At 68.8% G+C, this 41,332-nt stretch carries 36 protein-coding genes and 1 pseudogene; 21 read left to right on the forward strand and 16 right to left on the reverse strand.

Features of this window, described 5'->3' with window-relative positions; genetic code table 11:
- Together ACXJLU_RS21210 and ACXJLU_RS21215 are read right to left on the reverse strand one after the other, a co-directional pair.
- On the reverse strand, positions 1-212 hold a 212-nt coding region (locus ACXJLU_RS21210), incomplete at its 3' end, for a hypothetical protein (RefSeq protein WP_457334358.1).
- A 15-nt stretch (positions 213-227) separates the two neighbouring features.
- Positions 228-2,906: a glycoside hydrolase family 48 protein gene (locus tag ACXJLU_RS21215; protein WP_457334360.1), complete on the reverse strand. Its 2,679-nt coding sequence runs from the start codon at positions 2,904-2,906 to the stop codon at positions 228-230.
- Between the two features lie 467 nt (positions 2,907-3,373).
- Between ACXJLU_RS21215 and ACXJLU_RS21220 the strand changes: the two genes are divergently transcribed.
- From ACXJLU_RS21220 to ACXJLU_RS21250, 7 genes are read left to right on the forward strand one after another with little or no spacing between them, the layout of a single operon-like run.
- Positions 3,374-4,468, forward strand: coding sequence for an ABC transporter substrate-binding protein (locus tag ACXJLU_RS21220; RefSeq protein ID WP_457334362.1), 1,095 nt, complete (start codon positions 3,374-3,376; stop codon positions 4,466-4,468).
- On the forward strand, positions 4,465-5,310 hold the full coding sequence (locus tag ACXJLU_RS21225; protein ID WP_457334364.1) for an ABC transporter permease: 846 nt from the start codon (positions 4,465-4,467) through the stop codon (positions 5,308-5,310). The genes ACXJLU_RS21220 and ACXJLU_RS21225 overlap by 4 nt, the downstream gene beginning before the upstream one ends.
- Positions 5,310-6,101 (forward strand): ABC transporter permease, encoded by a 792-nt coding sequence (locus tag ACXJLU_RS21230; RefSeq protein WP_457334366.1) that lies wholly within the window; start codon positions 5,310-5,312, stop codon positions 6,099-6,101. Before ACXJLU_RS21225 ends, ACXJLU_RS21230 begins: the two co-directional genes overlap by 1 nt.
- Positions 6,102-6,135: 34 nt before the next feature.
- Positions 6,136-6,993: an ABC transporter ATP-binding protein gene (locus ACXJLU_RS21235; protein ID WP_457334368.1), complete on the forward strand. Its 858-nt coding sequence runs from the start codon at positions 6,136-6,138 to the stop codon at positions 6,991-6,993.
- A 14-nt stretch (positions 6,994-7,007) separates the two neighbouring features.
- Entirely contained in the window at positions 7,008-8,363 is a 1,356-nt protein-coding gene (locus ACXJLU_RS21240) for an LLM class flavin-dependent oxidoreductase (protein WP_457334370.1), read from the forward strand.
- 39 nt (positions 8,364-8,402) lie between these two features.
- Positions 8,403-9,323, forward strand: a complete 921-nt coding sequence (locus ACXJLU_RS21245) for a TauD/TfdA dioxygenase family protein (RefSeq protein WP_457334372.1) — start codon at positions 8,403-8,405, stop codon at positions 9,321-9,323.
- The gene (locus ACXJLU_RS21250; RefSeq protein ID WP_457334373.1) at positions 9,320-9,589 is read left to right on the forward strand and encodes a class I SAM-dependent methyltransferase; all 270 of its coding nucleotides are present in this window, start codon (positions 9,320-9,322) and stop codon (positions 9,587-9,589) included. Before ACXJLU_RS21245 ends, ACXJLU_RS21250 begins: the two co-directional genes overlap by 4 nt.
- 182 nt (positions 9,590-9,771) lie before the next feature.
- On the opposite strand, the gene ACXJLU_RS21255 is transcribed toward ACXJLU_RS21250, so the two are convergent.
- A complete protein-coding gene (locus ACXJLU_RS21255) occupies positions 9,772-10,740 on the reverse strand; it encodes a LysR family transcriptional regulator (protein ID WP_457334375.1) in 969 nt (322 codons plus the stop codon).
- 77 nt (positions 10,741-10,817) lie between these two features.
- On the opposite strand from ACXJLU_RS21255, the gene ACXJLU_RS21260 reads away from it, so the two are divergent.
- The 8 genes from ACXJLU_RS21260 (at position 10,818) to ACXJLU_RS21295 (ending at position 17,640) form a co-directional block, all read left to right on the forward strand.
- Positions 10,818-11,456 carry a DsbA family protein gene (locus ACXJLU_RS21260; RefSeq protein WP_457334377.1) on the forward strand — a complete coding sequence of 213 codons (639 nt, stop codon included), beginning with the start codon at positions 10,818-10,820 and terminating at the stop codon, positions 11,454-11,456.
- A gap of 74 nt (positions 11,457-11,530) precedes the next feature.
- Positions 11,531-12,430, forward strand: coding sequence for an MBL fold metallo-hydrolase (locus ACXJLU_RS21265; RefSeq protein WP_457334379.1), 900 nt, complete (start codon positions 11,531-11,533; stop codon positions 12,428-12,430).
- Between the two features lie 4 nt (positions 12,431-12,434).
- A complete protein-coding gene (locus ACXJLU_RS21270; protein ID WP_457334381.1) occupies positions 12,435-12,824 on the forward strand; it encodes a nuclear transport factor 2 family protein in 390 nt (129 codons plus the stop codon).
- Between the two features lie 90 nt (positions 12,825-12,914).
- Complete coding sequence (locus tag ACXJLU_RS21275) at positions 12,915-14,030, forward strand: ABC transporter substrate-binding protein (RefSeq protein WP_457334383.1); 1,116 nt, start codon at positions 12,915-12,917, stop codon at positions 14,028-14,030.
- 19 nt (positions 14,031-14,049) lie between these two features.
- Positions 14,050-14,202, forward strand: a complete 153-nt coding sequence (locus ACXJLU_RS21280) for an alpha/beta fold hydrolase (protein ID WP_457334385.1) — start codon at positions 14,050-14,052, stop codon at positions 14,200-14,202.
- 168 nt (positions 14,203-14,370) lie between these two features.
- Positions 14,371-14,586 carry a hypothetical protein gene (locus tag ACXJLU_RS21285; RefSeq protein ID WP_457334387.1) on the forward strand — a complete coding sequence of 72 codons (216 nt, stop codon included), beginning with the start codon at positions 14,371-14,373 and terminating at the stop codon, positions 14,584-14,586.
- Between the two features lie 43 nt (positions 14,587-14,629).
- Positions 14,630-16,816: a phosphocholine-specific phospholipase C gene (locus ACXJLU_RS21290; protein WP_457334389.1), complete on the forward strand. Its 2,187-nt coding sequence runs from the start codon at positions 14,630-14,632 to the stop codon at positions 16,814-16,816.
- Between the two features lie 44 nt (positions 16,817-16,860).
- The gene (locus ACXJLU_RS21295) at positions 16,861-17,640 is read left to right on the forward strand and encodes a DeoR/GlpR family DNA-binding transcription regulator (protein ID WP_073466193.1); all 780 of its coding nucleotides are present in this window, start codon (positions 16,861-16,863) and stop codon (positions 17,638-17,640) included.
- Between the two features lie 22 nt (positions 17,641-17,662).
- Here ACXJLU_RS21295 and ACXJLU_RS21300 read toward each other — a convergent pair whose 3' ends face one another.
- Positions 17,663-18,589, reverse strand: coding sequence for an amino acid ABC transporter substrate-binding protein (locus ACXJLU_RS21300; protein WP_457334391.1), 927 nt, complete (start codon positions 18,587-18,589; stop codon positions 17,663-17,665).
- Positions 18,590-18,631: 42 nt separating this feature from the next.
- Complete coding sequence (locus ACXJLU_RS21305; protein WP_457334393.1) at positions 18,632-19,867, reverse strand: AAA family ATPase; 1,236 nt, start codon at positions 19,865-19,867, stop codon at positions 18,632-18,634.
- Positions 19,868-19,940: 73 nt separating this feature from the next.
- Between ACXJLU_RS21305 and ACXJLU_RS21310 the strand changes: the two genes are divergently transcribed.
- Positions 19,941-21,857, forward strand: a complete 1,917-nt coding sequence (locus tag ACXJLU_RS21310) for a B12-binding domain-containing radical SAM protein (protein WP_457334395.1) — start codon at positions 19,941-19,943, stop codon at positions 21,855-21,857.
- A 36-nt stretch (positions 21,858-21,893) separates the two neighbouring features.
- Here ACXJLU_RS21310 and ACXJLU_RS21315 read toward each other — a convergent pair whose 3' ends face one another.
- Positions 21,894-22,676 (reverse strand): hypothetical protein, encoded by a 783-nt coding sequence (locus ACXJLU_RS21315; RefSeq protein WP_457334396.1) that lies wholly within the window; start codon positions 22,674-22,676, stop codon positions 21,894-21,896.
- A 173-nt stretch (positions 22,677-22,849) separates the two neighbouring features.
- Between ACXJLU_RS21315 and ACXJLU_RS21320 the strand changes: the two genes are divergently transcribed.
- A complete protein-coding gene (locus ACXJLU_RS21320; RefSeq protein ID WP_457334398.1) occupies positions 22,850-24,439 on the forward strand; it encodes a beta propeller repeat protein in 1,590 nt (529 codons plus the stop codon).
- Positions 24,440-24,617: 178 nt separating this feature from the next.
- On the forward strand, positions 24,618-26,900 hold the full coding sequence (locus ACXJLU_RS21325; protein WP_457334400.1) for a carbohydrate-binding protein: 2,283 nt from the start codon (positions 24,618-24,620) through the stop codon (positions 26,898-26,900).
- On the opposite strand, the gene ACXJLU_RS21330 is transcribed toward ACXJLU_RS21325, so the two are convergent.
- Genes ACXJLU_RS21330 through ACXJLU_RS21360 form a run of 7 tightly spaced genes read right to left on the reverse strand, consistent with a single transcriptional unit; the run spans position 26,854 to position 33,854 of the window.
- Complete coding sequence (locus ACXJLU_RS21330) at positions 26,854-28,035, reverse strand: MFS transporter (RefSeq protein WP_457334402.1); 1,182 nt, start codon at positions 28,033-28,035, stop codon at positions 26,854-26,856. The genes ACXJLU_RS21325 and ACXJLU_RS21330 overlap by 47 nt on opposite strands.
- A gap of 39 nt (positions 28,036-28,074) precedes the next feature.
- Positions 28,075-28,713, reverse strand: a complete 639-nt coding sequence (locus ACXJLU_RS21335) for a hypothetical protein (protein ID WP_457334404.1) — start codon at positions 28,711-28,713, stop codon at positions 28,075-28,077.
- A 10-nt stretch (positions 28,714-28,723) separates the two neighbouring features.
- The gene (locus ACXJLU_RS21340) at positions 28,724-30,217 is read right to left on the reverse strand and encodes an aspartate aminotransferase family protein (RefSeq protein ID WP_457334406.1); all 1,494 of its coding nucleotides are present in this window, start codon (positions 30,215-30,217) and stop codon (positions 28,724-28,726) included.
- The gene (locus ACXJLU_RS21345; protein ID WP_457334408.1) at positions 30,214-30,906 is read right to left on the reverse strand and encodes a class II aldolase/adducin family protein; all 693 of its coding nucleotides are present in this window, start codon (positions 30,904-30,906) and stop codon (positions 30,214-30,216) included. The genes ACXJLU_RS21340 and ACXJLU_RS21345 overlap by 4 nt, the downstream gene beginning before the upstream one ends.
- Positions 30,903-32,492 carry a xylulokinase gene (locus ACXJLU_RS21350; protein WP_457334410.1) on the reverse strand — a complete coding sequence of 530 codons (1,590 nt, stop codon included), beginning with the start codon at positions 32,490-32,492 and terminating at the stop codon, positions 30,903-30,905. Before ACXJLU_RS21350 ends, ACXJLU_RS21345 begins: the two co-directional genes overlap by 4 nt.
- A gap of 2 nt (positions 32,493-32,494) precedes the next feature.
- Positions 32,495-33,385 (reverse strand): TorF family putative porin, encoded by an 891-nt coding sequence (locus tag ACXJLU_RS21355; protein WP_457334412.1) that lies wholly within the window; start codon positions 33,383-33,385, stop codon positions 32,495-32,497.
- A gap of 37 nt (positions 33,386-33,422) precedes the next feature.
- Positions 33,423-33,854, reverse strand: a complete 432-nt coding sequence (locus ACXJLU_RS21360) for a DUF2147 domain-containing protein (RefSeq protein WP_457334414.1) — start codon at positions 33,852-33,854, stop codon at positions 33,423-33,425.
- Positions 33,855-33,967: 113 nt separating this feature from the next.
- Here ACXJLU_RS21360 and ACXJLU_RS21365 point away from each other — a divergent pair, with 113 nt between their 5' ends.
- The 3 genes and pseudogenes from ACXJLU_RS21365 to ACXJLU_RS21375 all read left to right on the forward strand — a co-directional run bounded on the left by ACXJLU_RS21365 (position 33,968) and on the right by ACXJLU_RS21375 (position 35,678).
- Complete coding sequence (locus ACXJLU_RS21365) at positions 33,968-34,651, forward strand: TetR/AcrR family transcriptional regulator (protein ID WP_457334416.1); 684 nt, start codon at positions 33,968-33,970, stop codon at positions 34,649-34,651.
- Between the two features lie 48 nt (positions 34,652-34,699).
- Positions 34,700-35,026, forward strand: a pseudogene (locus tag ACXJLU_RS21370) (alcohol dehydrogenase); the annotation flags it as partial.
- Positions 35,027-35,192: 166 nt separating this feature from the next.
- Positions 35,193-35,678 carry a hypothetical protein gene (locus ACXJLU_RS21375; RefSeq protein WP_457334418.1) on the forward strand — a complete coding sequence of 162 codons (486 nt, stop codon included), beginning with the start codon at positions 35,193-35,195 and terminating at the stop codon, positions 35,676-35,678.
- Between the two features lie 15 nt (positions 35,679-35,693).
- On the opposite strand, the gene ACXJLU_RS21380 is transcribed toward ACXJLU_RS21375, so the two are convergent.
- The 3 genes from ACXJLU_RS21380 to ACXJLU_RS21390 all read right to left on the reverse strand — a co-directional run.
- Positions 35,694-37,496 carry a hybrid sensor histidine kinase/response regulator gene (locus ACXJLU_RS21380; protein WP_457334420.1) on the reverse strand — a complete coding sequence of 601 codons (1,803 nt, stop codon included), beginning with the start codon at positions 37,494-37,496 and terminating at the stop codon, positions 35,694-35,696.
- Positions 37,497-37,589: 93 nt separating this feature from the next.
- The gene (gene mgtA / locus ACXJLU_RS21385) at positions 37,590-40,373 is read right to left on the reverse strand and encodes a magnesium-translocating P-type ATPase (RefSeq protein ID WP_457334422.1); all 2,784 of its coding nucleotides are present in this window, start codon (positions 40,371-40,373) and stop codon (positions 37,590-37,592) included.
- A gap of 80 nt (positions 40,374-40,453) precedes the next feature.
- A partial coding sequence (locus tag ACXJLU_RS21390; protein WP_457334424.1) for a rhodanese-like domain-containing protein occupies positions 40,454-41,332 on the reverse strand: 879 nt, incomplete at its 5' end.

Raw genomic sequence — 41,332 nt, forward strand, 5'->3', positions numbered from 1 at the left:
ACACCGGGCACCGTGCCGGCCGCCTGCAAGGCCGGCACGGCGAGCCGGTTGCGCTCGGCATAGACCTGCGCGACCTGGCGCCACTCGGCCGTGCTGGCCGTGCGCGCCTCGCCGAGCCGGATCACCATGCGCGAGCCCCAGGCCGCGGCGCCGGCCGCCAGCATCAGCCCGAGGGCCAGTGGAGCGAGCCGCGTGTGATGAGGGTGGTTCATCGCATCCCCCTGTCGTCACTTGATGGTGACCGTGCAGCTGTGCCCTGCCAGCGCCAGCCCGTTGGGCACGGGCTTGGCGCCGCTGTAGCCGATCTGCATGCCGAACTCGACGCTGCCGCCGGGCGACAGCGTGCCGTTCCAGCCGGCCGGGGTGGCCACCACGGCGCGGCCGTTCTTCGTCACCGTGGCGCTCCACGAATTGGACAGCGTGAAGTCGTTCGATTCGGTCCAGCTCAGCGACCAGCCGGTGATCGGCGTCGTGCCCGTGTTGCCGAGCTTGATCGCGGGCACCTGGCCGGCACCCCAGTCGTTGCTCGTGTCGAAGCTGATCGTGCAGTCGGCCACCACCACGTCGTTGTCGACCTCGGTGGCGGCGAGGCTGGCGCCGGTGTGGCCGGCGGCCGCCAGGTTGAAGCTCGCGCTGCCGTTGGCCTGGTCGGCATCCTCGGCGGCGGCGATCACCAGATTCTGCGGCACGTTGTAGTTGGCCGGCGTGAAGCTCAGCGTGGTGGTGGCCGTGCCCAGGTCGGCGTCGCCGCCGGCGGCCTTGCTCACCGTCACCGTGACCGTCCCCGCCGGCGCCTGCGACAGGCTGACGCCGACGCTCGCGCTGGCGCCCTCGGCCACGCTCAGCGTGCCCGCACTCAGCACGATGGCCGGCGTGCCGCCGCTGCCGTCGCCGTCGATGTTCGCGTAGTCGTTGAAGGCCATCGCGATGTCGGCCTGCGCCCAGAAGCGGTGGTAGACCCAGTCGGGCGAGGCGCCGCCGGCCAGGTAGGCCTGCAGCTTCGGCCACTGCGGGTCCTGCTGGTACTTCGGCCGCAGGCTCAGGAAGGTCGCGTTCGAATCGATGGTCGCGCCCTGCGCGTTGGTGCCCGTCCAGCCGGAGGGCACGTAGACGCCCGAGCCGGTCGCCGGGTCGTAGGCGTCGTCGAAGCGCAGGTAGTCGGTGCGCTTCTCGGCGATGGCGATGCCCTTGCTGTCCTGGTAGCGGGTCCAGGCGCGGTCCAGCAGTTCCTTCGCGAGGGTCCTGGCGGCCGTGTTGCCGGATTTCGCGGCGTAGTGGATCAGCGTGCGCGCGAAGGCGGCGGTGGTGCCGATGTCGGTCGTGCGATCGGCCACCGTGACGCGCAGGTTCGCGTTCGCGCCCGGCGCGGCGGGGTTCCAGGTGTCGGGCTGGCCGCTCCACTTCAGCGTGCTCGGGATGGCGTAGCTGCCGTCGGCATTCAACACCGTCTGTGCCGAGGCCCAGGCCACCCACTTGTCGAGCAGCGCCTTCGCCTTCGCGTCGCCGCTCGCGCGGTAGTACTCGGCCACCCGCTGCATCGACCACACCTGCATGCCGAACCACTCGTTCGAACCCGGGTCGTGGTAGACCGGGTTCTCGTCGTAGGCCATGCCGTAGAAGGTGGCCGTGCCGGCAGGCGGTGCGCCGTAGTTGCCCTCCCAGCTGTTGGTGGCGCCGCCGGCGATCGCGCCGTCGGCCGACTGCAGCCAGCGGTAGAACTCGAGCTGGCGCGCGAGGCTCCTGGCCCAGTCGCCTGCCGCCGTCGGCGAGCCCGGCTTGAAGTCGGCCTGCGTCGACAGTGCCCAGGCCGCGAGCGGGTTCTGGTAGCCGAAGTGGTTGTGGCTGGAGCCGATGCGCCAGGCCCAGCCGGCGCTCGTGTCGGTCGCGCCGCCCCAGGCGTAGTACCAGCTCATCAGGTAGGTCTGGTTGTCGCGGAAGCCGTTCGCGTCCGGCAGGCCGGTGCCGGGCGCGCAGGCCTGTGCGCCGACGCAGTTGCCGATCTTCTTGAAGTACTTGTCGAACATCGCGTAGCGCAGGTAGTCGCCCATGCGGGCCGCCTTCTTGACGAGGTCGGCCACGTCCGCGCCCTTGCCCTGCGCCTTCGCCCACACCGAGGCCCAGTAGACGGCCTGGATCGCACGCGCATCGGCATCCGGCGCATTGGTGTAGCGCCACTGCTTCGCGTAGCTCTGGTCGCCGATGAACAGGCTCAGGAAGCCCTGCGTGCCGCCGCTGCGGCCCCAGCGGAAGGTCTCGCACGAGGGATGGGGAATCGTCTCCCACACCGATTCCTGCGGCCCGCGCTGGAAGGTGTTGATGTAGGCCGGCTTGGTGGTGGCGTCGCCGCAGCGGCCGTAGCCGTACCAGTTGTCGACGTCGGTCAGCCAGTGCATGCCGTAGATGTCGCGCGTGCCGTAGGCCGCCGCGAGTTCGGTGGCGATCGGGTCCTGCCCCGCCGTCACCGAGTTGTCCAGCGGCGCGGGGTAGTTCTTCGGCAGCGCGAACTCGCCGGCGTAGGTGGCCGGTTTGGCGGGGTTGTAGAAGCTGTTGGTGGGCTGGTCGGCGGTGGGCGGGATGATGGTCTTCTCCATCGTCGCCCAGGCGGCCTTCAACGGTGCCCAGTCGCCGGTGACGCGGCCGTACTGCGCCTCCATCCAGAGCCAGAAGCTGTAGGCCTCGGAGGTCGTCTCATGGCCGTAGTCCGGCGCTTCGACCATCAGCGTCTCGATCGAGTGGTACGGCACGCCGTCGCTGCTGAAGTAGCCGTTCGCCGGATCCTTGATCTTGTTGTACTGCGTCAGGAAGCGCTGCGTGTACTCGGCATCGGCGGCGCGCGCCGGTGCGGCGAGCGACAGGGCGAGCACGGCGGCGGCAACGGCCGAAAGCATGTGGAATCGGGTCTTCATCGAAATGTCTCCTGTTGTGAAAACGTTTTCACTGCAATGAAACTGCGATCAAGCGCACAGCGCCACCGCGGCGCCGGGGCGCAGCGGTGGGTACAACGATTCGCGGAGTGTTCGAGCGCGGGTCAGGACGGGCTGGGGATGCCCGGGCGCTCAGGGGTGGCCAATGGCCTGCGGGAGGACTGCAACTGCATCATTCCGTGTCTCCTTTCCCTCGGCGCGGCGGTCTTGCGACGGCGCGCCGTCATGTTCTGGACGGTTTGTCTACAACTGCGGTTGAAATCGATTTCAACGCAACCAGTGTGCCGCCGGTCGCGCGCTCGCGGCATCCGGGTTAGCCCCATCAGATGCAACGCGTCGTGTCGCCGCGCCGCGGCAGGGGCAGATATGCAAGCGCGAAATGCGCAGTTCACAGCGCCGGCCCGCACTCCTAAGGTCTCGCACCGATCGCTGCTTCTCTGGTGGACACCATGAACCTGACACTCCGGCATCGCCTCGCCGCCCTGCTCGTGACGCTCACCGCGGCCACGCTCTCGTTCGCGCAGACGCCCACAACGCCCACGACGATCCGCATCGGTGTCGCGACCGGCGGTGTCGGCACGCCGCCGCGCACCGGCAGCTCGACCGTCGGCCTCGTCAATGCCCAGGGCCAGCTCGAGCAGGAGTTCGCGAAGGACGGCATCCAGGTCGAGTGGATCTTCTTCAAGGGCGCCGGCCCGGCCGTCAACGAGGCCCTCGTCAACAGGCAGCTCGACTTCGCATGGCAGGGCGACCTGCCGTCGATCGTTCACCGCGCCGGCGGCGTCAAGACACACATCATCGTCGGCAGCGGCGTGCGCAACGGGCTCTACCTCGGCGTGCCGCCGGACTCCACCATCACGAAGCTCGAAGACCTGAAGGGCAAGCGCGTCGCCGTCTTCAAGGGCACCAACCTGCACCTGGCCGCGGTGCGCGCGCTGGCGGCCAAGGGCCTCAAGGAGAGCGACCTCAAGCTGATCAACCTCGACACCGCCGCCGCCCAGGCCGCCCTCACCACCAAGGACATCGACGCGGCCTTCGGCTACGTCGAGCTGTTCGTGCTGCGCGACAAGGGAACGGCCAAGGTCGTCTGGTCGGCCGCACAGGACTCGTTCCGCTACACGCGCCAGACGGTGCTGCTGGTCAGCGACGAGTTCGCGGCGAAGCACCCGCAGATCGTGCAGCGCGTGGTCGACACGGTGGTGAAGACCGCCCGCACCTATTCCGATGAAGCGCAGCGCGGCGAGCTGTTCGCGCAATGGGGCAAGACCGAGTATCCGGAGAAGTTCTGGCGCGAGGACTTCACCGGCCAGCCGCTGCGGGTGCGCCTGTCGCCGCTGCTCGACCCCTTCCTCGTCGCCCGCTACAAGGATGCGACCGACGAGGCCTTCAGGCTGAAGCTGATCCGCAGCAAGCCCGAGATCGACACCTGGTTCGACCGGCGCTTCCTGAACGCCGCACTGAAGTCGCAGAAGCTCGAAGGCTGGTGGCCCGAGTACGCGGCCGATGGCCAGCTGGTCGGCAGCAGCGTCGCGGCGGCGCGATGAGCAGCGACCTGACGGTCCCCATTGCAACGGTGTCCGGGGAGTCTGCCGTGCCGCGGCCGGCACGCGCTTTCCCACGGCAGAAGGGACCGCTGCGCGACTGGCTGCTCGCCTGGCCGCTGCCGCTCGTGTTGCTGGCCGCGTGGGCGCTGGCGGCGCACTTCGAATGGGTCGCGCCGCAGGTGCTGCCCGCCCCCGAGGCGGTGGCGCTGACCTTCAAGGAATCGCTGCTCAGCGGCGAGCTGTGGGCCAACCTGCAGATCAGCCTGCTGCGCGTGCTGGCCGGCTTCGCGGTCGGCCTGGCCGGCGGGTTGGCGCTCGGCGTCGCGATGGGCCTGTCGCCGACGGTCAAGGACTACGTCTACCCGAGCTTCAAGGTCTTCGCGCAGGTGCCGGTGCTGGGCTGGCTGCCGCTGCTGATGCTGCTGGTCGGCATCGACGAGGCGCTGAAGGTCATCCTGATCAGCAAGGCGGCACTGGTGCCGATCGCCCTCAACACCTACAAGGGCATCCAGGGCGTGCCGACGCGCCACATCGAGGTCGCGCGGGTGCTGAAGTTCACGCGCTGGCAGATGCTGTCGAAGGTGGTGTTCCCGGCCGCGCTCGCGCCGATCTGGAACGGCGTGCGCTACGGGCTGACGCATGCGTGGCTCGCCCTCGTCGTCGTGGAACTGCTCGCGTCGAGCGAGGGCCTGGGCTTCATGATCGTCTACGGCCGCCAGCTGTTCCAGCTCGACGTGGTGCTGGCCGCGGTGGCGGTGGTCGGCGCGGTCGGTTATGCGCTCGACAAGCTGCTCGCGCTGATCGAGCGCCGGCTGCTCGCTTGGCGCCGGGAGGCCTTCTGATGTCGGCAGCAAGAATTCCCCAGCTCGTTCCCAAACCCCTGCGCGGCTTCATGCTGCCTGCCCTGCTGCTGCTCGCGTGGTGGGCCGCGGTGCGCTTCGGCTGGTCGACCTCGCCGCTGCTGGTGTCACCCGGCAAGGTCTGGCAGACCGCCGTCGAGCAGGTCACGTCCGGCCAGGTCTTCTCGGCGCTCGCCGCCAGCCTGCGGCGCGACCTGATCGGCTTCGCGATCGGCGCGTTCGGCGGCCTCGCGTTCGGTGCGGCGCTCGGTGCCTCGCGACTGTTCGAGAAACTGGTCGGCCCGAGCTTCCACACGCTGAAGCAGATCTCGCTGTTCGCGTGGATCCCGTTGCTGTCGGTGTGGTTCGGTCTGGGCGATGCCGCCAAGGTGGCCTTCCTGTCGCTGGCGGCGTTCTTCCCGGTGGTGCTGAACACCTTCGAGGGCATCCGCAGCGTGCCGGCCGACCTGCTGGAAGTGGCTCGCACGCTGAGGTTCACCCGGCTGCAGACCTGGGCCCGGGTGATCCTGCCGGCGGCCTCGCCGTCGATCTTCGCGGGCATCCACCTGGGGCTGATCTACGCGTGGCTGGCCACGCTCGGCGCCGAGTACCTRCTGGTCTCGGGCGAAGGCATCGGCAACACGATGATCGACGGCCGCGAGCATTTCCTGATGGACTTGGTGCTGCTCGGCGTGATCGTGGTCGGGCTGGTCGGCTTCTCGCTGAATTGGATCGCCGGCCGCATCGAAGCCCGCGCGCTCGCCTGGCGCGGCCGCTCGGTCGCGCAGTTCTGACAACCCCTGCTGAAACCCCACGAGAACACCCACCATGGCACACGCCGGCACCCTGCAGATCCAGCACCTGAGCAAGCAGTACGAGGTCCAGGGTGACCCGCTGCCCGTGCTGCAGGACATCACGCTGACCGTCAACCCGGGCGAGTTCGTCAGCATCGTCGGCAGCAGCGGCTGCGGCAAGTCCACGCTGCTGCGGCTGATCGTCGGGCTGGAGGAGGATTACCAGGGCGAGGTGCTGCTCGACGGCGAGCGCATCGTCGGCACCAGCCTCGACCGCGGCATCGTGTTCCAGGAGCACCGGCTGTTCCCGTGGCTGACGGTGGAGCAGAACATCGGGCTCGGGCTGCTGAACGGCCAGCTCAGCGAGAAACAGAAGGCCGACACGGTGCGCGAGCACATCGCGCTGGTCGGGCTGGAGGGCTTCGAGACGGCTTGGCCGCACCAGCTGTCGGGGGGGATGTCGCAGCGCGTGGCGATCGCGCGTGCGCTCGTCAACCGGCCCGAGGTGCTGCTGCTCGACGAGCCCTTCGGCGCGCTCGACGCACTGACCCGCGCCCACCTGCAGCAGGAGCTGCACCGCATCTGGCAGGCCGAGGGCATCACGATGATCCTGGTCACGCACGACGTGGAAGAGGCGGTGTACCTCGGCGACAAGGTGGTGGTGATGGAGCCACGGCCGGGCCGCATCCGCCGCATCGTGCCGGTGGAACTCGACCACCCGCGCGACCGCGTCGGCCTCGCGTTCTCGCGCGTCAAGGAGGACGTGCTCGCCGAGTTCGCCGGCGAGGCCGAGCAGGCGATGCGGGCCCGCCATGCCGGCCGCCAGGATGCCGACGACGAGCGCACGGGCACCCGTTCCGCGCTGCCGGCCGGGCTGCGCTTCGCGCTTTGACAAGGAGGAGTCCCATGTCCGACCGGAAAATGCGCCTCGGCGCCTTCATCATGGCCACCGGCCACCACGTCGCCGCGTGGCGCCACCCGGGCTCGCAGATCGACTCGGGCGTCAACATCGACCACTACATCCAGGTCGCACAGACCGCCGAGCGCGGGCTGTTCGACCAGGTCTTCGTGGCCGACAGCCCCGGCCTGCAGCACCGCGGCGACGAGGAGTCGCTGAGCCGCCAGGGCCGCGTCTCGTACTTCGAGCCGGTCACGCTGTGGGCCGCGCTGTCGGCAGTGACGAAGCACATCGGCTTCGTCGCGACCGCGTCGACCACCTACGAAGACCCGTTCCTGCTGGCGCGCAAGTTCGCGTCGCTCGACCACCTCAGCAAGGGCCGCGCGGCGTGGAACGTCGTGACGACCGCCGCCGAGAACGTGTTCGGCAACTTCGGGCTCGACGCCCACCCCGACCCTGCCGTGCGCTACGAGCGCGCGCACGAGTTCGTCGACGTGGTGAAGGGCCTGTGGGACAGCTACGACGACGACGCCTTCGTGCGCGATGCGACATCGGGCGTGTACTTCGACCCGAAGAAGCTGCACGCGCTGAACCACGTCGGCAAGTACTTCAAGGTGAAAGGCCCGCTGAACATCGAGCGCTCGCCGCAGGGCCACCCGGTGATCGTGCAGGCCGGCTCGTCGGAAGACGGCAAGGAGCTCGCGGCCGCGACCGCCGAGGCCATCTTCACCGCGTGGACCAGCGAGGCCGAGGCACTCGCCTTCTACCAGGACGTGAAGGGCCGCATGGCAAAGCACGGCCGCCACCCCGGGCAGTTGCTGGTGCTGCCGGGCATCTCGCCGGTGATCGGCCGCACCGAGGCCGAGGCGAAGGCCAAGTGGGCCGAGCTGCAGAAGTTGATCCACCCCTCGGTCGGGCTGAACACGCTGGTGCAGTTCTGGCCGAACGACGACCTGCGCCGCTGGGACCTCGACGCGCCGCCGCCCTGGTACCCCGAGCCGCCGAAGGGCATCAACAGCCGCGCCCACGTGGTGATCGAACTCGCGCGGCGCGAGAAGTTCACGGTGCGCCAGCTGTACGAATACCTGGCCGGCGCGCGCGGCCACTGGGTGGTGGTCGGCACGCCGCAGACCATCGCCGACCAGATGCAATCGTGGTTCGAGAACGGCGCCGCCGACGGCTTCAACGTGATGCCGCCGGTGCTGCCGCAATCGCTCGACGAGTTCGTCGACCTGGTCGTGCCGGAGCTGCAGCGCCGCGGGCTGTTCCGCACCGCGTACGAAGGCCGCACGCTGCGCGAGAACCTCGGGCTGGAGCGACCGGCCAGCCGCTATGTGCAGGCCGCTGCGGCGCAAGCTGCCTGATCAACGCCATTGTTCCAACGACCCACCAGGAGGATTCCCATGAGTGCTGTCCTGACCCCGTCGACCACTGCCACCACCACCGAACTCGACATCGCCCCGCAGGCCGGCCGCATCGGCGCCGAAGTGCGCGGGCTGCGCCTGTCGGGCGCGCTGCCGGCCGCGACCTTCAGCGCGATCAAGCAGGCGCTGTACCGCCACAAGGTGCTGTTCTTCCGCGGCCAGCAGCAGTTGGACGATGCCGGGCAGCAGGCCTTCGGGCGGCTGTTCGGCGAGCTGGTCGACCATCCGACGGTGCCCTCGAAGGACGGCACGCAGATCCTCGAACTCGACTCGAACCACGGCGGGCGCGCGAACTCGTGGCACACCGACGTGACCTTCGAGGTCGCGTACCCGCAGGTGTCGATCCTGCGCGCGGTGACGCTGCCGCCGTACGGCGGCGACACCGTGTGGGCCAACACCGCGGCCGCCTATGAAGAGCTGACGCCGGCGCTGAAGGCGCTGGCCGAGAACCTGTGGGCGCTGCACGGCAACGACTACGACTACGCGGCCACCCGCGTGACACCCGATGCGCACGGCGCGAAGCGCTACCAGGAGGTCTTCACCCGGCGCCTGATCCAGGCCGAGCACCCGCTGGTGCGCGTGCACCCGGAGACCGGCGAACGCACGCTGGTCTCGGGCCATTTCATCAAGAACTTCATCGGCTACAACACGCAGGACAGCGACCACCTGTTCGCGATCTTCCAGAACCACATCACGCGGCTCGAGAACACGGTGCGCTGGCGCTGGGCCGAAGGCGATGTCGCGATCTGGGACAACCGCGCGACGCAGCACTACGCGATCAACGACTACGGCGATGCCCACCGCGTGATGCGGCGCATCACGGTGAGCGGCGATGCGCCGGTGGCGGTCGACGGGCAGCGCAGCCGGGTGCGGCCGAACCCGGCGCGGAGCACCGCATGACGGCGGGTCCGGCTGCGGTGGCGGGGCCCGAGGTGCGGCTGGACCACGACACCTCCGAGCTGGCCGACACCTGCGACCGCGTCGGGTTCCGGCAGTTCGAGCACGGCAAGCAGCTGATCGCGCTGCTCGGCCTGCAGCACGGCCAGCGGGTGCTCGACGTCGGCTGCGGCACCGGTCTGCTCGGGGCCTGGGTGGCCGAGCGAAGCGTGACGATTCCGCTGCAGCGCCACCTCGTTTTCGCGAGCGCACGCCGACCCGCGACCTGATCATTTTTCCGGCGCCGAGGCACCCTCTGCGCAGCGGAAAGGTAGCCAGAAGAATGCCTGGCCGACCTGGAACGGCAAGCGAGCAGCACCGAGCGCGTGCGCAGCGCCTTGCTCGAGGCCTTGCCGGCAGGCGAGCTCTCGATGGAGGCGGTGTGCCGGGCGGCGTTGCCGGAGCGCAGACGCTATGTGGCTGGCTGCAGCAAGCCTTGCCGTTGCGCCTCGCTGTCCGCCAGCAGATCGACGAAGGCGCGGACCTTGGCGGGCCGAAAGCGGGCCGCCGGAAAGACCGTGTGGATGCCGCCGGAGGGCAGCTGCCAGTGAGGCAGCACGTGGATGAGGCGCCCGGCCGCGAGATCGCCTGCGACCGCATAGTCCGGGAGCACCGAGAGCCCCGCGCCGTAGCACACGGCTTCGCGCACGGCGAGCGTGGCATCAAGAAATATCGAGGCTTGCACGTTCACGGTCTCGCGTTCGATCTCGCGCTCGTCCTGGTTGAGCGAGAAATTCCACCTCAGGTGGTCACGCAGGGCGGTGTTGGCGACAAACGGCAAGTTCGCAATGTCTTGCGGCCGACTGAGCCGCGCCACCTGCGGCGCCATGGACGCAGATGCCACCAGCAATTGCCGGAAGGATCCGATCTTTCGCGCCTGCAGCCCAGTCTCGGCCAGCCAACCCACACGAATCGCCAGCTCGATGTTGCCGCCCATGATGTTCAGCGTCTGGTCGCTCAGGATGGCGTCGACCTTGCAGGCGGGATAGCGCTGCATGAAAGTGGCGATGACGGGTACGACGACCCCGACACCGTAGTCCAAAGGAGCAGTCAGCCGCAGCATGCCGGACGGCTCGGTCGACGACTCGCCCAATTCGTCGAAGGCATCCTCTGCCTCGCGCAGGATCAGGGCGCAGCGCAGGTAGAACGCCTGGCCGGCTTCGGTGGCCTGCACCTTGCGCGTGGTGCGAACCAGGAGCGAGGTGCGGAACTCGCGCTCCAACCGGGCAACCTGCTGGCTGACCACGGCCTTGGTGATGCCCAGGCGCTCCGCTGCCGCAGTGAACGAACCGGTCTCCACGACGGACACGAAATAGGCAAGCCGGCGCAGATTCCCAAGACCGCCCAAACCATTCTCGCCTTGACTGTATATTTTTAGCATACGTTGTGTTTATCAGGTATGTATTTAAGAGTCAATCGAGAGTGCCTACGATCCATCGCAAGCCAACCAAGAACCCCATGGACAAGACCCTGCACTACCTGTTCGACCCGCTGTGTGGCTGGTGCTATGGCGCCACGCCGGCTGTTGCCGGGTTGCTGGAGATCCCGCGCGTCAGCATCGAACTGCTGCCGACGGGCCTGTTTTCCGGCGAGGGCGCGCGGCCCATGGACGATGCGTTCGCGGCCTTCGCCTGGTCCAACGACCAGCGCATCGAACGCCTGACGGGGCAGCGCTTCACCGAGCTTTATCGTCGTCGGGTTCTCGGTGATCGCCAGCGGCTCTTCGACAGCGGCCCCGCCACGGTGGCGCTGACTGCCGTGTCGTTGACGGCGCCCGCCAGAGAGTTGGAAGCCCTCAAGGCCATCCAGCGTGCGCGCTACGTGGATGGCAGCGACGTGACGTCGTTGGTGACGCTGGCCGCTGTTCTGGAGGTGCTCGATCTCGAGGAGGCTGCCGCGAGGGTTGCGAACCCCGATGCGAATCTGCTCGACGCCACCCTTGCCCGCGTGGGCCGCGCCCAGGCGTTGATGCAGGAGTTCGGCGCTCGCGGCGTGCCGACCTTGATTGCCGAATCCGGTACGAAGCGCCGGGTGCTGGATCACGCGGCTGCCTATTCCGACCCACAGGCACTGATCGGTCAGCTGGAGGCGGTTTGAGCGGTGCCTGAGCCCATCGTCGGGCCCGCCCCGGCAACCCGCCACCCATTCAACTTGGTAAAAGGAACGACCCCATGACAACGCGAAGAGACGCCATCAAAACTGTAGCCGCCGCGGGTGTCGCGACGGCCATCTTAGGAGTGAACAACGCCATGGCTGCGACGACCCAACTGACCTGGAAACACTTCCCCGCCGGCGAGAACGGATTCTTCCGCGCCCCGGTGCTGATCTCCGGCGCGAACGAAGCCGTCCTGATCGACGGCGGCTTCACGCTTCCCGACGGCAAGGCGCTCGCCGAGGCCATCAAGGCCAGCGGCAAGAAGCTCACGACCCTCTACATCAGCCAGAGCGATCCTGACTACTACTTCAGCCTCACCCCCATCAAGGCGGCGTTTCCCGAAGCCAAGGTGATCGCTGCGTCGGCCACGATCGCGGCCATCAAGGGCAACGTGGAGAAGAAGCTGGCGACCTGGGGACCGCAGCTCAAGGAAAACGGTCCGCAGGCTCTGGCAGACATCGTGATGCCCGAAGCCTTTGACGGCCGGACGCTTGCCCTGGAAGGGCAGACTCTCGAGATCACCGATGCAGCTGGCCTGGCCAACCGCCGCTACATCTGGGCGCCTTCGCTCAAAGCCATCTTCGGCGGCGTGCTGCTGTTCTCGGGCGTTCACGTGTGGACAGCGGACACACAGGGCGCCGAAGCCCGCGCGGCTTGGGTGAAGTCGCTCGACGCCATGGCAGCCCGCAAGCCGGCTGTGGTGGTGCCGGGCCACATGGCGCCCAGTGCCGCAACCGACGCAACGGCGATCCGCTACACCCGCGACTACCTCGTGGCGTTCGAGGAAGAGCTGGCCAAGGCCGCTGACAGCACCGCCCTGATCGCGGCCATGACCAAGCGTTATCCGAATGCCGGCATGGGCGTGGCGCTGCAGATCGGTGCCAAGGTCGCCAAGGGCGAGATGAAGTGGGGTTGAGGCGATGACGACCAACATCGACATCGTCCGTGCCCACTACGCAGCGTCGGCGCGGGGAAACATCGCCGAGATGATGCTCGATGTGTCGCCGCAGGTGCGCTGGACCGAGATGGCGGGCTTTCCCTGTGCCGGCACGTGGGTCGGTCCGCAGGCGGTGGCCGACAACGTCTTTGCCGTTCTGGGCAGGGATTGGATCGACTACCGATTCGAACTGCACAACCTCATCGACGGTGGGGACCAGGTCATCGGGGTGGGGGCCTACCACGGCACGAACCGGGCCACGGGGAAGGCAATGCAGGCTCGCGTGGCCCACGTCTGGAAGTTGCAGGGCGGGCAGATCGTGGCCTTTGAGCAGTTCACGGACACGCTGCTCGTGCATCAAGCCATGAGCTGACGGTCGCACGTCAACGAACGAGATCCCGCCGCCAGCTCAATCAGTTGCCGCGAGCACCGGCCACCGATTCATCGACAACAAAGGCATCCCATGCATCTGACCACCTTTTCCGTTCGAGCCGCGCTCGCCAGCCTGATGCTTGCAGCCGCGACATTCGCTCTGCCGGCTCATGCGCAGCCCGCCTCTTCTGCATCGGCAGCTGCCGTTGAGCGCGATGGCGAAGGCCGTACGCTGCAGGATCTCTACCAGGCGGCGCTGAAGGAAGGCGGCACGTTGACCGTGTATGCCGGCGGGGACGAGGTCACGCAGGGTTTCGGCATCAAGGCAGGATTCGAGCGCCAGTTTCCCGGCATGAAGGTCGAGATCGTCGTCGATCTGAGCAAGTACCACGACGGGCGCATCGAAGAGGAACTGCTGCGCAAGGACCTGAAGGTCGACGTCGCGCATCTGCAGACGCTGCACGACTTCGACCACTGGGCCTCAGCCGGCGTTCTGCTGCCGTACAGGCCGATCGGCTGGGACCAAGTGCCCGACGGATACAAGGATCCGCAGGGCCGCTTCACGGCGCTGTTCATGCTGACTTTCGCGAACAGCTACAACAAAAACATGGTGACGGCGGAGAACGCGCCGCGCGACTACACCGACTTTCTGAAGCCCGAGTTCAAGAACCGCATCGTCATCGCGTACCCCCATGACGACGATGCGGTGCTGTACGTGTTCGACAAGATCATTCAGAAGTACGGCATCGGCTTTGTGGAGAAGCTGCAGGCCAATGGCGTGCAGTGGGTGCGCGGCACGCAGACGCCGCGCGATGCGGTCGAGGCCGGCAAATACGCGGTCGCTACCGGTACGTCAGGCAGCTTCGCGCCGGCGGAATCGGCCAACACCCGTTTCGTGCTGCCCAAGAGCGACCCGTTCCTCACCTGGGCGCAGACCGGTGCGATCTTCAAGGACGCGAAGCATCCGGCAGCCGCGCGGCTCTACATGAGCTGGCAACTGTCTTTGCCGGTGCAGTCGTCGCCACGCCAGTTCCCGCTGCGCAAGGACGTTGCGCTGCCGGCCGGCTTGAAGCCGCTGGACCAGTACAACACCAGCCCAGCGGACTTTCTCGCGTTCATGCGCGACCGGGCACGCGTCGAGCGGCTCAAGACGCTGTTCGAGCGCCTGATCGGGCCGGTACAGGGCATCTCGCCGCTGAAGGATTGACAGCGGCCGCAGCCCGCAGGTGCCGGTCGAGAACTGGTATGCCCTGGGCGGCCAGTTGCCGACGCTGAACCTGCTCACCTTCCCGCGCGCCGGCCATGCCCCGCATCACCGGCAGCCCGAGTTGGCCGCCGCGCACATCGCGGCGTTCGTCAAGAGCACCCGCAAGGCCTGAGCGCACACGCGGCCCGTCCTTTCTATGTGACGACGCGTCCGTGAACGGATGCGGGTCGCGGCGTGGATCTGCGCCGGCCCGCCAAACACAAAAGCACAGAGTCACACAAACACAATAATTGCCACATAGCATGGGTGGATCGATCCCACACCCGCCGGAGCTCCTCCCATGCACGTCATTCACACCAGCCGGCCGGCCGACCCGGCCCGCGGCACACCGTTGCCCGACACATCGTCCGCGCCGACTGCGACCGCATCGGCCCGGCGCTTCGCGTGGGGCGTGGCCCTCGCGATGACCGTCGCGCTGACCGCCTGCGGCGGCAGCAACGACAACAAGGATTGCGGCTCGGCGGGCAACACCCGCGACCTGCACTGCGCGCCCTGAGCGCCGCTGCGCAGCCTCGCCACGCCACCGAACCCCCGACGCCATGACACTCAATCGCCGTAACTTCCTCCGCACCGCCACAGGTTCCACCCTCGCGCTGGGCCTGTTCCCACCCGCCATCCAGAAGGCCCTGGCGATCCAGGCCAACAACACGACCGGCACGCTGAAGGATGTCGAGCACATCGTGCTGCTGATGCAGGAGAACCGCTCCTTCGACCACTACTTCGGCGCGCTCAACGGCGTGCGCGGCTTCGCCGACCCGTTCGCGATCCCGGTCGCCGACGCCGGCGCCATCCAGCGCCGCACGATCTGGTCCCAGCCCAATGCCGTGGCCGGTGCCGTGCCGGCCGTGGTCGCGCCCTTCCACCTGAACACCGTGCAGAACTTCGACGTGATGCGGGTGGAGGGCACGCCGCACTCGTGGGGCGACGCGCAGTACGCGTGGGACCAGGGGCGCATGAGCACCTGGACCACCTACAAGAAGAACCATGCGATGGGCTACTACACACAGGACGACTTGCCCTTCCAGTACGCACTGGCCAATGCGTTCACGCTGTGCGATGCCTACCACTGCAGCTCGCAGACCGGCACCAACACCAACCGCCTGTTCGCGTGGACCGGCACCAACGACGGCCTGGCGCTCGGCAACGGACCGGCCACGTACAACGACTACGACTGGTTCGATGCCAACCCCGGCAATGACGGTGGCTACACCTGGACGACTTATCCCGAACGTCTCGAGCGCGCCGGCATCACCTGGCAGGTCTACGAGAACATGGACGACAACTTCACCGACAACTGCCTGGCGGGGTTCCACGCCTTCCGCGACGCGTACTACCAGCGCCCCGGCTACTCGGAGGCACTGCGGCAGCGCGGGGTCGGCACGCGCGACCTGGACAAGCTGAAGGAAGACGTGCTCGCCGGTACGCTCCCGCAGGTCACCTTCATCGTGGCAACAGCCGAAGGCTCGGAACACCCCGGGCCGTCGAGCCCGGCCCAGGGCGCCGACTACACCGCCAAGGTGCTGGATGCGCTGACCGCCAACCCCGGGGTCTGGAGCAAGACCGTGCTGTTCCTCAACTTCGACGAGAACGACGGATTCTTCGACCACGTGCCGCCGCCCGCGCCGCCCTCGTTCACCAGCTGGGATGCGGATCCGGCCAAGGCGGTGCTGGCCGGCGCGAGCACGGTGGACACCGCGGCCGAGTACCACGAGCACCTGAAGGCCTACCACACGGCGGCCTACGAACCCTCGCTGCTGCACAGGCCGTACGGCCTCGGGCCGCGCGTGCCGATGTACGTGATCTCGCCGTGGAGCAAGGGCGGCTGGGTCAACTCGCAGGTGTTCGACCACACGTCGCCGCTGCAATTCATCGAGCAGCGCTTCGGCGTGAAGGAGCCCAACATCTCGCCATGGCGCCGCGCGGTGTGCGGCGACATGACCTCGGCCTTCAACTTCGCCGACCCGAACAACGCCGAGTTCTTCAAGAACCTGCCCGCAACCACCACGCTGGCGGACCGAGCCCGCGCCCTGCCCAAGCGGACCGTGCCCGCGTTGCCCAGCCAGGCCGCGATGCCTGTGCAGGCCAAGGGCACGCGCCCGTCGCGCGCGCTGCCGTACGAACTGCATGTCAGTGCGGTCTGCGCCCCGGCTTCGCAGCAGATCACGCTGATCTTCTCCAATACGGGCCGTGCAGCTGCGGTCTTCCATGTCTACGACCGCCTGCACCTGGACGCCGTCCCTCGCCGCTACACCGTCGAGGCCGGCAAGCAGTTGCGGGGCAGTTGGGCGCTGGCGGCGGACCAGGGCGTCTACGACCTCTGGGTGCTCGGGCCCGCCGGCCTGCACCGCCATTTCACCGGCAACGCCAGCACGCTCGCCCCCGCGGGCCAGCCGAACCCGGAGATCCAGGTCTGCTACGACGTCGCCAACAGCGACCTGGTGCTGAAGCTGCACAACACCGGCGCGGCAAGCTGCACTTTCAGCGTGCGGGCCAATGCGTATTTCGACGCCACCCTGCAGTCGGTGACGGTGGCCCCGGGCGGCGAACAGTCGCTGGCGTGGGCGCTCAAGGAAAGCGGCAACTGGTACGACTTCAGCGTCGGCGTGCCGACACTGCCGGGCTACAGCCGCCGCTTCGCCGGGCGCCTGGAAACCGGCGCGCACCTGGTCAGCGATCCGGCGATGTTCGGCCCCGCCGTCGGCGACCAGCCGGCCATCACCCGCTGAACGCCGCAAGCCGCCCCGCGGGCGGCTTGCGGCATCATCGCGGCATGCTTCAGCAAGATCGTCATCAGCGCATCCAGGCCCTGCTTGCAGGCGACGGGCTGGCCACCACGGAGCGCATCGCCAATGAACTGGGCGTGTCGCGCGAGACGGTGCGGCGCGACGTGCTGGCGCTGGAGGCGGCCGGACAGCTGCGCCGCGTGTTCGGTGGCGTCATGGCCTGCGAGACCGCGGCCGAGCCGCCGCTCGCGCAGCGCACCAGGACCAACGCGCTGGACAAGCGCGCGATCGTGCGAGCTGCAGCACGCCTGCCGCAGCCGGGCCAGTCGTTGTTCATCGATGCCGGCAGTACCGTGTCGATGCTGGCGCAGGAGCTGGCCTCGCTGCGCGACTTCACGGTGATCACCAACTCGTTCGACGTGGCGCTGAAGCTGGCCGGCCCGACGCTGGACGGCGGCTCACCCCGGCACCAGGTGCATGTGCTTGGCGGACGACCCCGGCCGGAGCTTGCCGCGAACTACGGCGACGCCACCGTGGCCGAGGTGATGCGCTGGCGGGTGGACTGGGCCCTGCTCTCGCCCGTCGGCGTGGAGGCCCACATGGGCGCCAGCAGCTTCGATCCGTCCGAGGCGGAGCTGGCGCGCGCGATGGTACGGCAGGCCCGCCGCACCGTGCTGCTGGCCGACCACAGCAAGATCGGTGTGTGTGCCCGGGTCGCGTTCTGCGGCATCGAGCAGGTTCATCAACTGATCACCAACAAGAAGGCCAGGGATTCGGCCGCGCTCGACGCGCTCGCGAACGCAGGCTGCGCGCTGACCCTGGTCTGACCGACTCGCCGAGCGGCGCGAATCAGATCGAGAAGCCCAGCAGCATCGCGACACCGGCTTCCTTGTTCGGACGCACGAAGCTGTCGCGCGTCAGGCGGCTCATCTTGATCGTCAGCGCGTCGGTCAGGAACCACTTGGTGTAGAGCGCGTTGATCTCGCCGCTGGTGTAGAGCTGCGACAGGCTGCGGTCGACCGATGCGAGCAAGGCCGTGTCGCCCTTGCGCAGCATCACCGCATAGGGCTCGACCGACAGCGCCAGGTTGCTCACCTGGAAGGTGTCGAGCGCCTTGTCGTTGGAGGCCAGGCCGAGCAGCAGCGAATCGTCCTGCGGGAAGGCGCGCACGCGGCCTTCTTTCAGCGCCTTGTAGGCCTCGCCGTTGCTCGCGAAGGTCTGCAGCTGTGCATGCAACTCGCCGTTGGCGAGTTGGTTGAAGAGCTTCTCGGAGGTCGTGCCCTTGCTGAGTGCCACCGCGAGGCCGTTCAGGTCTTTGACCGACTCGACCTGCACGTTCTTCGGCGTGAGCAGGCGCATCGCGGCCACGAAGAAGGTGTAGCTGAAGTCGACCTGCGCCTGGCGCGCGCGGGTGTTGGTGGTGGAGCCGCACTCCAGGTCGATCTCGCCGCTCAGCAGCTTCGGGATCCGCTCCGGCCCGCTGACGACCTTGTACTGAACCTTCAGGTCGGGCAGCTTCAGTTCGCGCTTGATGCCTTCGACGGCGTTCAGGCACAGGTCGACCGAATAGCCAACCGGCTGCTTCTGTTCATTGAGGAACGAGAACGGCCGCGCGGCTTCGCGCACGCCGAGCACGATGACCTTGGTCTCGCGGATGCGGGCCATCGTGTCGGTGGGCGCCTGGGCCAGTGCCGCGCTGCTTGCGCCGGCAAGCAGCAGCAGAGCCGGCATGTGACGCACGACGTGGCGCATCACGCCGTGAAAAGGGGAGAACATCTTGGAAGCTCCGACCAAAAGGGCGGAATTATAGGGTTTACCCTATTCGCATATCCGTGATGAAGGTCGCACTGGATCGATCCCTCTACCCCCTTGTTTCGGGGGATTTTTCTCGAAGTCATGCACCGACCGAAGCTGCGTCGCACCGTTGGCATCGCGCTCGACGATCCAGATCTGGTCGCGGCGCAGCAGCTTCGTGTCCATCAGGTGCGTGTCGTGCGTCGTGAAGATCAGCTGAGAGGCATCCTCGTTGGCCAAGTGCTTGTCGATCAGCGCCGCGACGATCTTCGGATGCAGGCTCCTGCCGAGTTCGTCGACAACGACCACCGAGCGTCCGTTGCAACCCTTGAGTGTCCAGGGGACGAAAAATCCGATCAGATTCTTCGTTCCCCCCGATTGATCGTCGAAGGAAAGCTCAGCCTCGCCAAGCGCCGTGCGATGGGTCAAGGTCGTCTTCACCTGAGCCGAGGAAGATTCCGCCTTGAACGCGGACACCGGAACATCCAGGTCCCGCAGAAATGCGGCGATACCTTCCGCAAGGCTGGGGATACCGTTCGCGGCCAATGACTGAGCTGAAGCGACATACCTCTGCATGCCGCTCATCATCACTTCGACACCCTGGCTCAGCCAAGTAAATGGACGCCGCAATTGCTTCAACGCCGCGTTGCTGTTTGCGACGGCCTGCGAGATGAACAGTAAGTTCGTTGGCGTCAGTTTCCGCCAAGCCTGATGCAGGGCCTCGCCGCCTTCGAGTTCCGGGCCGAAGGTGTAGCCCTCGGTTTCGTCGGCGCAGCGCCGCTCGTACAACAGGGTCTCGTTCCCTTGCGGGAAAAACACCAGCCGCTCGTGCACGATCCTCGAACGCGTCGCTGCCAGCTCGAATTGGTATCGCAGCCCCTCCTGAATGAAATGGACCTCGAATGAACTCGGGGTCTGTGCCAGCGCGGGATCGAGCGCGAATGGCATCACCGGCAGCACGGTGGCTTGCGCATTCGGCGACAAGCGCGCCATCAATCCAACGGTCGACAGCGCCAGCAGCAGATTGCTCTTCCCCGCCGCATTCGGCCCATACACCGCGCACGCCTTCAGCAGGTCTGGAAACTTCTCGCCACTGAGCAGCGCCTTGAAGGTGTTCCTGCCCTTGCGCAGCCGTGGCGAGGCCACCATCGACAGCGTCTGCCGCTCCCGGAACGACCGGAAATTGGCCACGGAAAATTCAATGAGCATGGTGGAGGTGGCGGGTCTTGGCCGCACAAGTGTCGCTTGGGGCGAGGTCATGCCCGCACTCGACGGCGCCACGGGTGTATCGCCGACAATGCGGCCTGCTCGCCTCCCTCTGCCCGCCCCTCCGATGTCCACCGAAGATTTCCGCGTCCTGGCCGTGATCCCGCCGATGACGCAGCTCAACACGCCGTACCCGTCGACGGCGTACCTCACGGGCTTCCTGCGCTCGCGTGGCATCCCCGCCGTGCAAGAGGACCTGGCGCTCGCGCTGGTGCTCGATCTGTTGTCATCGCAAGGCCTCGACCAGATCCGAGAGCGCGCCGAGGCGATCGCCACCCCAGCCCGCAGCGAGCCAGTGACCCACTTCCTCGCAGCGTTCGACCGCTACCGCGCGACCATCGGCCCCACCATCCGCTTCCTGCAGGGGCGCGACGCCACGCTGGCGCACCGCATCGTCGGCCGCGACTGGCTGCCCGAGGGCGCGCGCTTCCGCTCGCTCGACGTCTACGTCGACGACGAGGGCGGCGACCCGCTCGCCTGGGCTTTCGGCGCGCTCGGCCTGCAGGACCGCGCCCGCCACCTCGCGACGCTCTACCTCAACGACCTGGCCGACGTGCTGCGCGATGCCATCGACGGCCGCTTCGAGTTCGTGCGCTACGCCGAGCAGCTGGCCGCGAGCCAGCCCGATTTCGATCCGCTCGCGGCCGCGCTGTCGGCCACGCCCAACCTGGTCGACGAGCGCCTGGCCGCGCTCGCGCTGGCCGCGATCGAGCGCCACCGCCCCCAGCTGCTGCTGCTGTCGGTGCCCTTCCCCGGCTCGATGTATGCGGCACTGCGCATCGCGCAGGCGGTGAAGGCGCAGCACCCGCAGATCACCATCGCGCTCGGCGGCGGCTTCGTCAACACCGAGCTGCGCGAGCTGTCGGAGCCGCGGGTGTTCGACTTCGTCGACGTGGTGACGCTGGACGCCGGCGAACGCCCGCTGCTGGCGCTGATCGATCACCTGCAAGGCAAACGCTCGCAGCAGCGGCTGGTGCGCAGCTTCGTGCGCGACGCCGAATCGGGTGCGGTCCGCTACATGAACAGCTTCGCCGAGCCCGACGTGCCGTTCGACCAGACCGGCACGCCGACCTGGGATGGCCTGCCGCTGGACCGCTACCTGTCGCTGCTCGACATGCTGAACCCGATGAACCGGCTGTGGAGCGACGGCCGCTGGAACAAGCTGACGGTGGCGCACGGCTGCTACTGGAAGAAGTGCAGCTTCTGCGACGTGAGCCTCGATTACATTGCGCGCTTCGAGCAGGCTTCGTCGGCGACGCTGGTCGACCGCATCGAGGCCATCGTGCAGGAGACCGGGCAGACCGGCTTCCACTTCGTCGACGAAGCGGCGCCGCCGAAGGCGTTGCGCGCGCTGGCCGCCGAGCTGCAGCGCCGCAAGGTCGAGATCTCGTGGTGGGGCAACGTGCGCTTCGAGAAGACCTTCGACCGCGAGCTGTGCCAGGAGCTGGCTGCGAGCGGCTGCATCGCGATCTCGGGCGGGCTCGAGGTGGCCTCCGACCGGCTGCTGAAGCTGATGAAGAAAGGCGTGTCGGTCGAGCAGGTCGCGCGCGTGACGCAGGCCTTCTCCGAAGCCGGCATCCTGGTGCACGCCTACCTGATGTACGGCTTCCCGACGCAGAACGAGCAGGACACGGTGGACGCGCTGGAATACGTGCGCCAGCTGTTCGAGGAAGGCTGCATCAGCAGCGGCTTCTTCCACCGCTTCGCCTGCACCGTGCATTCGCCGGTGGGCAAGCAGCCCGAGGACTACGGCATCACGCTGCTGCCGCTGCCGGCGGGCCGCTTCGCGAAGAACGACGTCGGCTTCGTCGACCCCACCGGCGCCGACCACGATGCGATGGGCCGCGCGCTGAAGAAGGCCATCTACAACTACATGCACGGCATCGGGCTGGACGCCGACGTGCGCAGCTGGTTCGACATCCGCATGCCGAAGCCGACGGTGGCGCGGCACCGCATCGCGAAGGCACTGCAGCAGGTGGCTTGAGGGCGCCCGAGGCCGACCACCCCTCGCCATCGGAACTCAAGGACGCGGAGCGATGAGAGCCTCGACCGCCTTCGGCACGTGTTCGTCGATGAGTTCCTTCAGCGCATCGATCTTGCCCTTGGGCGTGAGGGCATCCCAGGCATCCGGAGATTGCGCGACACCGACCGACGCAGACGAGTAGTTCGCCTTGATGCGGGACTCGCTCACCACCTCCAGCGATGCGAGGTCGATCAACGAGAGCTTCGCGAAGACGTACGGCGCAAAGAACCCGCGGCCGGTTTCGCCGGTGGTGGGCCTGATCATGCCGACGGCACGGTCGATGTAGAAACCCAGGCCCTGCAGGTAGCCGCTGCCCAGGCTGTTGTTCTCGCCCGCCTGCAGCCGCGCGGTCGACTGTTGCTTGGTGATCAGCACCAGGTGCGTGGCGCCATCCTTGCGCATCGCCGCCACGACAGCCGGCGAGAACTTCAGCCGCCCCCCGTCGAAGAACCGATCCTGCTGCTCGAACATCGCCGGCGACGAGAGGTCGTACAGCGTCACGCGTGCGCCGGCGTCGAGGCGCTTCAGCGCCACTTCGGCCTGCGTCATGGCTTCGGCATCGAACACGCCGCCGCCCACCGGCAGGCTCTGCGTGCGATTGCGCTCGATCGTCGTGCCGGTGCTCGCCTCGTGCGTCACCACCGAGAGCTTGTCGCCGATCAGCGAGACCACCGCGTAGCCGGCACGAGGCACCTCGGCGGCCCACGCGCCGGCGCCTGTTGCCAGGAGCAGCGCACCGAACCATCCACGAAACACCGATCCACTCATCTTCGTTGCCATCAATGCGCTCCCGTTGCCGACGCGGGTCGGTGACCCGCAAGAAGGCGCGGATGGTAGAGGCTTGCCGGCCGGCGTCAACACCCCCTTGTGCGTCCTTGACAGGCGGCTAGACTGGCGGCTGCCCGAGGAGCCGAGCGAGCTCCCGGGAGCGACACAACCCGGAGGAGTTTCCCTTGAACCTGATCGATCCTGCGCGCCGCGCCCTGCGGCATGCGCTGCTGGCCTGTGCCCTCGTCGCGGCCGCCGGCTGCACCACCATCAGCACCGCGCCCGACCCGCTGAAGACGCCGCCAAAGGCGAACGAAAGCGTGGCCGTGGTCAGCATCACCGGCAACACCGCCCAGGTCACCGCGATGGACGTCGTCTCGGTGACGCGGCTCAATGCCGATGGCAGTTCCGGCAACAGCATCTTCAACCTGACCCAGGTCGCGCCCGGCCTCGCACGCGACACCTCGCTGTTCGTCGGCGTGCTCCCGGCTGGCGCGTACGAGTTCTCGGGGCTGTCGAACAGCGCGACGAATCAATACCTGCGCATGACGCCGACGATGCGCCAGCGCATCGGCCACTTCACCATCGTTCCCGGCACGCCGACCGACCTCGGCCGGCTGATCATGACGCCGGTGAACACGAACGTCGTCGTCGGGCGCAGCGCGACCATCACGTCGAACCTGCCGATGATGCAGCGCTTCGCCCCCGAGCAGGCGCAGCGCTTCGCCGGCACCACGCCCGGCGGCTGGGACGGCATGCGCACGTCGAACGACCGGGTCGAGGAGTACGCGCGGCTGCGGCCGGTCGGCGCCGACAACATGGTCGAGCTGTCCGATGGCCGGGTCGTCGCCGCCTCGCGCCTGGGCAGCCTGCTGATCCGCTCGACCGAGGGCTACTGGCGCGTGCTGCCGAGCACCGGGCTGGAGTCGCTGCTGCACGTGACCCCGGTCGACCGCCCCGATGCCAGCCTGATCGCGGCCGGCGAGTTCAGCACGCTCCTGCGCCTGCCGCCGGGCGGCGACCGGCTGGTGCCGATCGACACCGGCGACCTGCCGCCCGGCAACCTGCTGTTCGTCGACGGCAACGACCGCACCGGCTGGTACATCGCCGAACAGAGCGGCACCGAGGTAACGCTCTTCAAGTCGCCTCGCCTGGCCGCCGGCACCTGGACGCCGGTGCGCAAGGAAAGCGTCGCGCGCAGCTACTGGAGCGGGCAGAACTCGTTGTGGATCTGGCGCACGCCGCAAGGCCTGGCCTACGCGCTGAGCACCGGGCAGATCCACTCGCTCGACTATGCGAGCGGCGGCTGGCGCAGCCAGGCCGCACCGAACGGCAGCCGCATCGTGATGATCGAGGTCAACCCGACCGGCTCGCTGAGCCTGCTGACCTCGCCGGGCGGCGGCTTCGCCGGCGTGTTCGCGTCGCTCTACCTGTCGAAGGACCAGGGCGCGACCTGGAAGGAGATCAAGTCCGACTTCAACGTGAAGGTCGCACCGCCCTACGAGACCCTCGGCGGTGCGCTGCTGAACCCGGGCGGCGTCTTCAGCGACCGCGAGCTCCACGCGAGCGACGACGGCGGCAAGACCTGGAAGAAGCGCAGTCCGTTCGCGCTGGAGAGCCGCCTGGTGCTGCTGCCCTCGGGCAAGGCCTTTGCGGTCGACCGCGGCCTGCACGGGCTGTTCTCGGTCCAGTCGTCGGCCGACGAAGGCGCGACCTGGAAGACGGAGTACAGCAACTTCGACGCCAAGGCCTTCGAGGCGGCGCAGAAGAAGTAGGCGGCATCGCAACGGCTCCTCAACACCTGCTTACTCGCTCGTTGCCGGAGACCGCGCTCGCACCCGTCGATCAGAGGCACAATCCGATCGACTGGTACTTAATTGGTTATGTTCGTGCCAGGGCTGTAAAAGCGCGGATCCCTCCGGGGTCCCGACTACAACTTCAGGGCGAACTCCGATGGTCCATCCCACTTCAAAGCCGGGCGTCACCGCACGCCGCACCCTTGCCGCGTTGACGCTGGCCGTGGCCGCCGTGGCGGTTCACGCGGCCTACCCCGCATGGAAGGCCGACACCTTCTACCCGGCGGGCACGATCGTGTCGTACGCCGGGCACGACTACAAGGCCTGGGTCGCGCAGACCGACTACACCGGCACCGGCTGGAACCCGACGACGGCGAGCCTGTGGCAGGACCTCGGGCCGAGTGGCGGCACGCCGCCGGCACCCGCACCGGCACCGGTTCCCGCACCATCACCTGCGCCGGCCCCCGTGCCCGCACCGGCACCCGCTCCTGCGCCTACGCCAGCCCCGGCTCCCGCGCCAGCACCTTCGCCCGCACCGGCCCCTGCGCCCGCCCCCGCACCCGCCCCGGTCGGCGCGCCCGCCAAGCCCACGCTGCAGATCCAGAACTACGACCACGCCGGCAACTTCCCGATCGTCTGGAACAAGTGGTGGGGCATCAGCGGCACCACCTGGGAGCTGTATGAAGACGGCGTCAAGGTGCAGTCCGGCACGCTGGCCGATGTCGGCAATGCAGCGCAGACGGCAACCATCCAGATCACCGGCAAGAAGCTCGGCCTCTACACCTACCAGCTGAAGCTGATCAACGCCGCCGGCGCCACGCTGAGCGATGCGGCCAGCACCACCGTCGGCAATGCCTCGCTGATCGGCATCAAGCAGTGGGACATCGGCGGCCAGTCGCTGCAGAGCACGCTCGCGGCCGGCTCGGTCACGCTCGACCTCAGCGTCGCCGGCGTCACCTACCCGACCTTCACCGTCGCCTCCAACAACCCGAAGGTCGCGACCGTGTCGGTCAGCGGCAGCAAGCTCACCGTCACCGCGCTGAGCGCCGGCCGTGCCGGCATCCGCGTGCTCGACAACAACGGCAACGGCCGCTGGGTCGGCGTGCGGGTGAAGAAGCCCGACGGCAGCCTGCCCGGCCTGCCGGCGCACGTGTCGATCGGCTCGGTGTCGGACGACGGCGCCAGCGCCCTCGCCAACTGGCAGAACTTCGGCAGCGGCGACCTCAACACCCGCGCCGACCTGCGCTACATCTACCTGAACGGCGGCGCCTCGGTGCCCGGCAACACCAGCTGGTGCACCTGGACCACGGTGCCGTGCTTCCGCGCCACCAACTTCATCCGCGAGTCGAAGAAGCTCGGCATGGTGCCGGTCTTCGTGTTCTACAACATCGCCGATGGCGGCGAGAGCTACCCGACCGACCTCGCCCACATCCAGGACGCGACCTACATGGGCGCGTACTTCAAGGATTGGGTCAAGACCATCGACATCGCGAACACCGAGGCCGGCGACGACCCGGTGGGCTACGTGATCGAGCCGGATTTCATCGGCTACATGATGCAGAACTCCGGGCTGCAGCCGTCGCAGATCACCGCGCGCGTCGACCAGGCCTATGCCGCCGGCGTGCTGACGGCGAGCGACCCGCAGTTCCCGAACACGCTCGAGGGTCTCGTCAAGGCGGTCAACTACATCGTGCAGAAGCGCAGCCGCAATGCGTGGTACGGCTGGCAGATCAACATCTGGAGCGATGCGCAGAGCGGTGCCTCGACCAACGGCCTGATGCACATCACCGACACCGCCGAGAAGGGTTGGAGCGCCGGCCGGCCGTTCATCGCCGCCAGCGCGCAGCGCGTCGCGAACTACTACAACGCGGCCGGCATCACCAGCTACGGCGCGAGCTTCATCTCGTTCGACAAGTACGGCTACGACGGTGGCGCGGCCGGCAACGCGAAGTGGCAGTTCAACGCCGACCACTGGAACAACTACCTGTACTACGTGCAGACGCTGAACGCCGCGCTGAAGAAGCCGGTGGTGCTGTGGCAGTTGCCGGCCGGCCATGTGAACGGCTCGGTCGGTGCCAACCCTGCCACCGGTGCACCGTTCGCGACGCTGAACAACACCACCAGCCGGCACTACGAGGACACCGCGCCGACGTATTTCTTCGGCGACACCTTCACCGCGACGCCGAGCATCTTTGCCGCGAGCTACTACAAGACCAACGCGGCCGGCGACCCGAAGGTCACGTCCAACGGTGCGCAGATCACCTGGGGCAGCCACCTGCAGGAGGCGAAGAACGCCGGCGTGGTGTCGCTGATGTTCGGTGCCGGCGTCGGTGACTCCACCGACAACATCGGCCTCGGCAACCTGCCGTTGACCGATGACCGCTGGTGGCTCGTCAAGGCGAACCGCTACCTGCAGGGCGCGGTCGTGCCGCTGCCCTGATCACCAGCAGTGCCAGCAACAGCGCCGCGGCCGTCAGCGCGAACCCGGCGCTGAGCCAGGGCACGGCGCCGGCCTCGTCGCCCTCGACGATGAACGACGCCATCAGCGGCCCGAAGGCGCTGCCCAGCAGCTGGGCGGCCGGCACCAGCCCGGCCAGCCGGCCGCTGGTGTCGGCCCCGAAGGCCAGGCCGATGTGGAACGGCAGCATGAACATCCACACGAAGCCGAACACCGCGCAGCCGATCGCGAAATCGACCGTGCGCCCTGGCGGCAGCGCGTGCAGCGTGACCATCACCGCGACCAGCAGCGCCGAACAGGCGACCAGCGTCGGCCGCACCGGCAGCCACCCGACCGCGAACGCGGCGATGCTGCCGCCGATGACCTGCATCACCAGCACGCCGGCGATCAGCGTCTGCGCGGCGCGCGCGTCGAAACCCGCCGCCTTGCCCAGCGGTTCGAGGTAGGCCCAGAACGCACCGAGCGTGGCCAGCTGCAGGAAGGCCACCGCCAGCGGCAGCAGCGTCGGCACCGACCAGCGGAAGCCCGACACCGCCGGCAGCGCCAAGGGCGCGAGCCGCGCCGGCTGCCGGAAGGCCAGCACGCACGGCAGCAGCGTCAGCACCGCGAGGGCCGCGAAACCGCCCTGCCACCCCGCACGCGGAATCACCGCATGGGCCAGCAGCGCGCCGAGTGCCGCCTGCGCGATCGTCTGCACGACGAAGAAGATGCCGCCGAGCCGCGCCGGGTTGGCGTGGCGCACGATGACGCCGGTCGTGCCCCAGACCAGCACGCCCTCGGCCAAGCCGGCGGCGGCGCGCACCGCCGTCATCGCGGCGTCGCCCGAGGCCCGCATCGTCAGCAGGTCGAGGCACGCGGCCAGCAGCGCGGCGACCAGCGTGATGCGCCGCAACTGCGCGCCCGGCAGCAGCGCATCGCCGAGCGCGACGCCGAGGCCCAGCATGATGATCTCGGCCATCGCGACGATGCCGACGCCCTCCAGGCTCACCTGTTTCGCGTCGACCAGCTCGCCCAGCAGGATCGGCTGCACGCCGATCATCAGCACGGCGATGGTGCCGACGGCCAGCGCCGCGGCAACCTGGCGGGTGGGCATCGGCGGGGCGTCGTTCGCGGGCATGCGGGGCTCTCCTCGTGTGGTTGCGCGGCCTCTGGCCGGTCAGTATCCCTTGCTCTCTTCGGGCAGCAGGCCTTGCGCGAAGCGGGCTTCGGCCCGCGATGCATCCTTGCGCATGCGGCCGTTGGCGATCCACCGCACCCACCACGGCAACGCATGCACGCGGCCGCCGGCGGCCACCGCGAGCACATGCGCCTTGGCGCATTTCTCGAACAGCTCGGCGTTCAGCGCGAGGCGCGTCGCGGTCGTGCCCAGGCACAGCGGCCGGCCTTGCAGCAGCAGCACGTTGCCACGCCGTTGCAGTGAGCGTGCGAGGGTGTCCAGCGACGCGGCTGGGGCCATCGGGCCGAGGTGGCGGGCCTGTTCGTCGAACAGCTGCGGCATCGTGCCGCCAAAGTCGGCGAGCGCAACGCCGAACGACCCGCCACCCCATCCGATGGCCCCCACGTCAGGGCGTGCGCGGTAAACCGCGGCATGGGCGCCCTCTTCCCCTCCTTCGTTGTCTTGATGCTGCAGCGGCAGCCGCCGGGGTGCCGCGTCACGCACGGTGCCGAACCACATCGCCGCCGTGGCCGGCACGCGCAGCGACAGGCTCGCGCCCTCGCCGCCCAGCAGGTGCTTCAACTGCAGGCGTTCGCGCAATGGCAGCCATTGCGTGCGCAGGATCTCGTCGGTGGTCATGGCGTCCACGTCACACGAGTTTGAACACGTCTTCGAAGCGGTTCAGCGCATCGTCGATCACCTCGTCGGTGTCGGCCAGGCTGGTGTAGAGGCGGCTGCCGGCCAGCGTGATCAGCCCGTGCGCGGTGTAGGCCGCGCCCATCTCTTCCATCATGTGCTTGCGGGCCTTGGCCTCGTCCTTCGCGCGGTACAGCTTGTAGAGGCTGCTGGTGTCCATCAGCAGCACGCCCGAGGTCTGCAGGTGCACGATCGAGCCCATGTTGTAGACCACGTAGGGCAGGCCGCGCGCGGCAATCAGCGTCTCCAGCCCGCTGCGCAGCCGGTCGCCGGCGCGGCCCGCGACACCGGCCGCGTCGACCCGCTCGGCCTCCTGCAATGCATGGAATCCGGCGACGCACGACAGCGGGTTCGCCGACAGCGTGCCGCCGACGAAGGCGCGCCGCGCCGTCGTGCCGATGCCGCCGACCAGCAGCATCATCACGTCGCGGCGGCCGCCGATCGCGCCGGCCATCGGGTAGCCGCCGGCCAGGCACTTGCCGAGCACCGTGAGGTCGGGCTTCACGCCGAAGTAGCCCTGCGCGCCGCCCATGCCAATGCGGAACCCGGTGACCACCTCGTCGAAGACCATCAGCGCACCGAACTCGTCGCACAGCGCACGCACCTGGCGGTTGTAGTCGGGGTGCACCGGGCGGGTGCCGCTCTCGGGGCCGAGCGGCTCCAGCAGCACGGCCGCAGTGCCGCCGCGCAGCCGGTTGATCTGCAGCTTGCGCCGCAGCGCGTCGAGGTCGTTCGGGTGGCACTCCTGCGTGTGGGCCGTCGCGCCGCGCGGGATGCCGATGGCTTCCATGCGGCCGGTGCCGGGCAGCCGCATGCCGTAGACGAGCTGGTCGCTCCAGCCGTGGTACGCGCCACCGATCTTGATGACCCACTTGCGCCGCGTGTACGCACGCGCGAGGCGCACCGCGCCCATCACCGCCTCGGTGCCGGAGCCGAGCAGCCGCAGCATCTCGACACCCGGCATCGCGCGGCACACCAGCTCGGCGAGCTTCACCTCGTACTCGTGCAGCAGCCCGGTGACCGGCCCGCACTCGTCGAGCACGCGGTTGACGGCCGCGCGCACCACCGGGTGGTTGGAGCCGAGCAGCGTCGGGCCGCCGGCCTGCAGGAAATCGATGTAGCGGTTGCCGTCGACATCGGTCAGGTGCGCGCCGTGGGCCTGCGCCGCCGCGATCGGGAACGGATGGTTGAACGCCAGGTTGTGCTGCACGCCGCCGGGGATCACCGCCTGCGCCTGCTCGGCCAGGCGGCGCGAGCCGGCGCAGCGCTCGTCGAAGTGGCGCAGCACGCCGGCCATCGCGTCGCGGCGGATCGGGCGCATCGGCTGCTTGACGAGCTCGTCGAAGCGGCGGTAGAGCGAATCGACATCGGGCCAGGCAGAGATGGCGCTGGTGGCGGTTGTCGGGGGTGCCGCAGCGGCGGAGTGGATCGGTGCGAGATTGCTCATGGTGCAGGTCTGTTCTTGGTCGCGAGGTGGATGGCATCGGCCAGCTCGGCATCGAGCCACGCGAAGACATCGCGCTGGGCCGGATCGGCGGTTGCGTCGACCTCGGCGCGCGCCGCGATGCGCTGCCGCAGGTGCATGCAGGCCAGCGTCTCCAGGTCTTCGACGGCCTGCACAGCCGCCTCCGGGCTGGGGCCGCAGCACAGCACGCCGTGGTTCAGCATCAGCCAGGCGTGGGTGTCGGGGCGCAGGCTGCGCGCCAGCCGGGCCACGAGCCACGAGGTGCCCGAAGGCGCGTAGCCGACGACCGGCACGCTGCGCCCGAGCGATTGCCGCCACGGCCCGTCGGGCACATCGAGCGCTTGCCCGAGCAGCGCGCAGGCGCTGGCGATCGGCTGGTGGGTGTGGATGCTGCACTGCACGTCGGGCCGCGCCTGCAGCACGCGCGCATGCAGGCCGGTCTCGACCGACGGCGGCTTCGTGCCTTCGAGCGGCGCGAGGTCGGCCAGGTGCAGCACGCACACGTCGGCGGCCGTCATCGTCAGGTAGTCGGTGGCCGACGGCGTCACCGCGATGCGCTCGGCATCGATGCGCAGCGCGATGTTGCCGCCGGTGCCGGCCAGGTAGCCGCGCAGCGACAGCTCGACGCACAGGTCGACGACGGTCTGGCGAACGAGCGCGGTGCCGTTCATGCCGCGGCCCCTTGCGGCGCGTTCAGCCGGTGATACAGCGGCGCGAGGCGCTTGTGCACCTCCTTGAAGGTCTCGAACTTGTCGCCGTACAGGCGGCGCAGCGCGCTGGCCGGCTCGTAGGTGCGGCGCGTGCGGCGCAGTGCGGCCAGGTCGGCGAACTGCAGCGCGCCGATGCCGACCCACGCGATGCTGGCGGCGCCGATCGCATTGGCCTGGATCGCGCTCTCGAGCTGGCGGATCGGCTGGCCGGTGACGTCGGCCATGATCTGGCACCACACGTCCGACTGCGCGCCGCCGCCGACCGCGGTGACCGTGCCCACGTCCCGGCCCAGCAGCCGCGCGAACGGCTCCAGCATCCAGCGCGTGTTCAGCGCCACGCCTTCCAGGAAGGCCCGGAAGATGTCCTCGCGCGAATGCTCCAGCGACAGGTTCAGCAGCCCGGCGCGCAGCCGCGGGTCGTCGACCGGCGTGCGCTCGCCGTGCAGCCACGGCGTGTAGATCAGCCCACGCGCGCCCGGCGGCACGCGCGCGGCGATGCGGTTCAGCAGCTCGTAGACGGCGGGCTGTTCCTCGTCGCCGGCGAGTTCGTCCGGGTGGTACAGGATGCGGTCGCGCAGGAAGGACAGGTTCGCGCCCGCGGTCGACTGCAGCGCCATCGCGAGGTAGCGCCCGTCGACCGCGCACGGCACCGCGGCGATCTTGTGGCGCACGTCGGTCTTCATCGCCGGCACGTGCGCGCCCAGCCATGACGAGGTGCCGAGGTAGAGGTGCGTCTGGTAGTCGGCGACTGCCGCACCGACCGCGACGGCCGAGGTGTCGATCGCGCCGCCGACGACGACCGTCTTCGGGTCGAGCCCGAGCGTCAGCGCGACGCCCGGCAGCAGCGGGCCCAGCACCTCGGTCGAGCGCACGATCTCGGRCAGCTTGTCGGCGTCGACGCCGAGCAGGCGCAGCAGGCCGGCGTCGTAGCGCACGTGGTGCGAGTCGCGGTTGTCGGTGACCCAGCTGGTGAGCGCCGAATCCTGCGTCGCGCAGAAGCGGCCGGTCAGGCGCAGGTTCAGGTAGTCGGGCACGTTGAGGAACTTGTGCGTGCGGGCGCAGCGCTCGGGTTCGTGGTCGTGCAGCCACGCGATGTGGCCGGCCGAATCGCGGCCCGACAGCGATGGCGCGCCGCCGCTCAGCCGCAGCCAGCGCCACAGCTTCAGCGGCCCGTAGCCTTCGATGTTGAGGCCGCGGCCGCGGGCGCGGCGGGCGATGGCATCGGCACCGCGTGCATCGAGCCAGGTCATTGCACGGCCGATCGGCTGGCCGGCGCTGTCGACGCACACCGTGCCCTCGGTCTGCGCCGAGCAGCACACCGCGACCACGCGACGGCGCAGGCGCTCATCGGCCAGCAGCTCGCCGGCCGCAGCGATGAACGCGGCCCACCAGTCGTTCGGATCCTGCTCGGCCGCGGCGCCCTGCACGTGCAAGGGCACCGCGCGGAAGGCCCAGGCCTGCACCGTGCCGTCGATCGCCACCAGCGCGCATTTGCAGCCGGAGGTGCCGAGGTCGACCGCGAGCACCAGCCGTTCGTCAATCGCCATCTCTAGAACTTGCGGGACACGGTGACGAAGAACTTGTTGCCGTCGGTCGCTTTCAGCTCGTCGCCGTCTTGCGCGAGGTACAGCTCGCGCACGCGGGTGTGCGTGGTGACCCAGTCGGCGCTCCATTCGAAGCCCCAGCGCTTGTGCGTGATGCCGATGCGGTAGTCGGAGAAGTTCGCTTCCTTGAAGTTCTCGATCTTCTGGTAGCCGGCGTGCAGGTTCAGCGTGGTGACCGGGTCGAGGTGGTGCTTGTAGTCGAGGTCGTAGAGCCAGCTGCCGCGCGAGTTGTTGTCGCCGCGGGCGTAGCACTCGAGGCCGGCGGTCGGGTCGGGCATCAGCGCGAGCATGGTGCCGCACACGCCACCCGTGTCGGCGCCGCGGTAGGTCTTCGAGATCACGTTCAGCGCGCGGCCTTCGATCGCGCCCCAGCCGACTTCGAGCACCGCGAACTGCGAGTTGTAGTTGGTGCTGCGGACATCCGTCGGCACGAAGTTCTCGAAGTCGAAGCCGTGCGGCGCATCGAACTTGGCGCCGGGGAACAGCTCGGCGGCGAGGCCGAGGCCGAAGTGCCAGCCCTCCGGATCGCCGAAGCGGTAGCCGGCGCCCAGCGTGATGCCGAAGCCGTCACCCTGCAGGAACTGCTTCTTGCTGACCGACGAGAACTCGACCAGCCCGATCACGCCGCTCTCGTGCGCAGCCTGCACGCTGAGCTTGACGCCCGGGCCGTTCAGCGAATCGGAGATGCCGCGGGTGCGCTGGTCGGAGGTGACGCGCACCTCGGTGTCGACGGCGTAGCTCGCCGTCTGGCTCTCGGCCGCGAACGTTGGCACGGTGATGGCGAGCAGCAGCAGGCCGATGGGCACCGGCGGCCGGCTGAACAAGGTCGGTTGCATGGGCGTCTCCAGGGGTGGGGGTTGAAGCGGACCGGGATCAGGGTTTGCAGACCGGCGTGTCGGGCAGTGCCGCCACGCGCTTGAGCTGCTCGGTCTGGCCGAGCACCTCGACGCCGACGAAGGCGCGGATGTGGAGGTCGCCCGACTTGACGCGCAGCACGCCCTTGTATTTCTTCTTGTCGCGCGGGTCGTAGACCCAGCCGTCGCGCCAGGCATCGTTGTCGTAGCGCTCGAGCTGGGCGATCAGCACGCCGCAGGTGTCGGCCGGGGTGCCGGCGTCCTTGTCCCAGACGATGCGGCCGCACAGCGCGGCGGGCCGGTCGGCGCAGGGCTTGAACTCGATCACGGCGTCTTTCTCGGCGGTCTGCCACAGGCCCTTCGCGTCGTCGGGGCCGGCCGCCATGGCAGACAGCACCAGCGAGCTCAACATCACGCCCGTGACCCACTCAACGCAAGACATCCACTTCATGTCGCCGCCCTCAGTCAGTAGTCATCGCTAGTTTATAGTCATGACTATCGTTTTGTCACCCACTTGATCGACCGCCGATCACCGGACAATCCCTGAGCCACCTGCCCACCACGATGCCGACACCCCGGAAGAACCAGCCCGCGCTGGCGACCAAGAAGCAGCCGGCGCAGCAGCGCGCGACCGACACCTACGAGCGCATCCTCGAAGTCACGGCGCAGACGCTGGCGGATGTGGGGATCGAGCGGCTGTCGACCAACCTGGTGTGCGAGCGCGCCGGGCTGACGCCGCCGGCGCTGTACCGCTACTTCCCGAACAAGTACGCGCTGCTGAGCGAGCTGGGGCAGCGGCTGATGCAGGCGCAGAACGAGCGCATCGGCGACTGGATCTCGCCCGAGGTGCTGGCCGGGACGGCAGAGGATCTGGAGCGGGCACTCGAGGGGCTGATCCTTGCGACGCATGAAGCGACTGCGCAGACCGAAGGCGGCGTGTGGATCATGCGGGCGCTGCGCGCCGTGCCGGCGCTGCAGGAGGTGCGGCTCGCGTCACACGCCGCGGTGACGCGCGAGCAGGCGCAGATGCTGGCGAGCGTGCTGCCGGGGGCGGATGTGGCCGAGCTGCAGCTCGTCAGCCGGATCGTCGTGGAGCTGGTCTACGCGACGGTCGAGATGCTGTTCGATGAACCGCTCGATGCGACCGCGGTGGCGCGGACGGTGGCGGGGATGATCGCGAGTCATCTGGGGCGGGTGAAGCCCAGCGTGTTGCCCACCGCACAGACCCCGCCCCGTCGCAGGCGCTGAATCCCCATCGGAAACGGGCGCGCCGCGCCCCACCGTGCCGGTCTGTCGATGAAAGCCCTCGTCTACCTCGGCCCCTGCCAGAAGGCGCTCGAGGAACGCCGCAAGCCGACCCTGCTCGCCGCCACCGACGCCATCGTGCGGATGACGCGGACCACGCTGTCCGACATCGACCTGCGGATCGTCCGGGGCGACGTGCCGAGTTTGCCCTCGCGGTGCAGCGACGGCGGCTGATTGCTCGGCCACCGCATCGACGGCACGCAGGCCCACTATGTGCGCATCCCGCATGCAGACACGAGCCTGTACGCGGTCCCGCCCGGCACCGATGAGGCGTCGCTGGTGATGCTGAGCGACCTGAAGCCGGCAGCCGCCCCATGCAGCGAACCGGATCGCGGCCTGGCGATCACCCACTGGTTCTGCTTCGATCGCATCGTCGCCGCCTACGATGACGCCGCGCGGGCCATCGGCGCGCAGCGCCCCAGAGTGATCATCCAGACGTGAATGCTGCTTCGAGGGCGACTGCGTGGCATCGCAGCGCAGGTGTGTGCGCAAGACCACCGACGCATGCCGGTCGATCGGCTACGGTGGAAGCGATCCGCGTGTGATCGCACGCCACAAGGGGGCCAAGATGAACAACGACGACGACCTGCGTCACGGCGACGACCCGCAAGGGATTCCCATCGACGCCGAAGCGACAAACCAGGCCTGGGCGCGCCGCAGCCCGTCCATCGAGGACCAGCAGCTGACCAGCGCCACCGTGCACTGGCTGGATGCGCTGCCCCACGGCGTGCGACCCGTGCACCTGCCCGACGACTTCCCGCGCATCGCCAACGACTTGTGCCGGCTGTGGCCGACCACGCCGGCGCTCGACCTCTACTTCGAGGAGAAGGAATTCAGCCTGCGCGAGGACCGCCGCGGATTCCCGGCGCTCATCAAGGAGGAGTTGCTGGCACTGCACGTCCACTCGCTGCACACCCGGCCGCTGCCCTACGAAGTGCGGGCGCCGCAGAGGGCCTCGCTGCTCGGCTGAATCGCACCCGCGCCGCTACGCCAGCAGCCGTGCGTCGCCGCTCGACCGGGCGCGGTCCGACAGCAGGCTTGCCAGGCCGGCACGAAACGCCTCCAGCGCCAGTGGCTTGGTCCAGTAGTCGAGCGCGCCCAGGTCCAGTGCCCTGGCCACGTCCGCCGACGTCGCGTTGGCCGACACCGCCACCACCCGCAATGCCGCCGTGGCCGGATCGTCGCGCAGGGCAGACAGCAGCTCGAAGCCGGACAGGTCCGGCAACTGCATGTCCAGCAGGATCAGGTCGGGCTGCCGGCTGCGCGCCAGGGCCAGCCCGTCGCAGCCGTTCTCCGCCTGCAGCAGTTGAATGCCCTCGCAGCGCGTCAGCATCTGCGCCACGAGGAGCTGGTTGACCGGCTCGTCCTCGATGTAGAGCACCAGCGCCCCGCTCTCCGGCGACGACACCGTCACCGGCATCGGCATTCCGGCGGCGACCTTGCCCGCCGCGAGGACGCAGGACGGCAGGACCACCCGTGCTCGCGTACCCGATTCAGGGCTGCTTTCCACCTCGAGCCGGCCGTTCATCAAGCGCACCAGCTGGCGCGCGAGATTCAGCCCGATGCCCGAGCCTTCGACCGCATGGTTTTCGCGACCCAGCCGGTTGAAGGGCTCGAACAGGTGCGACAGGTGCTCCTGACTCATGCCGATGCCGTTGTCCACCACGTCGAGGCAGACCTCGCTGCCGGCTTGCGTCACGTCGATCCTCACCTGGCCGCCGGGCCGGTTGTACTTGCAGGCGTTGCTCAGCAGGTTCAGCAGCACCTGCAGCAGACGCCGCGGGTCGGCGACGGCACCGATGCCGTCGCGCAACACCGCGCGCTCCGAGAGCTCCAGCTGGTTCGTCCGGGCGAGCGTCTGGGTGAGCGTGACGGCCTCGTCCAGCACCGACGAGATGTCGCCGCAGACGTTGACGACCTCGATGCGCCCTGCCTCGATGCGCGAGATGTCCATCACGTCGTTGACGAGGCCGAGCAGGTGCCAGCCGGCATGCGTGATCAGCCGCACCCGCTCGGCCTGCGGCGGGGACAGCAGCTCGACCGGGTCGGTGGCCAGCAGTTGCGCAAAGCCCAGCATCGCGTTCAGCGGCGTGCGCAGCTCATGGCTCATGCGCGCCAGGAACTCGGTCTTGGCCCGGTTGGCGTCCTCGGCCACCCTGCGCGCGTGGTCGGCGAACGACGCTTCGTGCCGCTCGCGCTCGCGGTCGGCGTTGTCGAGCGCAAACGACAGGTCGGCACCGAGTTCGCCCAGCAGCTCGGTCACCTCGCCGTCGAAGTGCCGCGGGGTCTTCGAGTGCAGCAGCAACACGCCGATCGGCAGCTCGGCCCGCTTCAGGAGAACGGCTGCCAACGCGCGGATACCCGTCGCCGCGCACCATGCGCGAGCATCGTGCAGCCGCTCGTCGGTCGATGCATCGCCGATCACCACGGTGCTGCCGGCGCGCATCGCCAGCGACATCATCAGCACCTGCGTACGGGCACCGTTCAGCAGGTTCTGGGGCGACTCGGCCGCCGCACGCCGCATCGTGCCGGCCGTGGCCCGGTGGACCTCCCGGCCCTCCGAGAGGTCGATGACCGCGATGTCCAGGTGCCCGGTCGCCACGCACACCTCGCACACGCCCWTGAACAGCTCGCGGGGGTCGGGTCGCCGCAGGATGAGGCGGTTGACCTGGGACATCACCGCATGGAACCAGGTCAGACGCAGCGCCGCAGCCCGGCCGCGCAGCGGCCAGTGGATGCGCGGCGGCGGTGAGGGTGGCGAGGGCGTCGGCAGGTCGTTCGAACTCATGCCCCAGTGTGGGTGACCGGACCCCTGCCCTCCGTGCGCTGTCGCACACAGCCACTGTCGCGCGCCATTGCCCTGCACAACTCGCGGACGGCACTACTGCCAGCCGAAGCGTCGGATATAGATGCGTTTCATCAGCGTCGCCAGCGTGCAATAGCCCAGCAGGATCGCCACCAGCCATGGGAAATACGGCGGCGGCAGCGCCACCAGCCGGAAATGCGCGGCCAGCGGCGACACCGGCAGCCACAGGCCGAGCGCCATGATGGCCAGCGTCATCGCGATCAGCGGGGCGGCCGCGCGGCTCTGCACGAGCGGCAGCTTGGGCGTGCGCACCATGTGCACCACCAGCGTCTGCGTCAGCAGCCCCACGACGAACCAGCCGGTCTGGAACAGCGCCTGCCGCTCGGGGCTGTTCGCCCCCAGCACCCACCACATCACCGCGAACGTCACCAGGTCGAACAGCGAGCTGATCGGCCCGAAGAACAGCATGAAGCGGCCGATGTCGGCCGGATTCCACTTCAGCGGGCGGGTCACGAGTTCGGCATCGACGTTGTCGAACGGGATCCCGGTCTGGCCGACGTCGTACAGCAGGTTCTGCACCAGCAGTTGCAGCGGCAGCATCGGCAGGAACGGCAGGAAGGCGCTCGCCACGAGCACCGACAGGACATTGCCGAAGTTCGAGCTTGCCGTCATGCGGATGTACTTCAGCATGTTGCAGAAGGTGGTCCGGCCCTCGACCACGCCGTCGTCCAGCACCAGCAGGCTCTTCTCCAGCAGGATGATGTCGGCCGCTTCCTTGGCGATGTCGACCGCGCTGTCCACCGAGATGCCGATGTCGGCCGCGCGCAGCGCCGGCGCATCGTTGATGCCGTCGCCCATGAAGCCGACGACGTGGCCGTTGGCGCGCAGCGCGCGCACGATGCGCTCCTTGTGCAAGGGCGTCAGGCGCGCGAACACGCCGTGGGTCTCGGCGGCCGCCTTCAGCGCCTCGTCGTCCAGCGCCTCGACCTGCGGGCCGAGCAGCATCGCATCCGCCGGCAGGCCGACCTGGTGGCAGACCTTGCGCGTGACCTGTTCGTTGTCGCCGGTCAGCACCTTCACGGTGATGCCGTGCGCGGCCAGCTTGCGCAAGGCCGGTGCGGCGGACTCCTTCGGCGGATCGAGGAAGGCGATGTAGCCGATCAGCGTCAGGCCGGACTCGTCGGCGACGGTGTAGGTGGATTGCGCCGGCGGCATCGTCTTCACCGCGACGGCCACCACGCGCAGCCCTTCCGCGCCGAGTGCCTCGGTGACGGCCTGCGTGCGTGCGCGCAGCGCGGCATCCAGCGGCTGCGTGGGCATCGCGTGAGCGCCGTCGAGGCAGGCATCGGTCGGGCCCGGCACGCGCACCGACGTGCAGGCGGCCAGCACTTCGGCCACCGCGCCCTTGCAGATCAGCTCATGGTGCCGGTCCTGCCCGCCTTCGAGCGCTGCCACCACCACCGACATGCGCCGCCGCTCGAAATCGAAGGGGATCTCGTCGACCTTCCGGTAGGCATCCTTCAGCTTCAGCACCGCCGGCAGCTCGACGTGGTCGAGCACCGCATGGTCCAGCAGGTTCTTCAGCCCCGTCTGGTAGTAGCTGTTGAGGAAGGCGAAGTTCAGCACCTCGTCGGTGTCCTGCCCATAGGCATCGGCATGCCGGGCGAGCGCGATGCGGTCCTGCGTGAGCGTGCCGGTCTTGTCGGTGCACAGCACGTCCATCGCGCCGAAGTTCTGGATCGCGTCCAGCCGCTTGACGACCACCTTCTTGCGCGACAGCAGCACCGCGCCCTTGGCCAGCGTGCTGGTGACGATCATCGGCAGCATCTCGGGCGTCAGCCCCACCGCCACCGACAGCGCGAACAGGAAGGCCTGCAGCCAGTCGCCCTTGGTGAAGCCGTTGACGACGAACACGACCGGCACCATCACGCCGGCAAACCGGATCAGCAGCCAGCTGACGCTGTTGACGCCGGCCTGGAAGGCGTTCGGCGCGGTCGACGCCGTGCCTGCATGCGCGGCCAGCGTGCCGAAGCAGCTGCGCGGGCCGGTGGCCACGACGACCGCGGTGGCCGTGCCCGAGACCACGTTGGTGCCCATGAACACCAGATTGCGCTGGGCCAGCGCGCCTTCGGCGGCCTCGGCGTGCGGCTGCACGAACTTCTCGACCGGCAGCGATTCGCCGGTCATCGCGGCCTGCGCGACGAACAGGTCGCGTGTGGCGAGCACGCGGCAGTCGGCCGGGATCATGTCGCCGGCCGACAGCGCGACGATGTCGCCGACGACCAGGTCGCGCTGCGCGAGCTCGGCCGGCGCAACCGCACCTGCGCCACCGCCCGCCGGTCGGCGGATCACGCTCGCGGTGTTGCCCACCAGCGCGCGCAGGCCTTCGGCGGCGCGGTGCGAGCGGCCCTCCTGCACGAAGCGGATCAGGGTGCTCAGCGCGACCATGGCCGCGATCACCACCGTCGCGCTCGCGTCGGCGCTGACGAAGGACAGCGCGGCCAGTGCGGTGAGCAGCAGGTTGAAGGGATTCAGGTAGCAGCGCCACAGGTGCAGCCAGCCGGGCAGCGGCTTCTCGTGGGCGATGTCGTTCGGACCGTCGCGGGCCAGGCGCCGCGCCGCCTCGTCGGCCTCCAGCCCGTCCGCGTTGGATTGCAGGCGATGCAGCACGGCATCGGCCGGGTCGCGCGCGGCGGCCAGCAGGTCGGGCGCAAGCAGYGCGCCCGCGGAGGCCGGTGGCAGCGCGCGGGTCAACGACTCGAGCAGCGGGCGGCGCTCGAAATGCCGCTGCGCGCGCCGGTGGTGCAGGAAGGTGCTGAAACCCTGGGTCAGGTGCCGGTGGCGCGCCGCTTTGCTCATGAGGGCCGAGCCTGCAGGCTGGCGGCGGTAGGCACTTGATCTGGATCAAGCGGCGTGCCGGCCCTTTTCTTCGCGCCGTCTCACACCGGTGCGAAGTGGTGCGTGCCGTCGCGCTTCAGTTGCGCGACCAATCCGAATTCCCAATCGAGGTAGGCCTGCATCGCGGCCTGCGCGTTGTCGGTGCCCTCGTAGGGGCGGCGATAGCGGTCGGTGCGCGGTGATGCGAGCCGCTGCTCGCCGGCCTCCACCGGCAAGCCTGCTTCGGCCCAGGCGGCGGTGCCGCCTTGCAGCACCTGCACCTCGGCCTGTGAGCCCAGCAGCTCTTGCAGCTCGTGTGCCGCGAACGGCGCGAGCAGGCTGGTGCCGCAGGTCACCACGATGCGCTTCGCCGAAGGCAGCCCCCTCAGCGCCTCGCGCAGCTGCGAGCGCAGCACGAACCACGCGCCGGGGATGTGCCGCTTCACGTGGCTCGCGCTGGTCGTCACGTCGATCACCTGCACCTCGGCTTCGGGACTCGCGAGCCAATCGGCCAGCGTCTGCGGCGTGATGCCGCGCACCAGCGGCGGCGCGGGTCGCGGTGGCGCATCGGCGCCCGTCTCCAGGCCATCGGACGCCGCATCGGCCTCGAGCACCGCCACCTCCCAGCCCATCTGCGCCAGCCACGACGCGCTCATCTCGGCGCGCACGCCTGCATCGCGTGATCCGCCCGGCGTGCCGTCGTGGTCCACCAGCACGATGCGCGCACCGCGCACCGGGGCGTGCACGTCGGTCTCCTGCACCAGTTGCCCGCCCGGTGCGCTGCGGAAGCCTTGGCGATGACCCGCCGCGTACTCCTCCGGCGTGCGCACGTCGAAGCGATACGTCGTGCGGCCCGGCTCGGCCACCCAGTGCGCCAGTTGCGCGGCACCGATGCGCCGCACGCTGGCACGCTCGGCCACCGTCCGCGCATCGTGCCGCGC

The sequence above is a fragment of the Rhizobacter sp. P5_C2 genome, assembly GCF_054049715.1.

Bases quoted from the DNA above. Each gene is read 5' to 3' on its own strand.
- ACXJLU_RS21215 (WP_457334360.1), bottom strand. From the start codon at position 2,906: ATGAAGACCCGATTCCACATGCTTTCGGCCGTTGCCGCCGCCGTGCTC.
- ACXJLU_RS21220 (WP_457334362.1), top strand. From the start codon at position 3,374: ATGAACCTGACACTCCGGCATCGCCTCGCCGCCCTGCTCGTGACGCTC.
- ACXJLU_RS21225 (WP_457334364.1), top strand. From the start codon at position 4,465: ATGAGCAGCGACCTGACGGTCCCCATTGCAACGGTGTCCGGGGAGTCT.
- ACXJLU_RS21235 (WP_457334368.1), top strand. From the start codon at position 6,136: ATGGCACACGCCGGCACCCTGCAGATCCAGCACCTGAGCAAGCAGTAC.
- ACXJLU_RS21240 (WP_457334370.1), top strand. From the start codon at position 7,008: ATGTCCGACCGGAAAATGCGCCTCGGCGCCTTCATCATGGCCACCGGC.
- ACXJLU_RS21245 (WP_457334372.1), top strand. From the start codon at position 8,403: ATGAGTGCTGTCCTGACCCCGTCGACCACTGCCACCACCACCGAACTC.
- ACXJLU_RS21250 (WP_457334373.1), top strand. From the start codon at position 9,320: ATGACGGCGGGTCCGGCTGCGGTGGCGGGGCCCGAGGTGCGGCTGGAC.
- ACXJLU_RS21255 (WP_457334375.1), bottom strand. From the start codon at position 10,740: ATGCTAAAAATATACAGTCAAGGCGAGAATGGTTTGGGCGGTCTTGGG.
- ACXJLU_RS21260 (WP_457334377.1), top strand. From the start codon at position 10,818: ATGGACAAGACCCTGCACTACCTGTTCGACCCGCTGTGTGGCTGGTGC.
- ACXJLU_RS21265 (WP_457334379.1), top strand. From the start codon at position 11,531: ATGACAACGCGAAGAGACGCCATCAAAACTGTAGCCGCCGCGGGTGTC.
- ACXJLU_RS21270 (WP_457334381.1), top strand. From the start codon at position 12,435: ATGACGACCAACATCGACATCGTCCGTGCCCACTACGCAGCGTCGGCG.
- ACXJLU_RS21275 (WP_457334383.1), top strand. From the start codon at position 12,915: ATGCATCTGACCACCTTTTCCGTTCGAGCCGCGCTCGCCAGCCTGATG.
- ACXJLU_RS21285 (WP_457334387.1), top strand. From the start codon at position 14,371: ATGCACGTCATTCACACCAGCCGGCCGGCCGACCCGGCCCGCGGCACA.
- ACXJLU_RS21290 (WP_457334389.1), top strand. From the start codon at position 14,630: ATGACACTCAATCGCCGTAACTTCCTCCGCACCGCCACAGGTTCCACC.
- ACXJLU_RS21295 (WP_073466193.1), top strand. From the start codon at position 16,861: ATGCTTCAGCAAGATCGTCATCAGCGCATCCAGGCCCTGCTTGCAGGC.
- ACXJLU_RS21300 (WP_457334391.1), bottom strand. From the start codon at position 18,589: ATGTTCTCCCCTTTTCACGGCGTGATGCGCCACGTCGTGCGTCACATG.
- ACXJLU_RS21305 (WP_457334393.1), bottom strand. From the start codon at position 19,867: ATGACCTCGCCCCAAGCGACACTTGTGCGGCCAAGACCCGCCACCTCC.
- ACXJLU_RS21310 (WP_457334395.1), top strand. From the start codon at position 19,941: ATGTCCACCGAAGATTTCCGCGTCCTGGCCGTGATCCCGCCGATGACG.
- ACXJLU_RS21315 (WP_457334396.1), bottom strand. From the start codon at position 22,676: ATGGCAACGAAGATGAGTGGATCGGTGTTTCGTGGATGGTTCGGTGCG.
- ACXJLU_RS21325 (WP_457334400.1), top strand. From the start codon at position 24,618: ATGGTCCATCCCACTTCAAAGCCGGGCGTCACCGCACGCCGCACCCTT.
- ACXJLU_RS21330 (WP_457334402.1), bottom strand. From the start codon at position 28,035: ATGCCCGCGAACGACGCCCCGCCGATGCCCACCCGCCAGGTTGCCGCG.
- ACXJLU_RS21335 (WP_457334404.1), bottom strand. From the start codon at position 28,713: ATGACCACCGACGAGATCCTGCGCACGCAATGGCTGCCATTGCGCGAA.
- ACXJLU_RS21340 (WP_457334406.1), bottom strand. From the start codon at position 30,217: ATGAGCAATCTCGCACCGATCCACTCCGCCGCTGCGGCACCCCCGACA.
- ACXJLU_RS21345 (WP_457334408.1), bottom strand. From the start codon at position 30,906: ATGAACGGCACCGCGCTCGTTCGCCAGACCGTCGTCGACCTGTGCGTC.
- ACXJLU_RS21355 (WP_457334412.1), bottom strand. From the start codon at position 33,385: ATGCAACCGACCTTGTTCAGCCGGCCGCCGGTGCCCATCGGCCTGCTG.
- ACXJLU_RS21360 (WP_457334414.1), bottom strand. From the start codon at position 33,854: ATGAAGTGGATGTCTTGCGTTGAGTGGGTCACGGGCGTGATGTTGAGC.
- ACXJLU_RS21365 (WP_457334416.1), top strand. From the start codon at position 33,968: ATGCCGACACCCCGGAAGAACCAGCCCGCGCTGGCGACCAAGAAGCAG.